The sequence below is a fragment of the Bradyrhizobium sp. Crot121 genome (assembly GCF_059512385.1).
In genome coordinates, this window is record NZ_JCAMOR010000001.1 from 346,029 (window position 1) to 402,393 (window position 56,365).

General features: G+C 61.7%; 54 protein-coding genes and 1 pseudogene. 22 read left to right on the forward strand and 33 right to left on the reverse strand.

Annotation, left to right across the window (positions count from 1 at the left end; genetic code table 11):
• Positions 1-33: 33 nt before the first annotated feature.
• The 4 genes from AC5ZGW_RS01510 (at position 34) to AC5ZGW_RS01525 (ending at position 6,267) form a co-directional block, all read left to right on the forward strand.
• On the forward strand, positions 34-1,038 hold the full coding sequence (locus tag AC5ZGW_RS01510; RefSeq protein ID WP_130223298.1) for an RluA family pseudouridine synthase: 1,005 nt from the start codon (positions 34-36) through the stop codon (positions 1,036-1,038).
• Positions 1,039-1,230: 192 nt separating this feature from the next.
• Positions 1,231-2,127: an RNA polymerase sigma factor RpoH gene (gene rpoH, locus AC5ZGW_RS01515; RefSeq protein ID WP_028161616.1), complete on the forward strand. Its 897-nt coding sequence runs from the start codon at positions 1,231-1,233 to the stop codon at positions 2,125-2,127.
• A gap of 158 nt (positions 2,128-2,285) precedes the next feature.
• Complete coding sequence (locus tag AC5ZGW_RS01520) at positions 2,286-3,236, forward strand: helix-turn-helix transcriptional regulator (protein ID WP_130223083.1); 951 nt, start codon at positions 2,286-2,288, stop codon at positions 3,234-3,236.
• A gap of 160 nt (positions 3,237-3,396) precedes the next feature.
• The gene (locus AC5ZGW_RS01525) at positions 3,397-6,267 is read left to right on the forward strand and encodes an autotransporter outer membrane beta-barrel domain-containing protein (RefSeq protein WP_165435042.1); all 2,871 of its coding nucleotides are present in this window, start codon (positions 3,397-3,399) and stop codon (positions 6,265-6,267) included.
• A 7-nt stretch (positions 6,268-6,274) separates the two neighbouring features.
• Here AC5ZGW_RS01525 and AC5ZGW_RS01530 read toward each other — a convergent pair whose 3' ends face one another.
• The 3 genes from AC5ZGW_RS01530 to AC5ZGW_RS01540 all read right to left on the reverse strand — a co-directional run bounded on the left by AC5ZGW_RS01530 (position 6,275) and on the right by AC5ZGW_RS01540 (position 9,151).
• On the reverse strand, positions 6,275-6,898 hold the full coding sequence (locus tag AC5ZGW_RS01530; protein WP_130223086.1) for a peptidoglycan recognition protein family protein: 624 nt from the start codon (positions 6,896-6,898) through the stop codon (positions 6,275-6,277).
• Positions 6,899-6,921: 23 nt separating this feature from the next.
• Entirely contained in the window at positions 6,922-8,139 is a 1,218-nt protein-coding gene (locus tag AC5ZGW_RS01535; RefSeq protein WP_130223088.1) for a GGDEF domain-containing protein, read from the reverse strand.
• Positions 8,140-8,761: 622 nt separating this feature from the next.
• Positions 8,762-9,151 (reverse strand): response regulator, encoded by a 390-nt coding sequence (locus AC5ZGW_RS01540; protein WP_130223090.1) that lies wholly within the window; start codon positions 9,149-9,151, stop codon positions 8,762-8,764.
• 121 nt (positions 9,152-9,272) lie between these two features.
• Between AC5ZGW_RS01540 and AC5ZGW_RS01545 the strand changes: the two genes are divergently transcribed.
• Positions 9,273-10,127, forward strand: coding sequence for an SDR family NAD(P)-dependent oxidoreductase (locus tag AC5ZGW_RS01545; protein ID WP_130223092.1), 855 nt, complete (start codon positions 9,273-9,275; stop codon positions 10,125-10,127).
• A gap of 214 nt (positions 10,128-10,341) precedes the next feature.
• Here the strand turns inward: AC5ZGW_RS01545 and AC5ZGW_RS01550 are convergent, their stop codons facing one another.
• The 4 genes from AC5ZGW_RS01550 to AC5ZGW_RS01565 form a co-directional block, all read right to left on the reverse strand.
• Positions 10,342-10,848, reverse strand: coding sequence for a YkgB family protein (locus AC5ZGW_RS01550; protein WP_463328117.1), 507 nt, complete (start codon positions 10,846-10,848; stop codon positions 10,342-10,344).
• A gap of 190 nt (positions 10,849-11,038) precedes the next feature.
• On the reverse strand, positions 11,039-12,013 hold the full coding sequence (locus AC5ZGW_RS01555; RefSeq protein ID WP_130223094.1) for a zinc-binding alcohol dehydrogenase family protein: 975 nt from the start codon (positions 12,011-12,013) through the stop codon (positions 11,039-11,041).
• 38 nt (positions 12,014-12,051) lie between these two features.
• Positions 12,052-12,912, reverse strand: a complete 861-nt coding sequence (locus AC5ZGW_RS01560; RefSeq protein ID WP_130223302.1) for an alpha/beta fold hydrolase — start codon at positions 12,910-12,912, stop codon at positions 12,052-12,054.
• A 123-nt stretch (positions 12,913-13,035) separates the two neighbouring features.
• Positions 13,036-14,040, reverse strand: a complete 1,005-nt coding sequence (locus AC5ZGW_RS01565; RefSeq protein WP_130223096.1) for an alpha/beta fold hydrolase — start codon at positions 14,038-14,040, stop codon at positions 13,036-13,038.
• A gap of 430 nt (positions 14,041-14,470) precedes the next feature.
• Here AC5ZGW_RS01565 and AC5ZGW_RS01570 point away from each other — a divergent pair, with 430 nt between their 5' ends.
• Both AC5ZGW_RS01570 and AC5ZGW_RS01575 read left to right on the forward strand, forming a co-directional pair.
• Positions 14,471-15,028, forward strand: a complete 558-nt coding sequence (locus tag AC5ZGW_RS01570) for a sigma factor-like helix-turn-helix DNA-binding protein (RefSeq protein ID WP_080663511.1) — start codon at positions 14,471-14,473, stop codon at positions 15,026-15,028.
• 92 nt (positions 15,029-15,120) lie between these two features.
• On the forward strand, positions 15,121-15,780 hold the full coding sequence (locus AC5ZGW_RS01575; protein WP_130223098.1) for a CGNR zinc finger domain-containing protein: 660 nt from the start codon (positions 15,121-15,123) through the stop codon (positions 15,778-15,780).
• Positions 15,781-15,838: 58 nt separating this feature from the next.
• On the opposite strand, the gene AC5ZGW_RS01580 is transcribed toward AC5ZGW_RS01575, so the two are convergent.
• Together AC5ZGW_RS01580 and AC5ZGW_RS01585 are read right to left on the reverse strand one after the other, a co-directional pair.
• Complete coding sequence (locus AC5ZGW_RS01580) at positions 15,839-16,729, reverse strand: cyclase family protein (protein WP_051396421.1); 891 nt, start codon at positions 16,727-16,729, stop codon at positions 15,839-15,841.
• A 32-nt stretch (positions 16,730-16,761) separates the two neighbouring features.
• Positions 16,762-17,376: an SRPBCC family protein gene (locus AC5ZGW_RS01585; protein ID WP_130223100.1), complete on the reverse strand. Its 615-nt coding sequence runs from the start codon at positions 17,374-17,376 to the stop codon at positions 16,762-16,764.
• 319 nt (positions 17,377-17,695) lie between these two features.
• Between AC5ZGW_RS01585 and AC5ZGW_RS01590 the strand changes: the two genes are divergently transcribed.
• The 6 genes from AC5ZGW_RS01590 to AC5ZGW_RS01615 all read left to right on the forward strand — a co-directional run bounded on the left by AC5ZGW_RS01590 (position 17,696) and on the right by AC5ZGW_RS01615 (position 23,724).
• Positions 17,696-19,000 (forward strand): MFS transporter, encoded by a 1,305-nt coding sequence (locus tag AC5ZGW_RS01590; protein WP_035688745.1) that lies wholly within the window; start codon positions 17,696-17,698, stop codon positions 18,998-19,000.
• Positions 19,001-19,044: 44 nt separating this feature from the next.
• Positions 19,045-19,794 (forward strand): maleate cis-trans isomerase family protein, encoded by a 750-nt coding sequence (locus AC5ZGW_RS01595; RefSeq protein ID WP_130223102.1) that lies wholly within the window; start codon positions 19,045-19,047, stop codon positions 19,792-19,794.
• 141 nt (positions 19,795-19,935) lie between these two features.
• The gene (locus tag AC5ZGW_RS01600; RefSeq protein ID WP_283813242.1) at positions 19,936-20,646 is read left to right on the forward strand and encodes a GntR family transcriptional regulator; all 711 of its coding nucleotides are present in this window, start codon (positions 19,936-19,938) and stop codon (positions 20,644-20,646) included.
• Positions 20,643-21,416 carry an aspartate/glutamate racemase family protein gene (locus AC5ZGW_RS01605; protein ID WP_130223106.1) on the forward strand — a complete coding sequence of 258 codons (774 nt, stop codon included), beginning with the start codon at positions 20,643-20,645 and terminating at the stop codon, positions 21,414-21,416. The genes AC5ZGW_RS01600 and AC5ZGW_RS01605 overlap by 4 nt, the downstream gene beginning before the upstream one ends.
• Complete coding sequence (hydA, locus tag AC5ZGW_RS01610; RefSeq protein ID WP_207230931.1) at positions 21,416-22,825, forward strand: dihydropyrimidinase; 1,410 nt, start codon at positions 21,416-21,418, stop codon at positions 22,823-22,825. Before AC5ZGW_RS01605 ends, hydA begins: the two co-directional genes overlap by 1 nt.
• Positions 22,826-22,839: 14 nt before the next feature.
• The gene (locus AC5ZGW_RS01615) at positions 22,840-23,724 is read left to right on the forward strand and encodes an alpha/beta fold hydrolase (protein ID WP_130223110.1); all 885 of its coding nucleotides are present in this window, start codon (positions 22,840-22,842) and stop codon (positions 23,722-23,724) included.
• An 83-nt stretch (positions 23,725-23,807) separates the two neighbouring features.
• Here the strand turns inward: AC5ZGW_RS01615 and AC5ZGW_RS01620 are convergent, their stop codons facing one another.
• Together AC5ZGW_RS01620 and AC5ZGW_RS01625 are read right to left on the reverse strand one after the other, a co-directional pair.
• Positions 23,808-25,757 carry a PAS domain-containing sensor histidine kinase gene (locus AC5ZGW_RS01620; RefSeq protein WP_165435043.1) on the reverse strand — a complete coding sequence of 650 codons (1,950 nt, stop codon included), beginning with the start codon at positions 25,755-25,757 and terminating at the stop codon, positions 23,808-23,810.
• Positions 25,758-26,224: 467 nt separating this feature from the next.
• Positions 26,225-26,506: pseudogene (locus tag AC5ZGW_RS01625) on the reverse strand (transposase); the annotation flags it as partial.
• A 114-nt stretch (positions 26,507-26,620) separates the two neighbouring features.
• Between AC5ZGW_RS01625 and plsY the strand changes: the two are divergent.
• Positions 26,621-27,307: a glycerol-3-phosphate 1-O-acyltransferase PlsY gene (gene plsY, locus AC5ZGW_RS01630; protein WP_130223114.1), complete on the forward strand. Its 687-nt coding sequence runs from the start codon at positions 26,621-26,623 to the stop codon at positions 27,305-27,307.
• Between the two features lie 178 nt (positions 27,308-27,485).
• On the opposite strand, the gene AC5ZGW_RS01635 is transcribed toward plsY, so the two are convergent.
• Positions 27,486-27,833, reverse strand: coding sequence for a winged helix-turn-helix transcriptional regulator (locus tag AC5ZGW_RS01635; RefSeq protein WP_130223116.1), 348 nt, complete (start codon positions 27,831-27,833; stop codon positions 27,486-27,488).
• Between the two features lie 104 nt (positions 27,834-27,937).
• On the opposite strand from AC5ZGW_RS01635, the gene AC5ZGW_RS01640 reads away from it, so the two are divergent.
• Complete coding sequence (locus tag AC5ZGW_RS01640) at positions 27,938-28,933, forward strand: zinc-binding dehydrogenase (protein ID WP_130223118.1); 996 nt, start codon at positions 27,938-27,940, stop codon at positions 28,931-28,933.
• 265 nt (positions 28,934-29,198) lie between these two features.
• Here the strand turns inward: AC5ZGW_RS01640 and AC5ZGW_RS01645 are convergent, their stop codons facing one another.
• Positions 29,199-29,654, reverse strand: a complete 456-nt coding sequence (locus tag AC5ZGW_RS01645; RefSeq protein ID WP_245474530.1) for a hypothetical protein — start codon at positions 29,652-29,654, stop codon at positions 29,199-29,201.
• On the opposite strand from AC5ZGW_RS01645, the gene AC5ZGW_RS01650 reads away from it, so the two are divergent.
• From AC5ZGW_RS01650 to AC5ZGW_RS01680, 7 genes are all read left to right on the forward strand, one after another.
• Complete coding sequence (locus AC5ZGW_RS01650) at positions 29,653-29,970, forward strand: helix-turn-helix domain-containing protein (RefSeq protein ID WP_349645047.1); 318 nt, start codon at positions 29,653-29,655, stop codon at positions 29,968-29,970. The two genes, AC5ZGW_RS01645 and AC5ZGW_RS01650, sit on opposite strands and share 2 nt — an antisense overlap.
• A 476-nt stretch (positions 29,971-30,446) precedes the next feature.
• A complete protein-coding gene (locus AC5ZGW_RS01655; protein WP_130223123.1) occupies positions 30,447-32,099 on the forward strand; it encodes an alpha-keto acid decarboxylase family protein in 1,653 nt (550 codons plus the stop codon).
• Positions 32,100-32,425: 326 nt separating this feature from the next.
• Complete coding sequence (locus AC5ZGW_RS01660) at positions 32,426-32,785, forward strand: hypothetical protein (RefSeq protein WP_028161597.1); 360 nt, start codon at positions 32,426-32,428, stop codon at positions 32,783-32,785.
• A gap of 215 nt (positions 32,786-33,000) precedes the next feature.
• The gene (locus AC5ZGW_RS01665) at positions 33,001-35,061 is read left to right on the forward strand and encodes a DUF1217 domain-containing protein (protein WP_130223304.1); all 2,061 of its coding nucleotides are present in this window, start codon (positions 33,001-33,003) and stop codon (positions 35,059-35,061) included.
• Between the two features lie 171 nt (positions 35,062-35,232).
• Positions 35,233-36,126 (forward strand): hypothetical protein, encoded by an 894-nt coding sequence (locus AC5ZGW_RS01670; protein WP_130223125.1) that lies wholly within the window; start codon positions 35,233-35,235, stop codon positions 36,124-36,126.
• Between the two features lie 751 nt (positions 36,127-36,877).
• Positions 36,878-37,078, forward strand: coding sequence for a hypothetical protein (locus AC5ZGW_RS01675; RefSeq protein WP_028161595.1), 201 nt, complete (start codon positions 36,878-36,880; stop codon positions 37,076-37,078).
• A 144-nt stretch (positions 37,079-37,222) separates the two neighbouring features.
• The gene (locus AC5ZGW_RS01680) at positions 37,223-37,936 is read left to right on the forward strand and encodes a response regulator transcription factor (protein ID WP_130223127.1); all 714 of its coding nucleotides are present in this window, start codon (positions 37,223-37,225) and stop codon (positions 37,934-37,936) included.
• On the opposite strand, the gene AC5ZGW_RS01685 is transcribed toward AC5ZGW_RS01680, so the two are convergent.
• The 20 genes from AC5ZGW_RS01685 to AC5ZGW_RS01780 form a co-directional block, all read right to left on the reverse strand.
• Positions 37,902-38,360: a hypothetical protein gene (locus tag AC5ZGW_RS01685; protein ID WP_130223129.1), complete on the reverse strand. Its 459-nt coding sequence runs from the start codon at positions 38,358-38,360 to the stop codon at positions 37,902-37,904. The genes AC5ZGW_RS01680 and AC5ZGW_RS01685 overlap by 35 nt on opposite strands.
• Positions 38,351-38,848 carry a hypothetical protein gene (locus AC5ZGW_RS01690; RefSeq protein WP_245474514.1) on the reverse strand — a complete coding sequence of 166 codons (498 nt, stop codon included), beginning with the start codon at positions 38,846-38,848 and terminating at the stop codon, positions 38,351-38,353. Before AC5ZGW_RS01690 ends, AC5ZGW_RS01685 begins: the two co-directional genes overlap by 10 nt.
• A gap of 23 nt (positions 38,849-38,871) precedes the next feature.
• Entirely contained in the window at positions 38,872-39,354 is a 483-nt protein-coding gene (locus AC5ZGW_RS01695) for a rod-binding protein (protein ID WP_130223130.1), read from the reverse strand.
• A 140-nt stretch (positions 39,355-39,494) separates the two neighbouring features.
• Positions 39,495-39,917, reverse strand: a complete 423-nt coding sequence (locus AC5ZGW_RS01700) for a hypothetical protein (RefSeq protein ID WP_130223132.1) — start codon at positions 39,915-39,917, stop codon at positions 39,495-39,497.
• Positions 39,918-39,924: 7 nt separating this feature from the next.
• On the reverse strand, positions 39,925-40,674 hold the full coding sequence (gene fliR, locus AC5ZGW_RS01705) for a flagellar biosynthesis protein FliR (protein ID WP_130223134.1): 750 nt from the start codon (positions 40,672-40,674) through the stop codon (positions 39,925-39,927).
• Positions 40,671-42,758: a flagellar biosynthesis protein FlhA gene (gene flhA / locus AC5ZGW_RS01710; protein WP_130223136.1), complete on the reverse strand. Its 2,088-nt coding sequence runs from the start codon at positions 42,756-42,758 to the stop codon at positions 40,671-40,673. The genes fliR and flhA overlap by 4 nt, the downstream gene beginning before the upstream one ends.
• Before the next feature lie 78 nt (positions 42,759-42,836).
• A complete protein-coding gene (gene fliQ, locus AC5ZGW_RS01715) occupies positions 42,837-43,103 on the reverse strand; it encodes a flagellar biosynthesis protein FliQ (RefSeq protein ID WP_028161589.1) in 267 nt (88 codons plus the stop codon).
• Between the two features lie 3 nt (positions 43,104-43,106).
• Positions 43,107-43,517 carry a flagellar hook assembly protein FlgD gene (flgD, locus tag AC5ZGW_RS01720; RefSeq protein ID WP_028161588.1) on the reverse strand — a complete coding sequence of 137 codons (411 nt, stop codon included), beginning with the start codon at positions 43,515-43,517 and terminating at the stop codon, positions 43,107-43,109.
• Positions 43,518-43,534: 17 nt separating this feature from the next.
• Entirely contained in the window at positions 43,535-43,945 is a 411-nt protein-coding gene (gene flbT / locus AC5ZGW_RS01725) for a flagellar biosynthesis repressor FlbT (protein ID WP_165435052.1), read from the reverse strand.
• Between the two features lie 8 nt (positions 43,946-43,953).
• Positions 43,954-44,301, reverse strand: coding sequence for a flagellar biosynthesis regulator FlaF (flaF, locus tag AC5ZGW_RS01730; protein WP_130223140.1), 348 nt, complete (start codon positions 44,299-44,301; stop codon positions 43,954-43,956).
• A gap of 38 nt (positions 44,302-44,339) precedes the next feature.
• Positions 44,340-45,383 (reverse strand): flagellar hook-associated family protein, encoded by a 1,044-nt coding sequence (locus AC5ZGW_RS01735; protein ID WP_130223142.1) that lies wholly within the window; start codon positions 45,381-45,383, stop codon positions 44,340-44,342.
• A gap of 4 nt (positions 45,384-45,387) precedes the next feature.
• On the reverse strand, positions 45,388-46,860 hold the full coding sequence (flgK, locus tag AC5ZGW_RS01740) for a flagellar hook-associated protein FlgK (protein ID WP_130223144.1): 1,473 nt from the start codon (positions 46,858-46,860) through the stop codon (positions 45,388-45,390).
• 34 nt (positions 46,861-46,894) lie between these two features.
• The gene (locus AC5ZGW_RS01745) at positions 46,895-48,133 is read right to left on the reverse strand and encodes a flagellar hook protein FlgE (protein ID WP_130223146.1); all 1,239 of its coding nucleotides are present in this window, start codon (positions 48,131-48,133) and stop codon (positions 46,895-46,897) included.
• Between the two features lie 78 nt (positions 48,134-48,211).
• A complete protein-coding gene (locus AC5ZGW_RS01750; protein ID WP_130223148.1) occupies positions 48,212-48,691 on the reverse strand; it encodes a transglycosylase SLT domain-containing protein in 480 nt (159 codons plus the stop codon).
• A gap of 43 nt (positions 48,692-48,734) precedes the next feature.
• On the reverse strand, positions 48,735-49,961 hold the full coding sequence (gene fliK / locus AC5ZGW_RS01755) for a flagellar hook-length control protein FliK (RefSeq protein ID WP_245474515.1): 1,227 nt from the start codon (positions 49,959-49,961) through the stop codon (positions 48,735-48,737).
• Entirely contained in the window at positions 49,958-51,145 is a 1,188-nt protein-coding gene (locus AC5ZGW_RS01760; RefSeq protein WP_130223149.1) for a chemotaxis protein, read from the reverse strand. The genes fliK and AC5ZGW_RS01760 overlap by 4 nt, the downstream gene beginning before the upstream one ends.
• Positions 51,142-52,509, reverse strand: a complete 1,368-nt coding sequence (locus AC5ZGW_RS01765) for a MotB family protein (protein ID WP_130223151.1) — start codon at positions 52,507-52,509, stop codon at positions 51,142-51,144. The genes AC5ZGW_RS01760 and AC5ZGW_RS01765 overlap by 4 nt, the downstream gene beginning before the upstream one ends.
• Position 52,510: 1 nt before the next feature.
• Positions 52,511-53,155 carry a hypothetical protein gene (locus AC5ZGW_RS01770; protein WP_130223153.1) on the reverse strand — a complete coding sequence of 215 codons (645 nt, stop codon included), beginning with the start codon at positions 53,153-53,155 and terminating at the stop codon, positions 52,511-52,513.
• Positions 53,152-54,777: a flagellar basal-body MS-ring/collar protein FliF gene (fliF, locus tag AC5ZGW_RS01775; RefSeq protein WP_130223155.1), complete on the reverse strand. Its 1,626-nt coding sequence runs from the start codon at positions 54,775-54,777 to the stop codon at positions 53,152-53,154. The genes AC5ZGW_RS01770 and fliF overlap by 4 nt, the downstream gene beginning before the upstream one ends.
• Positions 54,778-54,906: 129 nt before the next feature.
• A complete protein-coding gene (locus AC5ZGW_RS01780; protein ID WP_130223157.1) occupies positions 54,907-56,157 on the reverse strand; it encodes a flagellin N-terminal helical domain-containing protein in 1,251 nt (416 codons plus the stop codon).
• Between the last annotated feature and the right edge of the window lie 208 nt (positions 56,158-56,365).

Genomic DNA, 56,365 nt, shown 5'->3' on the forward strand with positions numbered 1-56,365 from the left:
CCATGCCCCGATGTCCCCTCTGGCGGCCAACGGCTGGCGGTCGTCGTTCAGGGCGATGAGGGCTCGCCCCGGCTCGACCGTGTCCTCGCCGCGCGCCTGCCGGAATTGTCGCGGTCGCGGCTGAAGGCGCTGATCCTCGCCGGTTCCGTCACCGTGAAGGACGCCCCCGTCCGCGACCCTGCTTTTCACGTCGCCGCAGGCGATACGGTTATAGTCGAGGTTCCGGAGGCGGTGCCGCCGGAGCCGAAGGGCGAGGATATCGCGCTCGACATCATCTATGAGGACGACGACCTGATCGTCATCGACAAGCCGGCCGGCCTTGTGGTGCATCCCGCCGCCGGTCACGAAAGCGGCACGCTGGTCAACGCCCTGATCGCCCATTGCGGCGCCAGCCTTTCCGGCATCGGCGGCGTGCGGCGTCCGGGAATCGTGCATCGGCTGGACAAGGATACCACCGGCTTGATGGTGGTCGCCAAGAACGACCAGGCCCACCAGTCGCTGACCGCGCAATTTGCCGACCATGGCCGCACCGGGGAGATGGAGCGCGGCTATGTGGCCTTCATCTGGGGTGTGCCGAACCGCCAGCGCGGTACCATCGACGCGCCAATCGACCGTCATCCCTATGCGCGCGAGAAGATGGCGGTGCGCGAAGGCGGTCGCGAGGCGATCACCCATTGGGAGCTGCAGGAGATGTTTCAGGGGCGCGACGGCAAGCCGGTCGCCTCCCTGCTGGCCTGCCGGCTCGAGACCGGACGCACCCATCAGATCCGGGTGCACCTCGCCCATATCGGCCATCCCCTGCTAGGCGATTCGGTCTACGGCCCGCATTTCAAGACCAAGGCCAGCCAATTGGGGCTCGAGGCGCAGGCAGCGCTAGCCGCCCTCGGCCGCCAGGCGCTCCACGCGTACCTCCTTACCATCGAGCATCCCAGGACCGGGGAAATTTTGCATTGGGAGGCGCCTCTGCCGGAGGATTTGCTTCTCCTGAAAGGCAGCCTCGGAGGTGGCGCTATGACGCACCCCTTGAAAAAGCATTGATATGACAATAGGTTATACCAGCCACACGGGGACGTGACGTCAGCAATCCTTCCCTATCGGGGGCCATTGGGTGTATTGTTGCACCTGCGTTGAATATCCAACGCGGAACATCGCAAGCCGGTCGGCTTTAACACAGCGGCCGCCTGCCGGGCCCGCCGCTATCGGGGGCCTGAACCACTGGAGGGCGCAAGTATGGCCCGTACAGCTACCTTGCCGGTTCTCAATGGAGAATCCGGTCTTTCCAGATACCTCGCCGAGATCCGTCGGTTCCCGATGCTGGAGCCGCAGGAGGAATATATGCTCGCCAAACGCTGGCGCGAGCACGACGATCGCGACGCGGCACATAAACTCGTCACCAGCCACCTCAGGCTCGTGGCCAAGATCGCCATGGGCTATCGCGGCTACGGCTTGCCGATATCCGAAGTCGTATCGGAAGGCAATGTCGGCCTGATGCAGGCGGTGAAGCGGTTCGAGCCCGAGAAGGGCTTCCGTCTCGCCACCTACGCCATGTGGTGGATCAAGGCGTCGATTCAAGAGTACATCCTGCGTTCATGGTCGCTCGTGAAAATGGGCACGACCGCGAACCAGAAGAAGCTGTTCTTCAACCTGCGCAAGGCGAAGAGCAAGATCTCCGCACTGGACGAGGGTGATCTCCACCCCGACCAGGTGAAGCTGATTGCGAGCCGCCTCGGCGTGACGGATCAGGACGTGATCGACATGAACCGCCGTCTCGGCGGGGACGCGTCGCTCAACGCGCCGATCCGCGACGACGGCGAAGCAGGCGAATGGCAGGACTGGCTGGTCGACACCGCGCCGAACGCGGAAGCCCTGATGGCGGAGAGCGAAGAGTTCGATCATCGCCGCCAGGCCTTGACCGGCGCCATCAGCGTGCTCAACCCGCGCGAACGCCGCATCTTCGAGGCGCGGCGCCTCGCGGACGAGCCGATGACGCTGGAAGACCTCGCCGCCGAATTCGGCGTCTCGCGTGAACGCGTGCGGCAGATCGAGGTCCGCGCTTTCGAGAAGGTGCAATCGGCCGTCAAGGGCACGATCGCCAAGCAGGAAGCGGCGCTCGAAGCCGCGCACTGACAGCACGACCAGACAAATCACTCGGTCAAAGCCGGCGGCAACGCCGGCTTTTTCTTTGCGGCCATGAACCCGTGGACGGGACGGCGACACTATGCTGTCAGTGCCGGGTTCCGCGGCGGCCGCGAGGAAGAATTTTGACCGATCCCGATATTATTTCGATGCAGCTGACGAGCGCTGCCTTCTCCGGTCCCGACAGTATCGAAGCTTTTCGCGAGACCTACGGCCGGCTGCTGATGCAGCTCGAGATCGATCCGCTGCCCGGCGTTCCCTTCGAGCTCGACTTCAGGATCAGGGGCGTCAATGGATTTTCGATCGCCGACGGCAGGTTGTCGCCGACAACCAATCGCCATACGGCCTCGATGATCGACAATGACGACATTGTCCTGGTCCATGCCGTGCAGGGACACGGCGCGCTTCGGCAGATCGGCCGGGAGGTCGATCTTCCGAGCGGCAACGCCACCTTCGTCACCAATTCCGAGGCCGGCGAATTCCTGGGCTACATCCCCTCGCACCTCCAGAACTTCCGCTTCACGCGAAAACGCCTGGAGGGCGTGCTGGTCGATATCGACGACGGCTTGCTGCGCTCGATCCCGCCTGACGATCCCACCCTCGGGCTGCTAACGCGCTACGCCGGCGTCCTCAATGATGAGGAAGCCCTGGCATTGCCCGAGCTGCGCGATGCGATCGTCACCCACATGCACGACCTTGCGGCGATCCTGCTCGGTCCGAACCGCGATGGGCAACAGATCGCCAGCCGGCGCGGCGTGCGCGCCGCGAAACTGCACGCAATCCAGGACGACATCAAACGCAATCTCGCCTCGCGCGACCTGACGCTCGATGCGGTCGCGCAGCGCAACGGCATCTCCGCGCAAACAGCGCGCGATCTGTTCCGCGAGTGGCACACGACGTTCACCGACTATGTGCTGAAGCAACGCCTGGCGATGGCGCACCGCAAGCTGCTCGACGCACGCTTTGCGGAATCGCCGATCAGCTCGATCGCCTTCGACTGCGGCTTCGGCGATCTGTCTTATTTCAATCACCCCTTCCGCCGCCGCTATGGCGCGAGGCCGTCCGATATCCGCGCTGCCGGCGTCGGAAAGACCCCGTAGTCCGGACATACCGTTGCCGATCGGCAACATCGGTGTGACGCGCCGCGACAGTGCCGTGCAAGCCAAGAACTCCGGCGCGCAGCCCAAGCCGCGCATGCCCCGCCTCCCTATGGCGCTGCCCATTGCAAGGCGATGGAATCGGCAGGCTTTTGGGGGAATTATGCTTTTTGATAAACGCGGCGCCCGTCTCAACCTCTGGGCGGCACGGCGTCCGCTGTCTTTGCTGGCGACGACCACGCTGGCTTTGCTCAGCTGCTCCACCCTGGCCTCGGCCCAGGCCGTGATCGAAGGCGGCAGCACCGCTACGGTCCCGGGATCGCAAGCGTCGCCGTGGAATGTCGGCGGCGATCTTACAGTCGGCGCCAACGGGGACGGCACGCTCAACATCGGCCCGAGCGGCAGCGTGCAGAATGACAAGGGCATCATCGCCGGCTCGCTCGGCTCCAACGGCACGGTAACCGTATCAGGGTCCGGCGCGAACTGGACCAACGGCGCGTTCCTGTCGATCGGCGCCAATGGCAACGGCGTGCTGAACATCGGCAGTGGTGGCGTCGTCAGCAGCGTCGGCGCCACCATCGCTGAAGCCGCAGCCGCAACCGGGCAGGTCACCGTCGACAGCGCAAGTTGGACCAGCACGGGCACGCTGAATGTCGGCGGTCGCGGCAATGCCACCCTGCTCGTCAAGAACGGCGGCCACGTCAACAGCGCCAGCGGCTATCTGGGCGCCAACAGCACCGGCACGGGATCGGCCGTCTTCACCTCCGGATCGAGCTGGACCACCGGCCTCCTCTCCGTGGGATTTGCGGGCACGGGCTCGCTGACGATCGAGAACGGATCGACGCTGACCAATACTTTCAACGCAGAAATTGCCTCGAACGCGAAGAGCAACGGCATCGTCACGGTGACGGGAGCAGGTTCGGTCTGGAACAACAACGGCAGCCTGACGGTCGGCGTGGCCGGCAAGGGAACGCTCAATATTCTCGATGGCGGCGTCGTCAACACGTCGGGCGTCGCCACGGTCGGAAACGGCTCTCCGCAAGGGACCAACAATGCCTACGTCAACGGTTCGGGCGCGGCCTGGAATATCGGCAGCACCCTCAATGTGGGCGGCGCAGGCGTCGGCATCCTGACAATCAGCAATGGTGGCACAGTTACCGTTGCCAATGGCACCGGCACCGTTCGCGTCGGCGGTTCGTCCAACAGCTTCGGCAAGATCACGATCGGCGGCGAAGATGCGACGCCTGGCCATGATCCCGCAGCCGCGCCTGGCACGTTGAACGTGGCGACCGTCGAAGTCGGGGACCACGGCACCGGCGCTCTTCTCTTCAATCACACCAGTTCGAACTACGTCTTTGCCCCCGTCATCACCGGCGTCGGCTATGTCGGGACTGAAGCGGGCACCACGACCCTGACCGCCGACAGCAGCACCTTCTCCGGCATCGTCAACGTCTACGGCGGACAGCTTATCGTGAACGGCTCATTGGCCGGAGCGTCCGTGGGGGTCATGAAGGGCGGCGTGCTCGGCGGCAGCGGTATCGTCGGCAGCCTGTCTGCTTTGAACAACGGCATCGTCGCGCCCGGCAATTCGATCGGCACGCTGAACGTCGCCGGCAATGTGAGGTTCGCGCCGACCTCCATCTATCAGGTGGAGGTCAATGCGGCGGGCCAGAGCGACAAGATCGTCGCCGGCGGTACCGCCACGATCACTGGCGGCCAGGTGCAGGTGCTCGCGGGCTCCGGCAATTACGCGCCGTCCACGACCTACACCATCTTGAAGGCGACTGGCGGTATCACCGGAGCGTTCGATACGGTCACTTCCAACTTGGCGTTCCTTGCGCCCTCGCTGACCTACGATCCGAACAACATCTACCTGACGCTGATCCGCAATCAGATCGCCTTCCCCTCTGTCGGCGTGACGCCAAATCAGGTCGCGACCGCCGGCGGGGTCGAGGCGCTTGGCGGCGGCAGCGCCGTCTACAATGCGGTTCTCAATCTCTCCGCGCCGCAGGCGCGTGTTGCCTTCGACCAGCTTTCCGGCGAGATGCATGCTTCGATCCGTGGCGCGTTGATCGACGACAGCCGCTTCCCGCGCGAGGCGGCACTCAACCGGCTGCGGGCTGCGGCCGGCGGCGTCGCCGCGTCGAATGCAGCGGTTGCCGTGCTCGATGGCAAAGGCGGCTATGCCGCCGCCATCCCCACGACGGAGCGCTTCGCGATCTGGGGCCAGGGTTTCGGCAGTTGGGGACATTGGGACGGTGACGGCAACGCCGCAAGGTTCGGCCGCTCGACCGGCGGCTTCCTCGTCGGCGCGGATGGCACCATCTTCGACAGCTGGCGGGTCGGCGGGTTCGCCGGTTACGGCGCCACGCGGTTCGATACCAACGAACGCCGCTCCTCCGGCTCGAGCAATGACTACCATGTCGGGCTCTATGGCGGCACGGGCTGGGACCGCCTCAGCTTCCGCTCCGGCCTTGCCTATACATGGCACGACCTGACGACCACGCGGAACGTCCTATTCCCCGGCTTCGCCGACTCGCTGCGGAGCGATTACGGCGCCGCGACGGCGCAGGTGTTCGGCGAACTCGCCTACGGCATCAATGCCGGATGGACGTCGTTCGAGCCGTTTGCCAACCTCGCCTATGTGAGCCTGCGCAGCAACGGCTTCAGGGAAATCGGCGGCGCCGCGGCACTGACCGGCGCGGCTGCGGACAATGATGCGACCTTCACGACGCTCGGGCTGCGCGGTGCCAGCTCTATCATGCTCGGCACCATTGCGGCCACGGTCCGCGGCTCGCTCGGCTGGCGCCACGCCTTCGGCGATGTCACTCCGCTCGCAACCTTCGCCTTCGCCGGCGGCGGCAGTGCATTCTCGATCTCCGGCGTGCCGATCGCCCGCAACGCGGCGGTCGGCGATGTCGGGCTCGATTTCAACCTGATGCCCGGCGCCGTGCTGAGTATCTCCTACGGCGGCCAGTTCGGTTCTGAGGTCATCGACCAGACCGTCCGCGCCAATCTCAGTGCGAAGTTCTGAAGGCCCGCTACTCGCCCCACTCCCGCGCCATCTTCGCCAGGGCGCAGCCCTCGCAATAGCGGGCGTCCTTGAAGTCGATCCAGTTGTGGGCGTAGACGCGCTCGAGCGGGATGTTGTAGCGGCTGCGCAGCACCTTCACCAGGATCCGCCACGCCGCGACTTGCGCCTCGGTAGGCGGACGCGTCACGTCGGGATAGTTGCCGGCGAATTCGACGCCGATCGAATTGCCGGCGACGACCTGGTGATAGGTCGGGCCGTTGTCGATATATTTATTGTCGTTGCGGTTGGCGCCGTCGCCATGGGTCGTCACCAGCTTCTCGTCGACCGCCCAATAGACCGTGCCGTCGGTCTCGACCCACACCATCACGCCGCGCCGGCTCGGGTTTTTGGATTGCGCCTGTGCGCCGCCGCGGGCCGAGCCTGTCGGGCCTTCGGTCTGGTGCACGATGATGTTGCGCCAGGGATGGGATCTTGCGACGGCGCCCCAGGGCGCCAGCCCCACCATCTCCAGACCGGAGATTTCGGGTGTGCCCGAGGATCGCGCGATCGCCGCAAGGTCAGGCGTCTGCGCGACGGCCGGCGTGACGAGCGCGGCGGTGCAAAGCGCCGCCGCAAGCAGGCGAGGGTTCATGCATCGGCCCCCGTGAGGCGGCTTCACGCCGTTTTGCGCGGCACAATGTCAGGCATGTCGGCGATGTCAGGCACTATCGGCGGAGCCGGCTCGGAAATCGCGTAGCCGTCGCGGCCACGCTTCTTGGCTTCATAGAGTGCCCGGTCGGCGGCGGCGATCAGCCGGTCCGGATAGGCGCCGATCTCCCTGGTCCATTGCGCAACCCCGATCGACACCGCGATCGGGATCTCCTGGCCCGAGCATTCGGCCGCATCAGCCCGGCACACCTCAAGCACGCGGCGGGCGATCATCGCCCCCTCGGCCAGCGTGGAGGACGGCAGCACGATGCAGAACTCGTCGCCGCCGCTGCGCGCCAGCATGTCGGCGGGGCGCAACCGGGTCTGCGCCATCAGCGCGAAATGCTGCAGGCAGGCGTCGCCGGCGGCATGGCCATGGGTATCGTTGATACGCTTGAAGCCGTCGAGGTCGATCACGAGCAGCGCGAACGGCTCGCCGCTGCGCACCGAGCGGGCGCATTCCTCGGTCAGCCGCTGCACGAAAAGCCTGCGATTGCCGACCCCGGTGAGGTCATCGAGCAGCGCGAGATCGGCGACTTCGTTGCGCAGCCGGTCGATCGCCATCAACAGGAGGCCGAAGTTCCAGGCCATCGACAGGAATATCACGATCAGGATCAGCGCAGCCTGAATCCCGTTGAAATCGACGATCGAGAGATCGCCCCCGACCCGCATCAGCGCCAGGACCGAGCGAACGCCATAGGCGATAATGAGAAGAGCGCAGCAGATGGCGGCAAGGCGGGCGCCGGGATTCTGGTCGTCGCGCCGCATGATCAGCAAATGCAACGTCACCGCCGCCGGGATGATCTGTCCGAGGGAATAGATCGCGATCCGCATCGGCATGTCGTCCTGCACGAACTGGAAATAGGCGAGGCCGATGCAGGTCAGGCCGACACCGAGCACAGGCATGCGCCAGGAGATCGGCAGGTTGTAGAACCGCTGGACGCCCATGACCACGAACCAGCAGGCGAAGGTCAGAAGCGCATTGCAGCCGATCAGCAGCAGGCTGAAGTCGACCACGCCGCGCAGCATCGAAGCTGCGGCACCCGCGATTGCCGTAAACGCAGCCGCCGTCCAGAACCGCGCTGCTTCGAACTTGGGATAGCAGCGCGAGACGTAGACCCAGACCAGGCCAAGCGCGAAAAAGTTGGTGACGGATACCGTCCACAGCGTCGGAACGCTCAGCACCGCAAATCCAGGATGTGCATCCTGCCCCTTCCCACAGGTGAACGGGCCGCTCGTGACGGCTCTCTCGCGACCGGCAACATGCCGTCGTCTGGCTTAACGGAATCTCAATTTGATCGCCTATTCGGTGCTGTGGTTTTGAAACAATAAAGATCGAATTTCCGCAGTATTAACCTTACCAGCTTGACCACCGATGCCGGCGGGAGCGTGTGGCGCGCGCGGTGGAGCGTGGCAGTGCGGCGAAAAACCGTGTCAAACTGCGTAACAGTTGTGGATAACACGATGACAGTGAGGTGACAGCCCGCGGCAGCACGCCGCGAATCTGCTGAGCTTGCCAACCGAGGATGTTGCGAGGTTGGCCCTCCGCCAAGCATGCCTCAGCGTCGCGTTTCAATCCATTTAACCCTGAGAGGATACTATGGCTAAGAAAGCGAAGAAGGCGAAAAAGGCGAAGAAGGCCACCAAGAAGAAGAAGGCCAAGAAGTAACTGTTTCAGCCCGGGCGGCGGCGCGCGCTCGCCCTGCCCGGGCGCTCAAACCGGGATTGGTCAAACCGGCGGGCTTGCGGCCCGCTGTTTGATTTTGCGCCCACCGATCGGCGCTCCGCAAAGCGCGTGGGATCACATCTAGTGCCCGCCATCCCGCGCCAGCACCATCCGCTCCGCCTCGCGGATCACATCCAGCGGCGCCCAGGGCTTCGACCAGAATTTCGCGCCATCGGGCAACTTCCGCCTCAGCGGCTTGCCCGAGGTGACGATGACGCCAAGGGCGGGATTGCAGCGCTTGGCGATATGGGCGAGCTCGACGCCATCCTTGTAGCCAGCGAGCTCGACATCAGAGATCATCAGATCGAGCTCCTCGCCGTCGCGCTGCAAAACCACCTCCGCGGCCTCGGCGCTGGCGCATTCGATCACATCGAAATCACTCTCTTCCAGTAAGAGCCCGATCATCTGCCGCTGCATCGGGTCGTCTTCGACGATGAGCGCTCTTGCGCGAGGCGTTCTTGCCTGTTCCATCGGCGGCTCCGTTCTTGAAGTAATGCAAGTTAAAACCTGCCGCGCGAACTTGTTCAGTTCGGATTCAAAAAACTTGCGGAACCCTGTGCTATGGTTCCCCTCATCTCTGGGAGCTGATCGCATGACTACAATCTCGGCAAGTGCGGTGGCCGTGACGGGGGCCGCCAGCGGCATCGGCCGGGCGCTTGCGCTCGAGCTTGCCGCACGCGGCGCCGATCTCGCGCTGGCGGACCGCGACGAGGCCGGCCTTGCCGCGGTGGCCGCCGAGATTGCGAAAACAGGCGCGCGGAAAATCACGGTGCATCGCGTCGACGTCGGCGAAACCGATCAAATCGCGAGCTTCGCGGAAGCCGCGACCAGCGCGCATCCGTCCCTCAACATCCTCATCAACAATGCCGGGGTCACCCTGCTCGGCCAGTTCCACGAGATCGACCAGGCGCAGATGGAGTGGCTGTTCAACATCAATTTCTGGGGCACAGTGCATGCGACGCGCGCCTTCCTGCCGCAGCTTGCGCGGCAACGCGAGGCGCATATCGTCAACGTCTCCTCGATCTTCGGCATCGTCGCACCGCCCGGCCAGACCGCCTATTGCGCCTCGAAATTCGCGGTGCGCGGCTTCTCCGAAAGCCTGCGGCATGAGCTTGCCGCCGCACGCAGCCCGGTGCGGCTGTCGGTGGTGCATCCGGGCGGCGTCACGACCAACATCGTCCGTAATTCCCGCACCGGCGCCGGCGTATCAGACAATGCGCGCCGCGCGCAGGCGATCGAATGGTTCGATGCGGCCGCCAGGACGACACCGACTGCCGCCGCGCGCAGCATCATCCAAGGCGTCGAGAACAACCGGCCGCGCATCCTGATCGGCAGCGACGCGCGCTTGATGGACCTGCTGCAACGCTTCCTGCCGGCGACGTATTGGTCAGTACTGCAGCGGCGGCTCGGGAGAGAGACGGCGCAAGCGGGGACGTCCTCGCGATAGCGCCGTAGGACGGGTCGAGCGCGGCGAAACCCATCGCGATGGAGCAAGCCGCGCGAATGATGGGTTTCGCTGCGCTCCACCCATCCTACGACTCTCGTCATTGCGAGCGGAGCGAAGCAATCCATTTCGCCACTTGCGGAAGCATGGATTGCTTCGCTTTGCTCGCAATGACGGAGAGTGAGAACCCTGCAACAATGGCGAAGAAGGACCCCCCTCACATACGACGTGATCGGATGAAAGATCGCGGCAAAGAAGCCAGGAACAACACGACACAGACGCAAAGCAGGACGATGTCCTTGAAGATGAACTCGCCGGTCAAGTTCCAGGCCATCGGGTCGGTCGACCAACTCCATTTAACGACACCGGGCGTCGTGAAGAAGAATGACCAGGTGATGGCGAACGTAATCATGCCTAACAGCGAACTGACCGCCGACAAGATCGGGCTGAACGCGCCTGCCGCAAGAAGCACGGCAATACCCAGCTCCACGACGCCGAGGAAATACGCTTCTCCCCGGATACCCAGCACCGATAACCACGAAATGAACGGACTGTTGCTGATGAATTGAACAATGCCCTGCGCCGATTGCGGCGTGAACTTTTGCATGCCGAACGACACGAAGATGACAACCATGACCCAGCGGAGGATAGCCAGCAGGCCGTAAGGCCCGTCGCCCTTTTCGGCGACGTGGAATGGCGTCTTCATGTTGAAGGGCATCTTCATGTAGATCACCTCTTTCCTTGACGGACTGCACTGACGCGTTGAAGTTCATGACATCCCGTACGCATGGGCAGCGCCCGTCGTTACGGGTACCTACAGCTCCTGGTTCACAACGATGTGTATGGGGTGGCCGCGCCCATAGCGCTCGTAGGCGATGCTCACCGCCAACGCCGATGCAGCCTGGTGTTCGTGCTCACGCGTGCACGACGACCAATTTTCCTTTGGCCTCGTTGGCTTCCATGACGCGATGCGCCTCGCGGATCTCCTCGAAACGGAAGATCCGGGCGGGCTTCACGTCGAGCCGACCCGCGGCGGCGTCGGCGGCAATCTGCTGAAGTGGCACGTCCGAGAGCGCAAAGCCCGGGGTCCCGAACACGAAGCTGCCGAAGAAGGTCAGATAGACGCCGCTGGCCATCTGCAGCAGCGGATTGAAGTCGGGGATCGGATCAAGGCCGCCGAGCCAGCCGGCGAGACAAGAACGGCCGCCGCGCCGAAGCATGGCGAGAGAATCCAGCATGACGGTATTGCCCACGAGGTCGAGCACCGCATCGATCTTCTTTGCCTCGGGGATGACCTTCGACAAATCACGGCGCTCTATTTCGCAGCGCTCGGCGCCGAGCTTTTCGAGCATGGCGAAGCGATCGCGGCTGCGGCTCGTTGCGATCACACGGGCTCCGGCATTGACGGCCATCTTGAGCGCGGCCTGACCAAACGACGAGGTCGCGCCGCGAATGACCAGCAATTGCCCCTTCTCGATCTCGAGATTGCGGAACAGGCAGGTCCATGCGGTCGCATAGGTTTCGGGAATCGTGGCGAGTTCGGCCCAGGGCAGATCCGATTCGATCAGCGCGACATTCGAGACCGGCGCGCGGGTATATTCGGCATAGCTGCCATTGATCGTGCGGCCGAGCCCGCCCATCAGCGCGGCGACTTTCGCGCCCATCGGAAACTCGCCGCCCGGACAGGATTTGACGAGGCCGACGCACTCGATGCCGCTGACCGGAGCAGCCTCTGCCCACTCGCCCCTGCGCATATGCAATTCGGCGTGATTGATGCCGAACGCCTTCACCTGGATCACGACATATCCCGCCTTCGGTTCAGGCTCCGGGATCTCCTTGATCACCAGGCTGTCGAGGCCGCCAAATTTCTCGAGAACGATTGCGCGCATCGGACCACCCTTCGAAACAGACTGTTCGGGCCGCACATTCACTTCAAGCGCGAAAGAAAATCGCGGATCACGGCGGCGATTTCTTCGCAGTGAGTCTCAAGTGCAAAGTGACCGGTATCGAAGAAACGGACTTGCGCGCCCGGAATGTCTCGCTTGAATGCCTCCGCGCCCGGCGGCAGAAAGAACGGATCGTTCTTGCCCCAGACCGCCAGGAACGGCGGCTTGTGCTTGCGGAAGTACGCCTGGAAGGCCGGGTAGAGCGCGACGTTGCTCTTGTAGTCGCCAAACAGGTCGAGCTGAACCTCGTCGGCGCCGGCGCGGGCCAAATAGAAGTTGTCGAGTGAATAGCCGTCCGGGGACACAGAGGTCGTATCGGACACGCCGTGCGTATATTGCCAGATCGTCGCCTCAGGGGCGAGGAAGGATCGCAGCGCGTTGCGATTGGCCTGCGAAGGATCTCGCCAATAGGCCTGGATCGGATTCCACCCCTCGCTCAGCCCCTCCTCATAGGCGTTGCCGTTCTGCGAGATGATCGCCGTGATGCGCTCCGGATGGCGAACAGCCAGTCGAAAGCCGGTCGGAGCGCCGTAATCGAACACATAGATCGCGAAACGGGTGAGCCCGATCACTTCGGTGAAGCGTTCGATCACGTCGGCCAATCGGTCGAATGTGTAGGAAAACCTGTCGCGAGACGGCATGTCGGATTGGCCGAAGCCGGGCAGGTCCGGCGCTATCACGCGAAAGCGATCCGACAAGGCCGGGATCAATTCGCGAAACATATGACCGGAACTTGGGAATCCGTGAAGCAGCAGCAGTGCTGTCGCATCGGCCGGCCCAGCCTCGCGGTAGAATACCTTGAAGCCGTCGACATCTGCCTTCCGGTAATGAACCTTGGTCATGAAGAGTTCCTGCTTTGTGTGTCGAGACATAGTAACCGTCTTACGACATTTTGGACGGTTACTACATCCGATGTAGCCGTTCCAGTCCGTTCGGCTCAATCCCGCGTGACTGCGTTTGACGCATCAAGCCGACAGGAAGGCATCAAGGAGTTGGGTCGTCTCCGTGGGGTTCTCTTCGGGAAAAAAGTGGCCGCCTTTCATCGCCTGCCCCTGTACATTGTCGGCCCACCTTCGCCAGATTCCCAATGGGCCGCCATCCTGTCCGTAGAAACTATCGAGTGGTCCGCCGGCAGCCCAGAGATGCAGCATCGGACAGGTGATACGCCGCGCGTCTTCCCTGTCCTTCTTGTCATGGTCGATATCGAGCGACGCAGCTGCGCGATACTCCTCGCAGATCGCGTGCACCCGGGCCGGATCGCGATAGGTTTCGATGTACGCCGCCCTGACATCGGGGCCGAAGGAGCCCTGGCCAAACGGATTGTCGAATACCGCATCGGGCGCACCCAGGAGATATTTTTCCGGAAGCGGCTCCTTCTGGCACAGAAGAATCCAGGGCCAGTACGTCGTGGCGAACTTTGCATTGGCGCGAGCCCATCCTTCCGAGATCGGGATGACGTCAAACACTGCGAGACGGCGCACCCGTTCCGGATGATCGAGCGTGAGGCGATAGGAAACGCGACCACCACGGTCGTGTCCGACGAGATCGAATTTCGAGAAGCCAAGCTTGTCCATCACCGTGACAAGTTCGTTCCCCATTGCCCGCTTTGAATAGGGGTAATGATCCTCGGCGGACGCGGGCACGCCGCTGCGGCCATAGCCGCGCAGGTCGACGCAGATCACCGTGTGCTTGCTCGCCAGTTGCGGAGCTACGTAGCGCCACATCAGGCTGGTTCGCGGAAACCCGTGCACCATGAGCAGCGGGGATCCCTTACCGTAACGCCTGATGAAAATTGTGTTCTCGCCGGTATCGATTTCCGCCGTCTCAAACGGATCGGAAGCGGTCGATGCGGCCGCGTCGACGGGTTGGGCGGCGGCGCGCTGCGCCAGGGTGAACGATAGTGCAGTGCCGGAAGCTGCGGTAATTGCTCGAAGCACGGTGCGACGTGCGACGTCTGTATTGTCGATCATCTGCTGGAGTCTCCCTGACAACGGCCACGGATGATGCCAACCGCGCCGACTTGACCACATGAAGTTCCCGCTCTCAGGCGTAGTAACTTGTCTGTGACGTTCTCGGAGGTTACGTCACTTCTGCTTGATATGGCTGTTCCAACCCATTCAGACCGGTCTCACGTGACCATCTTTCGTTGGACAAACGGGTTTGGTTACAGCGGACGGAAAATTTGCCAGCGCCTTCTTGCTTGCGTCGAGAGGAGCCTCTCCAATGGACAGCATCCACGATAAAGGAACCGATTGCGCTGCATGTACCTGGACCCAGAGCGCCCGGAGGTCAGCCGAGAAGCTCCTGTCCTCCGACGTCGCAGGTCGTTCGCCGCGAACCGCGCAGAACGCATTGCAGTCCACGAATTGGGATAGCCGTTCCGAGCGATGGGGTCGCCTGATGGTCGCCGCGCAAGATGGTGACAGCCGGGCCTACGAGCAGTTGCTCCGCGAAATAGACGTCTGGCTCCGTCGTTATTATGCACGGCGGCTTCCCTATCCTGTATCAGATGATGCAAGACAGGATGCGCTTCTCGCGATCCATGCCAAACGGCACACTTACGCTCCATCGAGAGCCTTCGGGGCGTGGGTCAGGGCGATTGCACGCTACAAGGGGATCGATCGCATACGTGACGCGTCTCGATTCGCCGCGCTCCCGCTCGACGAAGACATATCGACCGGGGACCACGAGGGGACCGCGGTAAGTGCCGCCACGCTGGACGATTTGCTTGGCCGGCTGAAGCCCGCGCAAGCCATCGTGATCCGCCTCGTGAAGCTCAACGGCCTCAGCATTGTCCGCGCGTCCGACGTCACAGGCCAGTCTGCGCCGCTCGTCAAGATCAACATCCATCGAGGCCTGAAGAGATTAGCTGCCCTGGTCTCCGGCGACGTCGTTGCCGCAACGACACCAGCTCATTCCCAGCAACACCGCGGCGCGCGAGATGCGAACAGCATCTAAATGGTTTTCTGCGGGTTATTGCAGACAAGCTACCAGCGGCTATATTTCGCCTTGCCGGCCTATCGATAGTTGCCGGTCTCTCTGGGACTCCTGTGACAACCAAGCGCCCGCCACCCATCTTCATCGCCGATAACCCGGGACTGGACTTCTTGAATTCCATTGCGGTCCCGGTGGATGTCACGGTCGAGTGGCTGGCGTCGGGAGAAGATCTTCTGGCGTGGCTGAAACAGGCCGGATTGGTGCCGGACGAAGTGCTGAACGCTTTTCGCAAGAGCGCGCTTCCCGGCGAGCTGGATGCCATAGCAGCGCAAGCGCGCGCGCTGCGGGACTGGTTCAAACCCTTTGTCTACAAACATATGGGTAAGCCCATTGGGCAGAATGCCCTGCGCCAACTCGAACCGCTCAATCAAATGCTGGCACGCGACGACGAGTTCGGCCAGGTCGTGGTGCGCGATCGACCTAACAAGCGGCACCATGGCCATGACGGGGTTTCCGGCCTCGTCTGGCGCCGAGAGCGGCGTTGGCAATCACCGGACTCGCTGCTGCTTCCACTGGCGCGATCGCTGGCCGACCTCGTCTGCACCGAAGACTTCACCTATGTGAAGGCGTGCGAGGGGCCGGACTGCACGCTGTTGTTCGTTGACCGAACCCGAAGCCGCGCGCGCAGGTGGTGCAGCATGGCGGCGTGCGGCAACCGGGCGAAACAGGCCGCGCATCGCAAGCGCGCCCAGCAGGCGAGACGTTCAAAGTAGATACGTCCGCCGGATCCGGCTATGGCGAGGCCCGCGGCCACACTTGTCGCGCAGCCGGTCAGCGGCCGTCCGGCCCACCCGACATCATGCCCGACGGAATCTGGCGTGGCCCAAAGATCGCCTTCGCCACGTCACCGACGGCCTCCACGTTCTCCTCCACGTCCTGGAAGCAAACGATCCGGCAAGGGCAGGCCTCGAGCCCCTCATAGCGCCATGGAAACGCGCCGATGACGGCGCGCTTGTTCAGCATCAACTCGATGTCGCCGCCGACGTTCTCGGCGTGAATGAGCCCTTCCTGGAATGCCTGCGAGTGAAAGGGGAAATAGTCTTCCACGACTTTTCGCCCCGAACGCTTGTGCGTGTACGAGTTCTTGCCGAAGAACTCATCGCAGCTCATTCCGACCTTGGCCTCGAACTGCTTTGCGAGGTCGGGCCGCATGCGCCTGATCGTGGTGTTCATCGCGTGGTCGCCGGAACCGCAATCGATCCCGAACCATTTGATCTTCTTCTTCAGCATCCAATCGAGAAGCTCCTGCTTCCCTCCGGGATGCATGCAGAAATACTTCACCAGGTCCTGCTGCGGCTTGCCTTCCCAATAGCGGTGCCAGCCGGTGTGAATGATAAGGATGTCGCCGTCCTTGACCTCAACCGGCGCGCTCTCGATCATTTCGGGCGTGATGACGGCCCAATCCTCCATGTGCTCGGACACATCGACGACGGCGCCCGGTCCGACCAGGAAATCCAGCGGATAGGATGCCATGTCGCCCATCCCATCCGTGCCGTGCATCGCACCGTCGATGTGGGTTCCGACATGGAGCGCGGAGTCGATCCGCTGGGCGACGATGTGGATCGTCTGCAGATTTTGCGCGTAGTACATCTTGTTGCCGGCATATCCGACCCAGCCGGGCGTGTGCACATTCATCAGATGAGACAAGTCGACGATCTTCATCGCGCGAATTCCTTTGCTTTAAGTTGATTGGCTTACGCAGCCTTCTTGAAGAGCGAGTTCAGCCAGCCCTTCAGGGCCGCAAAGAACAGCGACGTGGTGTTGAGCGGCTTGACCGCTCCAGAACCAGGCGCGAATGGCGGGGCCGACTTCGTCAATGTATCCGCCTGAGGACTGCCGGCTTCGGCCGCCGCGGCGGCGTTTCTGGCGCCGAGCTCGGTCTCGGCATGTCTCACAAATTCACGGACGAGCTGATTGGCGATCTCAGTGATGAGCCCGGTTCTTCCAAACTGAGCGATGGTTCCGGAGAGCTGAACGTCGGCGAGGACATCAACGCGAGTGGCGTCGCCTTCAGGACCAAGGGTGCACAACATCGACATTTTGCCTCGGCTGGCGCCTTTCCTGTCGACGCCCTTGCCCTCGAACGCGACCTTCTTTGCCTCCTCGTCGTATTTGACCTTTGCTTCGCCTTCGAAGCTCGCCTGGAATGGGCCCACCTTGGCGGAGACCTTTCCACTGATCGAGCCGTCGTCCTTCGTACCGAGATATTCTGCTCCAGGCAGGCACGCGGCGACGCTCGGAACGTCGTGAAAGAACGTCCACACCGTGGAAAGAGGTTGCGCTACAACGAAGTTCTGCTTGATCTCCATGCCTTGCCTTGGAAGTTGTCAGAAGAGCCATGCATCTTTAACAGCATTCAAATCTATAGAGCAAAATTGAAATACACAATCCCGTTTGGTCGGGCCTGCCGGCCGCCCAATTCGTAATCAGCTCCGCGATGAAATTTCAGCATTGCGGATCTTTGTCATCTAAAAATATGATTCTTATCAATGTGATATGAGTTATTGCATGCAGCATACAAAATGTTGTTGCCGCTCATCTTCGACTGGACCAGACTTGGCGACGTCAGGGGACGAATGAACGTCAATGGAGACGCTCGCTGAAAGTCCGCCGGCATGGGAGGGAGCAATGAGCGAGCAGGTGTCCGCCATCGGAGCGACAGGCGCCGTCAGACCGACCGGTGTGCGCTGGAACATCTTCCTGCTGATGCTGTTCCTGATCTCGATCAACTACATCGATCGCGCCTCGCTCTCGGTAGCGATGCCGCTGATCTCCAAGGAGTTCGACATCGATCCGGCGATGCAGGGCCTGATCCTGAGCTCGTTCTTCTGGACCTACGCCTTCATGCAGGTTCCCGGCGGCCTGCTCGCCGATCATTACAAGCCGCGGATCGTGATCGCGCTGGCGACGATCTTCTGGGGCGCCTTCCAGGCGATCGCGGCAGTTGCCACCAACTGGTGGGTGCTGCTGCTGACCCGGCTTGGGCTCGGCGCATCGGAAGCGCCGATCTATCCGGCGGGCGGCAAGCTCAACGCCATCTGGATGACGCAGAACGAGCGTGGGCGTGGCGCGACGCTGCTCGACGGCGGCGCGCCGCTCGGCGCCGCGCTCGGCTCGATCGTGATCGCGTGGCTGATCGCGATCTTCGATTCCTGGCGCACCGCCTTTGTCATCGCCGGCGTCGGCACGATGCTGTGCGGCGTGTGGGCGTGGTACTACATCCGCAACGAACCGCGTCAGCACCCGTCGGTCAATGAGGCCGAAGCGCGCTACATCGAGCAGGCGCATGCGCTGGAAGACGCCGCCACACCGCCCTCCTCCGGCGGAAGCTGGATGGCCTATTTCCGTTTCCGTTCGGTCTGGTGCATGTGCCTGGGCTGGATGTTCTTCAACACCACCTTCTACGGCCTGCTGACATGGATGCCGACCTATCTGTTCAAGGTGCACAATTTCGACATCAAGGCGCTCGGCGGCGCATCCTTCATCATCTTCTTCGCGGGCTTCGTCGGCGAGCTGGTCGGCGGCTGGATCGGCGACACCTGGCGCAGCCGCGGCGGCGCGCCGAACCTGGTGTTCCGCACCTTGTTCGGCATTGCCGCCATCATGGCGACGGTGTCGATTTTCCTGGTGGCCTATGTCCGCGACCCGGTGACGGTCGTGGTGCTGCTGTCCTCCACGCTGTTCTTCCTGCGCTGGTGCGGGATGTACTGGGCCATCCCGTCCGCGCTTGCCGGCCGCGACAAATCGGGCTTCCTCGGCGGCTGCATGAATCTCGGCGGCAACATTGCCGGCATCATGACGCCGCTGATCGTCGGCCTGATCGTCCAGACCACCGGCTCCTACTTCCTCGCCCTGATGTTCTTCGCCGCGGCCGGCGTTGCGCTGTTGATCTGCTCGACGCTGATCGACTACAGCCGCAAATTGCCGGTGTAGATGGGATGGATCAACGGATGACCGCGTAGCTTTGAGGCTGCAACATGACTAGACCGGTCCGGCTCGGCATGCTGACCCCTTCGTCCAACACCGCGCTGGAGCCGATCACCTATGCGATGCTGGCCGGCATCGCTGACGTCTCGGCGCATTTTTCGCGCTTCAAGGTGACCGAGATCGCGCTGTCCGAATCCGCGCTCCGCCAGTTCGACGACAGCGAGATCCTGCGCGCCGCCGAGCTCTTGGCGCACGCGAAGGTGGACGTCGTTGCCTGGAACGGAACATCGGCGAGCTGGCTCGGCTTCGAGCGCGACGAGCAACTATGCGAGCGGATCACGGCCGCGACCGGCATCAAGGCCTGCACCACCGTGCTCGCCTTCCGCGACCTGCTCCGGCGCCGCAAGGCGGGGCGCATCGGGCTGGTGACGCCCTATCGCCGCGACGTGCAGGACAGGATCATCGCCAACTGGGCGTCCGAAGGCTTGCATTGCGCCGCCGAGCGCCATCTCTCGCTGCAGGACAATTTTTCCTTCGCCGAAGTGCCGGAGACCGAGGTGGCGAGGCTGATCGAAGAGGTCGCGCGCGAAGGCTGCGACGCGGTCGCGGTGGTCTGCACGAATATGCGCGGAGCCGGCGCCGCCGCGCGGCTCGAGGCGAAGCTTGGTGTCGCGGTGTTCGATTCGATCGCGGTGACGCTGTGGGCGTGCCTGGCTGCAACCGGCGTCGATCCGTCGCGCATCCGCGGCTGGGGCAACCTGTTTCAAATCCCGATCGAGACCCACGGCCAATTTGATTGACGCGCTTCACAGGACACTCGAAGGTGCGGAGATTCTTCACCGGAACGAAAACTGACCGTGACTGAGACCAAGACGACAAAGACCAGGAAACAGCCCAAATCGCGCGGCGCCGTGACGACGCTGCAACGGCGACGGCTGCGCGTGCCCCGAACCGGCCTGCATGAGCAGGCCGCGACGCGGCTTCGCACATTGATCGTGCGCGGCGATCTTCAGCCGGGCGAGCAATTGCTCGAAGCCGATCTGTCCGAGGCGCTCGGCATCTCGCGCACGCCGCTCCGCGAGGCGCTGAAGCAATTGGCGGCCGAAGGTCTGGTCGAACTGCGCCTCAATCGCAGCGCCATCGTCGCGCCGTTCCGCCGCGAAGAGTTGACCGAACTGTTCGAGGCGGTGAGCGGGATCGAGCGCTGCGCCGCCGAGCTCGCCGCGACACGGATGGTAGAGCGCGACGTGGAGCGACTGGAAGAGCTGCAGGAGCGCATCGAATGGCACCACGACCGCGGCGAGCTGCGCGAATATTTCGAGACCAACCAGCAGATTCACAGCGCCATCGTCGGCTTCGCCCGCAACGCGGTGTTGAAGGCCACGCACGATATCCTGCTGGCGCGGGTGGAACGCGCACGCTTCTTCGCCCTGTCGGTCCATGGGCGATGGGATGAATCGGTGCGCGACCATCAGGAGATTCTGGCCGCGCTCAGGGACGGCGACGCCGAGCGCGCCGGACGGCTGCTTGGCCACCATGTCCGCCGCACCGGCGAGATCATGGCCACGACACTGGGCTCCGACGCGGATGATGCCAGCACCGCAAGCGCCCAGCCCAACATGCGCGGCATAACGAGAAAGGCCGGGCCGTGAAGATCCTGCTGCTCAATCCCAACACCACGTCAGCGGTGACCGACCTGCTCCATGCGGCCGGCGCGCAAGTGGCCTCGCCCGGCACCGAGCTGGTGGCGATGACGGCCAGCCGCGGCGTGCCCTACATCGCGACCCGGGCCGAGGCCCAGATCGGCGGCGCCATCGCGCTGGAAATGCTGGCGGAGGCCAACACCGGCATCGATGCAGCGATGATCGCCGCCTTCGGCGACCCCGGCCTGTTCGGGGCGCGCGAACTGTTCGATATCCCGGTCGTAGGCCTTGCCGAAGCCGCGATGCTGACTGCCTGCATGGTCGGTCAGCGATTTTCGATCGTGACGTTCGCCCGCGCGCTCGCGCCCTGGTACCAGGAATGCGTCGCCATGCATGGTCTCTCCGCACGCTGCGCCGGCATACGGACGCTCGACGATGGCTTCCGCTCCATTGCGGATGTCCAGGCCGAGAAGGAAGACATGCTGGTGACGCTCGCCAATCGCGCCGTCGAACAGGATGGCGCCGATGTCGTCATTCTTTCCGGGGCACCGCTGGCCGGCCTTGCCGCCAAGGTCAGCCATCGCATTCCGGTGCCGGCGATCGATCCGATCGCCGCGGCGGTGCGACAGGCCGAGACGCTCGCCGTGCTGAAGCTGCGCAAGCCCGGCGCCGGGACGTTCCGCCGTCCCGATGCCAAGACGACCATCGGGCTCGCCGAGCCGCTGGCCGCGGTCATCGAGCATCGGCCGCGACATGATGCCGAAGGAGGGCCAAGCTGATGCCGTTCGACACCATTATCCGCGGCGGCACCGTTGCGACCGCCGCCGACACCTTTGCCTGCGACGTCGGAATCCAGGGCGGCAAGATCGTGGCCCTGGGGCGCGATCTCGGCGCGGCGGAGACGATCATTGACGCCACTGATCGCCTGGTGCTGCCCGGCGGCATCGACAGCCACGTGCATTTTGCCCAGCCATCGGGCGACGGCATCGTCATGGCCGACGGCTTTGCCAGCGGCACGCGCTCGGCAGCGTTCGGCGGCAACACCACCGTGCTGCCGTTCTGCCTGCAGGAGAAAGGCCAGACGCTGCGTGAGGCGCTGCGGCGCTACCACGCGCTGGCGGAAGGTGAGTGTCATGTCGATGTCGCCTTTCACCTCATCGTCACCGACCCGACCGAGCAGGTGCTCGGCCAGGAGCTGCCGGCGCTGGTGGAGGACGGCTACACCTCGCTCAAGGTGTTCATGACCTATGAGGGGCTCGCGCTGTCGGACCGCGAACTGCTCGAGACCATGTCGGTTGCGCGCGAGACCGGCGCGATGCTGATGGTGCATGCGGAAAACTTCGACGCCATCCGCTTTCTCACCGACCGTCTCGAACGCGCCGGCAAGACCGCGCCGCACTTCCATGCGACCTCGCGGCCGATTCCGGTCGAGCGCGAGGCCACGCACCGCGCCATCTCGCTGGCCGAACTCGTCGATGTGCCGATCATGATCGTGCATGTCTCGAACCGCGAAGCGATGGAGGAAATCCGCCGCGCCCGGCAGCGCGGGCTGAACGTGCTGGGCGAGACCTGCCCGCAATATCTGGTTCTGACCGAGAACGATCTGGAACAGCTCAACATGGAAGGCGCCAAGTATGTGTGCTCGCCGCCGCCACGCGACGTCGCGAGCCAGCAGGCGTGCTGGGAAGGCCTGCAGCAAAAGGTGTTCTCGGTGTTCTCGTCTGACCATTGCCCATTCCGCTATGACGATCCGCAGGGAAAGCTCGTGCCCAAGGGCCGCACCAGCTTCCGCTGGGTGCCGAACGGCATTCCCGGCGTGGCGACGCGATTGCCGATCCTGTTCTCGGAAGGCGTGGTGAAGGGTCGCATCGACCTCAACGATTTCGTCGCGTTCAGCGCGACCAATCACGCGAAAATCTACGGCCTCTATCCCCGCAAGGGCACGATCGCGGTGGGATCGGACGCCGACATCGCGCTGTGGGATCCGAAGCGCAAGGTCACGATCCGCCACGAGCTTATCCATGATGGCGCCGATTACACGCCCTATGAAGGGCTCGAGGTCACGGGCTGGCCAGTGCTCACCATGGTGCGCGGGCGCGTGGTGGTCGATGATGGCGTCCTGGTCGGGGCGAAAGGCCACGGCACCTATCTGCCGCGGAGCAAGCCTGCGGCGACGGCCAATTTCTGACGGCGGAGATCAACATGCCTTACGCAACGACGGATGACGGGGTACGCCTTTATTTCGAGGAAACGGGAACCGGCCGTCCCGTCATCTTCGTTCATGAGTTTGCCGGAGATCTGCGCAGCTACGAGCTGCAGATGCGGCATTTCGGCAAGCGCTATCGCAGCATTGCCTTCAACGCGCGCGGCTTCCCCCCGTCCGATGTGCCCGAGCAGGTCTCATCCTATTCGCAGGCGCGCGCCGCCGACGACATCCTCGCGGTGCTCGATCATATCGGCGAGCGGCAGGCGCACATCGTCGGCCTGTCGATGGGCGGTTTTGCCACTCTGCATTTCGGCCTGCGTCATCAGAAGCGGGCGCTGTCACTCTGCATCGGCGGCTGCGGCTACGGCGCCGAGCCCGACAAGCGCGAGACGTTCCGCGCCGAGGCCGACGTGATCGCCGACATGATCCGGCGCGATGGCATGGCGGCGTTCGCCGAGCGCTATGCCTATGGGCCGACGCGCGTGCAATATCAGAACAAGGATCCGCGCGGTCACGCCGAGTTCAAGGCCATGCTGGCCGAACATTCGGCGACCGGATCGGCCAACACGCAGCAAGGGGTGCAGAAGGAGCGGCCTTCGCTTTATGCGCTGGTCGAGGAGATGAAACGCATCACGGTGCCGACGCTGATCATCACCGGCGATGAGGATTGGCCGTGCCTGCTGCCGGGCATTCTCATGAAGCAGAGCATTCCCTCAGCCGCGCTCGCGGTAATGCCGAATTCGGGGCACGCGATCAATATCGAGGAGCCGGAGGAGTACAACCGGATCGTCGGCGATTTCCTGGCCCAGGTCGATTGCGGCCGCTGGCCGCTCCGCGATCCGCGGGCGGTCAGCAGCTCGATCACCGGAATGAAGGACTAGCGGTGGATTGAAAAAGCATGTCCTTGCCGATCGGCATGGCCATGCTCCAGCGAACAACGCGGTTCGCAAGTGGTGCTGCCCGTTCACTGTACCGGCATTGGACGATCGTTCGCGGCGGGAGTGGTCTCGTCCCGCTCGGGCGGCAGGCGGAATTCAAATACCGCCCCACAGGGCTCGTTGGCAGATGCCCCCAATCGTCCACCGTGCGCCTCGATGATCGAGCGGCAGATCGCCAGGCCCATGCCCATGCCCTCGGGCTTGGTCGTATAGAACGCCTCGAACAGGCGGTCGGCACTGTTCGGATCCAGCCCGACCCCGGTGTCCAGCACCGCTACGCTCACGGCCCCGGATTCATCGAGATGGGATCGGATCCGCAGCATGCGCGGCCGCTCCGTCACCTGCTTCATGGCGTCGATGCCGTTCATCATCAGGTTCAGCAGCACCTGCTGCACCTGCACCCTATCGCCTACCACCGGCGGAAGTTCGGGCGCTAACTCGGTCCGCAGCAGGATGCCATGCCGGAGCACTTCGCCATGGAGCACGGCGACCGTATCCCGGATCAGCTCGGTCACGTCGACGCATTCCCTGATGGTGGCTGTCTTCTTGAGGAGCGCGCGCACCCGCCCGATCACCTCGCCGGCCCGATGCCCGTCTCCGACGATGTGCTCGAACGTCCTGCGCGCCCCCTCGAGATCGGGCGGCTGCCGGTCGAGCCAGCGCAGGCCCGCATAGCCGTTACTGACAATCGCGCTAAGTGGTTGGCTGACCTCGTGGGCGATGGAGGAGGTCAGCGCGTTTATCGTCGTCACGCGCGTGATGTGCGCGAGCTCGGCCTGGGTCTCGTGCAGCGCCTCCTCGGCCCGCTTGCGCTCGGTAATGTCAGTGATCGTCACCATTACGCGATCGAGATTGGAAGGTCGGGGCGGGAAGGTGATCGCAAAGAGAACCGTCAGTTTTTCTCCCTTCAGTGTTTGGAGAATCGTCTCGGCTGAAAAATACGGGCGCTCTTCTGCGACGGCGATCAACTCCCCGGCAAACGCCTCCAATGTTTCGGAGGTGAATACGGCATCCAGCGAGTGGAGGAGCTCGTCCTTGCTCTGCGCTTTGAATAGCTCGACCGTTGCATCGTTTACGTCGACGACCTTCGCACGCGAGATGGACTCTCGTACGAACTCCGGATGTGCTGCAAAATATGCGCGGAAGTCTGCAACGCCTTGAGCTCTCAGTTCGTCGATGGCCGCTTTGATCTGAGAGAAGTCCTCTTCCCAGATCGACACGCCCGCCATCCGGAAAATGCTCTTGTATCGTCTCTCGCTCTCCCGCAGCGCGTCCTCCGCGCGCTTGCGATCGCTGATGTCATTGTTGGTCTCCAGGATCGCGGCCGGAAGGCCACGTTCGTCCTTTTGCAGGGACCACCGACTGGCTACGATTGCCTGCGTGCCGTCCTTCCTCGTGTGGACGAGCTCTCCTTCCCAGCGACCGGTTCGGAGCAACTCTTCCATGATCGCTTCGAGCGGCATGGGGAAGATCGTCTGCATCAGTTGGTGAGTGATCCTGCCGAGGGCTTCCGCCTTCTTCCACCCGTACAGCTCCTCGGCGCCGCGATTCCAGTAGGTAATGATATCCTTCATGTCGCGCACGAAGATCGTATCGTGGCTGAGGTCGAGGAGTCCTGCCTGCTCGCGCAATACCATCTCTTGTGATCGGCTTTGCACGGCGAGGAAAGTCACAACGCCGATCGTCGCAAGGCTGAGAACGCGGTTCGAAATGGAGATGGTTTCCCACGAGTCGCCGTATGGCGTCAGAAAATGGGCGAGCACCGTCAGCGCCATGCAGCCGACGGATACGAGCACAATCCCACGCGTTTGAAGAAACCGCGCAGACAGCAGCACAACGCCGACGAACAGCGTCGAGATTACCGAGGCGGCAGGGGTGATTGCGTCAAAAATGAAGATCCCAATAGCGATGGCAACGCTAAGGATTAGAGAAGTGTGCGAAATGACTGCCGTCGGCGAAGTCGCACTGTCGTCCATTGGTTCTGCTCCGGCCACCTGTGAGGTCTCGAAACGGCCATGGAAGTGGCCCCCGCAATCGGGACCGGGCATTGTTCGTTCAGCCAGTCTGGCAAGCTGACGCTCGGGTTTCTGGAACTACGCAGCACAGGCGCTGCTCCCACCCTCGTCATTTCCACCTGCAGCGACTGCAGTTTGCGCCGACATTTTCCTTCGCCGCAAGACCCAAGAGCCTTGCCCCCTAGAGCTAGAACAGTAAAGGTCCTTCCGTAGGTTTCCGACCGTGAACGAGGTTCCCTCGAGCGTATCAAGGATGCGCGCACCAAGAAACAAGGCCATCTCAGTTGGCCGCCCCCTTTGTTTCGGATGTCGTCTGTTGTCCCATCACGTCATTTCGCTGCTACGCAACAATTGTGGCGCTCTCGGAGGAAAGCGGACCTGACCGGATTTACGAGTACGCGCCCTTGCGCCGTAGACTCATATGCGCGCAACCACAGCCGCAACGAGGCGAGCTGGACCATGGCGAGAAAATTGGCGGCGAGCTTGTCATAGCGTGTGGCGACGCGCCGGAAGTCCTCCTTCTTGGAGAAGAGCCGCCCGATCAGATTGCGCTCGCGGTAGAGCCTCTTGCTGAAGCAGGGCTTCCAGCGCCGGTTGCTCTTGGGCGGGATGTTAGGGGTGGCACCCTGCTCCTGAATCAGTTCACGGCTGCGGTCGGCATCGTAGGCCTTGTCCGCCAGCACGATGGTGCGCGGGCCAAGATCGTCAAGCGGTGTGTCGGCGATGATGCTGGGCAAGACTCTCGATCCGGTCGAAAATGGCCCATAGCGGTCAAACGAAGTTGGCGATAAAACACTGGTTGCCTGAAACTGGAAATAAAACCCATGGCGTTCTGGACAGCGGGCGCGGTTGGATTGGTGATCGCCTATCTTTTCGGTTCTACGCCCACGGGCTATCTGGCTGGGAAACTTCTCAAGGGCATTGATATTCGAGAGCATGGCTCCAAAGCCACCGGCGCTACGAATGTATTGCGGACCCTCGGTAAATGGCCTGCGTTGGTGGTGCTCGTCGCCGATTTGCTGAAAGGCGTGGGTGCCATCATCGTTGCCCGCTTGTTCTGTCCTTGGCTCTATTCCGAGTTATCTCCGACGCCGCCGACAGCGTTTGATTTGCAAATCTGGGTGCCATGGGCTGTTTGCCTGGCCGGAATTGCCGTGCTGTTTGGGCATAGCCGCTCGATTTGGTTGAACTTTACGGGCGGCAAATCCGCTGCGACCGGGCTGGGTGTGTTGCTGGCGATGTCGTGGCCAGTGGGATTAGGTGCTGTAACGGTCTTTGGCATCGTGCTGGCTATTGCTCGGATTGTTTCCCTTAGCTCGATACTCGCGGCGTTTACAGCAATCGTTCTCGTCTGCGGTTTCGAGCAACCGTTGCCCGATCGGTTGCTGGTGATCGGAGGCGGCATCTACGTGATTGTTCGCCATCGTGCCAACATTCAACGGCTATTGGTGGGGACGGAGCCGCGCCTGGGTCGAAGTGGCCCCGATACGAAAGCAGAAGCGCAAGTCTAGGGTCCGGACTCAATCAGCTTAACGGTGAGGACGGCATTCGACCCTTCCAAGTCGTAGAAGGCATAAGTCGACGAGCACAGAAGCGGCCGTTCCCGCGGGAAGTTGGAGCTACCGGAGCAACGGCCTGCGTTGTTAAGGGTTACCTTGGGCGCGCGTCCGGGAGACGAACCCAGTCAGATCATCCGTGTTCGTTCGCTGCCTCGGCTGAGCCAAGTTTCGCCTGCACATCTTTTCCCCAGCTCGCCATGGCCTCCATGAGCGGCCGAAGCGTCTGACCCAGCTCGGTCAAGCTATATTCCGTCCTGGGCGGGATCGTCCCATAATCATGGCGAACCACGAGCCCCCGGCTTTGAAGCTCCTTGAGCTCCAAGGACAGGATTCGGTCGCTGATCGGTACGCATCCTCTCCGCAGCTCAGAGTAGCGCAGCTTTTCGTTGCGCAGCAGCAGGTGGACGATCTTGGCGGTCCAACGGCCGCCGAGGATCCGCGAGGCGAAGATGACGGGGCATTGACGCACGAAATGCATGAGCGTCTCACTAACAAAAAGTTCCGTACTGTCAATATAGATGTCAGTCCCTTATTCGAAGCCCATTCGGGGCGGTCAGGCCCAGGCTCACGAGGGAATTTGCTATGAAAGCCATCTGTGTAACGGAAAGTCGGACACTGGAAGTTCGCGAGGTGCCGACGCCCGATAAGCCGGCCCCCGGCCATGTGCTGGTCTTGATGGATTCGGCGACCATCACACATGGCGACAAGTTCTTTCTGAGCAACCCGCTGCCGAACGGCTTGATGTCGGGCGGTCGACACGATGTTTATGGCTCGAACGGTGGTGGTACAGTGATTGCGATAGGCGCCGATGTGCCTGCGGCCTATCTCAACAGGAAGGTAGGCGTATATAAAACCCTGAAGCCGAGCGCTGAGGCGGTAGGCATGTGGTGTGAAACGGCCCACGTTCCATATCAGAGCTGCCTCATTTTGCCCGATCAGGTGCGAGTTCGAGACTACAACGGCTCTTTCGCCAACGTTCTGACGGTTCATGCCTTCCTGGCTCAGATACGTGCGGAGGGTCACAAGGGGGTGATCGTCACGGCCGGCAACTCCGCGACGGGCCTGATCGCCGCCTCGTTGACGCGAAGACGCGGCATTCCCGCAGTCTTCCTCGTGCGTTCGACACAGGCAAGAGATGCCCTGACCAAGTACGGCATCGAGCATGTCCTGCTGACGACGCAGGACGGCTTCACGGCTCGTCTCGGCGAACTGGCAGCCGAGATCGGCGCAACTGCCGTGTTCGATGGCATCGGCGGCGAGCTTCTGGGCCGTATCATGCCTGTTCTACCCACAAATGCGACGGTGTACGTCTATGGCTTCATGGATGCGGCAACACCGACCGCCTTCTCCTCCGTGCTGATCATGGCCAAGAACCTGACGCTGCGGCGCTTCTCCAATCTGGAAAGTGCAACGGTGTCGGAGCCCGAGCGACTCGCCGCCGTCTCCCGTGAGATCAAAGAACTCATCGACGATCCGCTTCTAAAAACGAAAGTAGGCCGCGAGTTTCGTTTCGACGAGATCGGTGAAGCAATTGCTTTTCAGAATTTCTCAGGTGCGAGAGCCGTACTCGTGCCGTGACGCTTGGCCCCTCACACCTTTCGTATTCTCCCCTGACATACAACTATCGGTGTTCGCGTTTGCAATTCCGCCTGTCCGTTGACCTTGGCATCGAAGCTGTACGCGGGAGCGGGTCGCCCTAAGAGGTAGAAGCGTCCTCGCAATTGTTTTGCCAGGATCATGCTCGAAAGCGCGATGAGATGAGGATGAATCATCATCGCGCTTTAGATTATTGTTTGAGCATGATCTTTTCGGAAAACCGCTTCACACTTTTCCGGATCATGCTCTAGTAAAGATTATTTTTGTATTCGTTCTCCAGTCCCTTCTTCAGAAGGCTCGTCATGCCCGGAACGGACAATGCGGCGCTTGTAAGCCGGGCTCCAAGTCCGTTGGCCTTGTTGAGCTTGATATGCTCGGTGAAGACCTTCGCGGGATCGATGGCGGGGCGGCCGGACATTGGCCAGAGATGCGTTCGAACGAGGGCAATTCTGACATCATATTCTGAATTCCTGCCAATGCACTTCCGCGGAAATTGGAATCGATTGGAATGCCAATCCTTACTGATCTGAGCGATCGGGTTAATTTCGTCGATCCGGATGAGGTGGCGCCCGCTGTGGTCACCTACGGCATCACGATGGTCACGACCGGCGTCGAGCTTGATTTTCACAGTCGCGGTGGCGCCGGTGGGCAAGTTGCATCTGCCGATGCCAACGGATCGCCGGCTGCGCAAGATCGTCGACATGATGATGGCCGATCCTTCGGCCCAGGCGACGATGGAGATCTGGGCCAAGCGCGCCGGGCTTAGCGAGCGAACACTGGCGCGCATGATTGCCCGGCAGGCCGGCATGACCTTCGGCCGCTGGCGGCAGCAGCTCAACATCGTGCTCGCACTGCAATGGCTGGCGGGCGGCGCAACGATCCAGCAAGTGGCCATGGATCTCGGCTATGAGAGCGCGGGCAGTTTCGTCACGATGTTCAGGAAGACGCTCGGCACGACGCCGGGCCGCTATATGGCTGAACGGCAGGTGCCGCTCGCGTCTCGCAGTTCAAAGCACTAGAGCAACGCTACAGGAGCATTCTGTCGCCCTTCATGATCGAATGCTCGTCGTTGCAGCGATCACGAAGCCGTCACAGGCGCGCGCAGAGATCTCTCTTTTAGTTTATCGGCGACCTTCGATTACCGGCGACAGTTTCCCGGCAAGCTCCGCGCCTAAGTGAGGTGTGCCGGCCGCACCGTCAATCATTTCAGATGTAACCAGATTTTCGCGCTGGGTTATCGTGTCGTAACGAAGGAAAACCACATTTAGTCCAGCCAACAGTCGTGGAGTTTGTTGTGGACAGGTCTTCTTTCGATACTTCCCCCTCAAGTGCGCCCTCAATGTGGACACAGTGGGAAAACGAGCGCGACGTCAGACGAGCAGTCCGAGCGCTCGCTGCGCTTGATGATCAAACCTTGCGCGAGTTGGGTATTCGAGACCGCTCCCACGTCGAGTTCACTGTTCGATTTTGTCGCGAGTGTTGACGAGACCGCGTGATGTCACGAACCGTTGTTCAGCATGTGCTCTCGCGGCTGCATGATGTCGGCATCAGCGATGTCTTTGGCGTTCCGGGCGACTTCTCCTTTCCGCTCAACGATGCGACGTATAGCGAACCGGGCCTGCGCTGGATTGGATGCTGCAACGAGCTCAACGCCGCCTATGCCGCTGATGGCTATGCGCGGATCAAGGGCGCCGGCGCTGTCTGCACCACCTATGGCGTGGGCGAGCTCAGCGCGCTGAACGGCATCGCCGGCGCTTACGCCGAGCATCTCCCCGTTTTCCACCTGGTCGGAATGCCGCCCACGGCCGCGCAAGCCGCGCGCTCCGTGCTGCACCATACGCTGGGCAACGGCGAATTCGATCTGTTCCGCCGCATGACCGAGCCGGTGGTCTGCGCGCACTCGGTCATCACGCCGCAGAATGCTGCGTATGAGACCGAACGCCTCCTGTTTGAGGCATTCTATCATCGGAGGCCCGTCTACATGGCCTTTCCCGCCGATCTTGCCGATCGGCCCGTGCTTGGAAGCGCTCAGCCTCTCGCCGCTCCTGGAAGCGATCCCGTCCTTCTCGAGAAGGTTGTGAATGCAATCCTGTCAAACATCGATCGGGCCAAGACCGCGTGCATCCTGCCCGGCCTCCTGGTGGCGCGCACCGGCCTGCAGCGGACGATGCAGGCGATCGTTGGCGCGTCCGGCCTGCCATTCGCCACCATGTTTCTCGACAAATCCGTGCTCGACGAAAGCCAGTCGGCGTATGTCGGAATGTATGCCGGACGATTGATGAACGAGGATGTGCGCCAGTTCGTCGAGAGCTGCGATCTCGTGCTCGCCGTCGGGACGCTATTCAGTGACCTGAACACCGGCGCCTTCACGGCCAAACTGGATCCGGCACGGCTCATTTCGATAGGTCATCACCACACCACATTGCAGGGGCGCACGCATTCCGGCCTCGAGATGGCCGATGTGCTCGCCGCCCTGGCGAAGCGCCTCGGCAAGCACAGCAACGTCGTCACGCCGCCTTATGCCGACCCGATTGGTACGGGAAGCGGCAGCGGCGACGACCCTATCACCGCTGCCGCGCTCTATTCGCGCTGGAACAAGTTCATACGACCTGACGATATCGTTGTCGCGGAGACCGGCACGGTCTCCATGGGGCTAGGTTTCGCGCGGCTGCCGCGGGGCGCGAGCTTCCACAACCAGGGGCTATGGGGATCGATCGGCTGGGCAACGCCGGCCGCGCTCGGCGCCGCCGCTGCCGCCCCACACCGACGCACGGTGCTCGTGACCGGAGAAGGCTCTCATCAATTTACGGTACAGGAAATCAGCCAGTTTGCCCGGCTCGGTTTGAAACCGGTGATTTTCGTGCTGAACAATGGCGGCTATCTCATCGAGCGGCTCCTCGCCAAGGAGCCTGCCGTTGCCTACAACGACGTCCCATCCTGGCGATATGCCGAGCTGCCGCGGGTGCTGGGTTGCGACGGCTGGATGACGGCGCGCACGACGACGTGCGGCGAACTCGACCAAGCGTTGCGAAGCGCCGCCGACGCGCAGAGCGGAGTCTACATCGAAGTCGTTACTTCGCCATCTGAAGCACCGCCCTTCCCGCTCCACCTGCGCGACAATGCGAAATCCCTGTATCGCATGTCCTGAGGCGCTCCGTCGGCCCATTCCGAGGGGCAATCATCGTGCGTTTGAGACGCGGGGATTCTCGTCAGTAAGCTGACTGAGCTACATCCTCCGGCTGTCCTTGGCAGCGTCGCATTCTCTCTGCTGCGGCGCCACAGAATGCGGGCCGCAAGGCCGCTGCCATCCGTTGTAACGCCATAGTGAGGTGGCTCAACGGAATTTTTCAGGACCGGCTGTGGAAGCCAACCTACATCTATCTTCACCAGCATATCGGTACGGATGCGACCGCCAATGGTCCGCAATTTAGGATGTTCACGTTGTTTATCCGAGTAGCCTTAGGAGGCAATGTCATGAAACGGCTTCTGCTCGCAATCGCAATTGCCGGTATGGGCTCGCTCTTCGTTACCAACGCCGATGCGCGGTCTGCCTATGACGGCCCTTGGAGTCTCCTGTTCGTCACGCAATACGGTCCCTGTGATCCGACGTACAATTTCTCCGTCAACATCATCAACGGCATCGTCACTCACCCCAATCTGGTGAATTTCAGGGGACGCGTGGCTCCATCCGGCGCAGTCCGCGCTTCTGTGACCGTGCACGAGAAATATGCTTCCGGATCCGGCAGGCTCGTCGGTCCGTACGGTCGTGGAACCTGGAGCGGTCATTCCGGCAATGCGCGCTGCGCAGGCTATTGGACGGCCCAGCGCAACTGACCGGCCTGCGCAACACCGATACGGCCCTGCTCTGTCGGTGACGTCTGCGTCGGAACATGGCTTCGCGGAACGTCAACGGCTCCGCCGGATGCCGCCTCAATCTCCCGGTACGGAGGCCGCCGATACTGGGCGAGCGCCTTGTTCCGGCAACCCTGCCAGCTTCACGCAAGGAAGATGGTCATTATATCAGGGAGTTTTCCAAAAAGGATGGATCGATGGTGTCGACGTACGCCAGCTACAATTCCGTCGTGCGCAACCTCCAGCAATCCCTGACGCGGGTCGCGCAGCAGGCTGACGTGACACGAAGCGCCGCCTACTACAAAGAAAACATAGGCAAGATCAAAACCGTCGATGAGTTTCTGAAGAACGACCGGCTCTACCGGTATGCGATGGAGGCATATGGGCTGGAGGATATGATCTATGCAAAAGCCTTCATGATAAAGGTGCTGGAGAGCAATCTCCTCGACGCGAACAGCTTCGCCAACAAACTGACCGACAAGCGTTTTCGTGATTTTGCGTCAGCATTTTCCTTCACAGGCTCCGATACGCCCGCTGCGCAATCGTCAAACCAGACTGACGAGATGATCGGCTTGTACACGGCATCGGTCCAAAAGCGGGTCGACGCAATCGACGAAGACACGAACTACTACAACATCGTGATCGGCCGCGTCAAAAACGTCGATGAGCTGCTGAATGACGACCGCCTTCGCACATATGTGTTCGAGGCGTTCGGCATCGACGACAGCAATTGGTCGCGCGACACGATACGAAAGGTCTTGAGCAGCGATCCATCCGATCCGAACAGTTATGTTAACACCGTTTGGGGTCCCCAGAAGGATGCGATCAATGCCAAGCTCGGTCAGGCGCAGGCGGTTGCCGCCGATGCCAATGCGAAAATTGCGCAGTATATGTCGCAGCTATCGCAGCCTGGCGCCGATGTACCAGGCTTGAGAGCGAAGATTACGACCGAAACAAACCGGTTGGCGCAAAGCAGGGCAGACATATCGAGCTACCAGGACTCTCTCACCACAATCGGCCACTATTTCGATCTCGCTGGCGCGTTCGAGTTTTCGGCAGATGGAACGCTTGCTTCCGGCGGGTCCGCTCAGACCGACGCGAACCGGAAGAGCACCAACGATAAATTTGTCCTCACCAAGGGGGCCGAATATCTCGACGCGGAGGAAGAAAATGAAACCCTCGCGATCAAGCAGTTCAAGGCCAATATTTCTAATATAAAGTCAGTTCAACAGTTCATGTCCGCGCCGAACATCTATAACTTCGCACTCAAGGCGGTTGGCCTCGACCCGGAAAAAGTCTCGCCGGTCACGATCAAGGCCGTGCTCACCAGCGATCTGAGCGACCCGACGAGCTATGCCTATACCCTCCGAGACGACCGATACATACAGCTCGCGCACGCTTTCAACTTTGACAGCAAGGGCAACCTGACAACGCCCCTGGTGGCGCAGAACTCGGTTGAAGTCACGCAGATCGTCAAGGACTACATCATCGCAAAAACGCGATTTGCGAGCGATACGGAAAAAGACAGCCTTCGCCAGAAGGCCGAGAAGGACGCCAAGTATTACCAGACCACGATCGCAGGCATCGAGAGCGTTTCCGAGTTGCTTTCGGACAGAAAGTTGGTCGATATCGTTCTTGTTGCAAACGGCCTGGATCCTGCGAAGGTCACCGACGACTATCTCAAGAAGATCTTCAATTCCGATCTGAGCGATCCCACGAGCTTCGCAAACACCGCCAGCGACTCCCGCTTTGCCGAGATCGCGGCATCGTTCAATTTCGACAACGAAGGCAACATCGCCCGGATCGCGACCATAGGACCGCATCGGCGGGACCAGCTCCTGGAGACGCAGAACAACTATCTCCAGCAAACGTTGGAGGCGCAGCAGGGAGAGGCGAATGCCGGTGTTCGCCTGGCGCTGTATTTCGAACGAAAGTCCGCACAGATCACGTCCGCATACGATATCCTCGCCGACCGGGCTCTCGCGCAGGTGTTTCGAACCACCTACAATCTGCCGGATGCGATGGGGAGCATGGACATCGATCAGCAAGCAAAGATCGTCGAAAAGCACCTCAACCTGAAGGATCTCGCCGATCCGGAGAAACTTGCAGCGCTGCTGAAGCGGTTTACCGCGATGTACGATGTGATGAACAACAGCAGCCAGGTTACGTCACCTGCGCTCGCCATCCTGCAAGGGTCTGGCACTGGCATCAATCAGGACACGCTGCTGTCTATCGCGCTGCTCGGCAAGCAGCGTTGAACAGCCGCAGCTCCCGGCAACATGGGAGCTGCATTCCGGATGCGGACCGCTGCGATCGCGGAAGATCCGCTGCCAACGCCAACATCGCCTCCCGCTGGCCCGAGGGATCGTAGGTTTCACGCAAGGTTCGCTTGATATCCAGCAAATCAGGATTTGTCCGCCGACAAAATCATGGCCGAACCAGCAACCAACGAGACCGCAGCCGAAGCGACGCCGACTGCCCCGCAGCCAACCGCCACTGATGCCGGCAAGAGCGGCGCATCGCCGCCGCGACCCGGCAATAAGGCGAAGGCCACCGCCTCTCGTCCGGCCGCAGCTACGGTTGACGAGCTGCTCGCCCAGGAGGCGCTCGCCACCATGAAGCGCACCCGCACAATGCCGCGGCCTGAGCCTGTCAGGCCCAAGGCGCGTACGCCGATCCCGGCCGCCACGCTCGTCGTCAAGAAGCCGCAGCCACGGACATGGATGGCGCCGTTCGTCACTCTTGCAGTGATCGTCGCGATCTCCTCTCTCATCTCGATAGGCGGCGTCGCCTACCTGGTCCTGCGGCCCATTGCGATTACCGCAGCATCGGATGCCGAGCTTCGCAACCTCCGTGAGGCGATGTCGCAACTGCGCCGCAACGTTGCGAGCCTATCAAGCGATGTCGCGGCGAACCGCACCGCATTCGACGCCGCAAACCGAGCCGCGAGCGACCGGTATGGCCGACTGGTCCAAAGCGTCGAGCGCGTCGAAAGAGATCAATCGATATCGGCCACCAAGGTCGAACGCATGGTCGAAGCAAAGCCGCAGGTTGCACGAACCGTAGCGGCAGCTTCATCCTCCGACGTCACTGGCACCATTCAGGCGCAGCCGCGGCAAACCACGGCGCGACGAGAGATCATCCCGGGTTGGCGCGTGCGGCGCGCTTATGAGGGCGTTGCCATACTTGAAGGACCAGCAGGTGTGATCGAGGTTACTCGGGGCCAGGAGGTGCCGAGCCTGGGTCGCATCGAGGAAATCAAAAACGAGAACGGTGGCTGGCAAGTATTGACCAGCAAGGGCATTGTTGCTTCCGCGCGTTGATGTTGCCACTGCACGACTGATCGTGTGATGCGGTCAATTCGCCAGATATGCACGCAAGCGTGCATTGTTCCATATGACCCGATAGCATGCACCGCGGCGCCCCTATGACCGCTGGCGCGCATTGAGTTCCATGTGACCGCTAGCGCGCATTGTGGGCATGCCACGCACAGCAACGCGAGCACCACATGTTTCACTTTCCGCGGACTGCACTCGCGCCTCGATCTGCATGTCGATCGTCAGATACGCGCCTGTTGATGCGACGCACGACGAATAGCAGCGCCTCTATCGAACCTATGCGACGTTTTGACGCTCACCAAAATCAAGGGTTCATCACATCGAGCGATGATCTCGCGTCGCGCCACACGATGATCTCGTGTTGGCGACACCACTTCAACTCCACGGCTACGAGTGATCGATGCTTATCGAAGCGTTTTCGCAGCGTTTTGACGACGGCGGAGATGTCAATTGATGAAAAGTCCGCCTAGCGCGCGCGGAAAAAATAACCTCATCGAAACACAAATATGTTGCACGACGGTTTCATGACGACGATCGTCGCTCTTGGCAGAAAAATTCTCCTCCTTTGTTTCAACTTAGAGGAGCACATTGCCAAGTAGTCCGAGCAAATGGGTTGAGTAAGCGTTTCAATAAAGCAACATCTACTCGCTGACGAGTTGTCTCGCAGTAAATGCCTAGTTCAATTGCTTGACGATCATACTCCACTTCGACGTAATGGACGTGATCCGATTCGACAGTGCGCGAGCTGATGTTCATTCTTGATGTGACCTTCAACAACAAGACGCTGTTCGCTTCTCGCCGCAATTTCGATCGGTTGTATCGAGACCAGACTGCAATTGCACGAACAGTGCTGAGGAACCCAAAAAGATTGCCGGGCAGCATCACCACCACGGCAACGTTCCTCGTCGCCTCAAACGGCGGCATCACCCGCGCCTGATCAAGCTTTCGAGCAAACCAGACGCGCGTGCTTCGGTCTCAGTAACTTGTATCGGGTCAGTACCTGTGGTGTTGCGTAACCAAGCGGAGCGAGCACGCCTGCTCGACTCCACAACAACTATCTAGGGCAAACAGGGGCATCCACATGTTCATCGTCATCGATGATCGGGAGACCGTTACACGGGGCTATGCGGCTGGATTCGATCGCGAAGGCGTCGTTTCGATCGGCTTCTCATCGAAAGATTTTCGCGAATGGCTACAATCCGCCGTAGGCAATGACGTAATGGCAATCGGGGCGTTTATCCTGGGGGACTGCTCGGATCGAACGAGCATTCCCAAGAGCATCCGCAACAAGTCTCACGCGCCGATCATCGCCCTGAACAACCTGAAGCAGCTCCGGGACACGATCGAGCTGTTCGAAGCCGGCGTCGACGACGTCGTCCATATTCCGATCCATGTTCGCGAGATCCTGGTTCGCACGGCCGTCATCCGCCGACGAACCGTCGGTCAATCAGCCGAAACGCCAACCAGCCTGATCCGCGTTTTTCTTGACGGCCGGGATCCGGAAATCGGCGGCAGAACGCTGGCCCTGCCGCGTCGCGAGCTGCGCATTCTCGAGCATCTGGTCGCGCACCAGGGAAAGTGGCTGACAAAGACCCAGCTCTTCAATGCGACCTACGGTCTTTTCGACTCGAGCTTCGACGAAAACGTGATCGAGGGGCACGTGAGCAAGCTTCGCAAGAAGCTCCGCAACCACCTCGGCTACGATCCGATCGAGTCAAAGCGCTATATGGGATATCGGCTCGACGACTTGCGAAAGCGGTCTAACGACGAATTTGATCCTTCGGAACATAATTGAAGTCCTGAACGAGCACGTCCTGCAAGACGTCAGCCTGAAGGCGCTTGTTGACGTGCTCTCTGACCGTACGTGAAAAGTGGGCGAGATCGAATCGAGAAAGGTTCTTGAAGTCGAGATTCTCATCGGAATAGATTTTCCGAAATGCCTCGTCCACGACGAAAGCTTCCGGCGGCACCGGAAGCTGACGAAGCACTGTTGAATCCGCCGTGAAGACGAACTGTGCAACGATGTAGCCCTGGACGCTGCCATCAGCGATCATCGGCACGTTGATCACCCTCGTCTTCTCGTAGACGAGGCCGCCCGCGTAGTCCTGCTTGGCCGCAGGCGCGGCATGTCCTTCCTTCCAGTAAGACAGAGCCAGGCTTGCGCCGACGGTGACGATGCAGGCCCAGACGCCGGCCACGAGCAGCCTGACTATTTGCATCCGCCCGGCCCCATCAATGAGTATGTGCCATCCGATTCAACTTCCTGGATCGACTTCGCGATGATCGCTGAGACTTCGCGAACGGCATCGAGATGCATTTGTAGTGCGGCCTGATTTCTGACGAGGCTCGCCCGCAGGCGCGTCAGGTGCGCGACCACACGAGGGTCGAACTCGATCCCCTGTGTCACGCGCATGGCCCTCGTCAGTTCAAGCAGGCCACGATTCTTGCGCTGACTAAAGGAATCAAAATCGACTTGCGCCCGGTTCTCGAGTTTGTCCGTTTCCTCGTCAATGGTCGCCGTGAGCCGCTCGATCGCATTCAACGCGTTCGAGTTGGTTCCCAGCCATTGAGCCGCGATATCCTGCGCATCCGTCAGCTCGGGCAAGGCTTGTTGTGACAGCGCCGGCAGACCGCCTCCCTCGGAAACAATCGTCGCCTGTGCCTCGAGGATTTCAAGCGTTTGTTGCTGCTCGTCATTCTGATCCATCGTTGCGCTCATCTTGCTGCAAATTAGCCGTTACCAGTCGCGGAATTGGCAACGGAGCGCGATTTCGCGAGCTGCTTGGCAATTCCGATTCCTTCACCCTTGGCCATCTCATTGCTGATCTGTTCAGCCAGCATCGACCGCCAGATCGTGCCGGCAGTTCCTTTGCCGAAAATCTCGCTCGCGTTCTGCGGCAGCATCGACTCGACGAACGTTTGCAGGACGAACGCTTCGAACTTCCGAAAGACGCCGCGATCGGTATCTGCCTTCCTGATGATCGTGGCGTGCCCGCTGCCGTCGACCGCGGCGCCGCGCAAAGCGCTCGTGCCTTGCTCAGACACCGTGGGTCGTTCCAGCGCACCTGTCTCGATCTTCCGGTCCATCGCCGCGGCGAAGTCTTCGCCTGCGGACGAGGCGCGCTCAAGCTTGCCAGTGGCCATGCGCTGGGAGACCGGATCTGCGGCCTCCATCACATCCAGGATAAGATCCGGTACGGGGCTGACCGTCATGCTGTGCCTCTCCTTGATCATGATCCGATTAAAGGGAATCGGATCATGACCTCATCTCTTTGTTTGAGCATGATCCTCCCACGCAAACGCTTCGCGTTTGTCGCGAGGGAAAACCGGTTTCCACTTTTCCGGATCATGCTCTAGCGATCCAAACTGGTTTCATTGGCCTGCATTTTCTCGGCCGGCCGTTTCGCCGCTGTTTCAGTTACTTCCTCAAGGACGCGCTGCTCCCGCTGTCGAAATGCCTGCCGCGCGACCGTTTCAGCCATTCGGAGCACCTGCTTCAGTTTGCGGGCCTCGGTCATCGCGTGCGAGGTGATACGCTCCTTCGCCTTAGCCACCACTCCTTGTTCAACGCTCGCGGTCCTCAGATTCTGACCCGCGTTTTGCGCCGCCAACGGCGTCACTCCGATCGCCTCGTTGAACCCCTCGATGATCCGACGCTGCCGCTCCTGCAGTTCCTGCTCCTTCGCCTGGCACTCTATGAGTTCCCATTGCGCAAGACGGTGCATCTTCGCCTGGACGGCGGCGATGCGACGGATTTTCCGATCTCTTGATTTCATGCGTCGATCAACCGGCCAGCCACGATGAAAATGCGATTGTGAACTGCAGCACGAGTTCACGACTGGTCAGATAGACCAGCATGAGGCCGCCGAAGACCACGAAAGGCAGCGAAATAAAATAGACGGGAATGCTTGGCGTCAGCTTGTTGGCGAGCCCGAGCGCGAGGTTGACAATGACGCCGTAAACGATGAACGGGCTGGCCACCCTGAGTGCCAGGACGAACGCTTGTGAAAGATGATCGGTGAGCTCGGAGAGCCCGGTCTCGCCGCTGATGCCGACCGCCGGCGTCCAGATTCGATAGGAGTTAATGAGACCGCGGAGCAGCTCCCAATGTTGACCGGTCATGAAGAACAGGACGATCGCCGGCAATGTGATGAATGGCACGAGGGCCGGCATCTGTTGACCGTCTTCCAACGTTCCGGGTATTCCGCTGAGCCCAATCGCGGATGCGGCCATCGTCACCATTGTTTCCAGGGCGAAAAAGAACACCGCGGCGGTCAGGCCGATCAGGAGGCCGATCACCAACTCCGACATGATCGCACGGACGATGGCCGCCATCGCGGCTGTCTCCACGACAGGGCGTACGCTCGCCTCCAGCAAGGGCGCCAACATCAGCGTGACGTTGATGGCCATGAACAGCCGGACCTGCACCGGAATGTTGGAACGCGAAAATCCCGGCGCGATCATCAAGCATGTGCCGACCCGGCAGAAGATCAGAAATGTGGCCAGCACGGAGCCTGATGCGCTCGCGATCAAGAAATTGCTCCGAGCGACTTCACCTCGACACCGCGCGCGATCTCGACGTGCGACAACACCGGCAGGGTCGGGAACACCCGCTCCGTGATCATGCGAACATATGGACGAACTTCCGGGGGCGCGACGAGCACGACGCTTTCGCCCTGCCCCATTGCCTTTCGAACCGCCGTCGTAACGTCCGCCGCGAACTGCTCGACCAGGCGAGGATCGGCGTCGAATTCCACGATCTCGCCCTTGGCATCGCGTTTGAGGCTTTGATGGAATGCGAGATCCCAGCGATTTCCGAGCCGCAGCACTTTGAGCACCCCGTTGTCGGCGAAGTCACCGCAGATCTGCTGCGCGATGCGCATGCGAACGTGCTCCGCGATAGGTTCGGCGCGGCGGATGAAAGGCGCGATTTCCGCAACGGCTTCGAGAATCAGATGCAGGTTCCTGATCGAGATGCGCTCAGCAAGCAGCAGCTTGAGGACCGCCTGCAGGCCCGAATAGGAGATTTGCGACGGGCAGATATCCTCAATGAGCCGCTTGTACTCGGGGTCGAGCCGATCCAGCAGGGCCCGCATGTCCTTGTAGGAAAGAAGCTGCGCCAGATTGCCACGGATGATTTCGCTCAAATGGGTGAGAAGGACGGAAATGTTGTCCGCAACCTTGAAGCCATCCCGTCTGACCTCTTCGAGGAACGTCTCGGGTATCCACATCGCCTTCATGCCGAAGGCCGGCTCCACCGTCTCGTCGCCCGGCACGTCCGGCTTGCGAACACCATCGAAGAGCACCAGAACCTCGCCGATGCGAAGCTCATGCTGCGCCACGATAGTGCCGTGTATCTTGATGCGGTAGCTCTTCGGCCCGACGGACATGTCGTCCGTCAATTTGATTTCGGGAATCACAAACCCGTATTGGGTCGCAAAGCGGCGCCGTATCTTGCTGACGCGATGCGAAAGTTCCCCGTGCGCATGCAGCATTTGAACCGCAAGCTGGCTGCCTACGCAGAGCTCGACGTCCGCTGTCTTCAGATATTCCTTGATCGATTCTTTCGAGTCGGCCTGCGATCGTTCGCGCTCCTGCGCTGCAAGCACCTCCTCCTGCTGCCGTCTCGCCGCCTGCCGGCGGGGAAGCGCGTAACTCATGAATGCCATCACGCCGCCCAGGAAAGCAAAGGGCAGCAGTGGCAGGCCCGGCAGCATTCCCAGAACGAACATCATCAGCGCGGCCACCGACTGCGCGCGCGGATAGCCGCCGAGCTGCCTGAGCACCGTCTGTTCCGCCGATCCCCTTGTGCCGCCCTTTGAAACGAGCAGGCCAGCCGAAAGGGAGACGATCAGTGCCGGGACCTGCGAGACCAGACCGTCACCGACGGAAAGCTTGGTGAAGATATCTGCTGCCCGCGCCAGCGGGAGGCCGTGATGGACCACGCCGATGACGATGCCGCCGAATATGTTGATCGCGGTGATGATCAGCCCGGCGATGGCATCCCCGCGCACGAATTTCGAAGCGCCGTCCATTGCGCCGAAGAAGGCGCTTTCCTCCTCCAGCTCCCTGCGCCGACGCTGCGCCTCCTTGTCGTCGATCAGCCCCGCGGACAGATCCGCATCGATCGCCATTTGCTTGCCCGGGATCGCATCGAGCGTGAAGCGCGCGCCGACCTCCGCGATACGCGTGGCGCCCTTGGTGATGACGACGAAATTGACCGTGACAAGAATAGCGAAAATGATCAGCCCGATGACAAAGTCGCCGCCCATCACGAACTTCGAGAAACCGGCCACCACATAGCCGGCCGCGTGCTCTCCCTCGGCCCCGCGCGACAGGATCACCCGGGTCGTCGCTACGTTCAGCGCGAGGCGAAGAATGGTCGCAATCAGGAGCACCGTCGGGAAGGCCGAAAAATCCAGCGGGCGCTGAATCCACAGCGCCACCATCAGGATCAGCGCCGAAAGCGCGATCGAGAAGGCGAGACCGACATCGATCAGGACCGATGGAACCGGCAGGACCAGCATCGTCAGGATGGCGACGATGCCGACCGCAAAAGCAACGTCGGCACCCATCCGACGCTCGCTCGGCAGAGCTGGGCTTAGTGCTTGGGCCATGGAGATTCCTGGGACACCATCATATCGGCACCTTGCAGCGCCTAGCTTGCGCGAAGGTGTTGGCCGCAGCGTCCCGCTTCAGAATCCGTGCTCGATCCGCGAGTAGAGCAGTTCGGTAAAGGCGTAAATGTGCGCGCCGATGAACGAGCCGGAGACGGCGACCACGATCAGCATGACCACCATCTTGGGGATAAAGGTCAACGTCATCTCTTGCACTTGGGTCAGTGCCTGCAGCAGAGCAATCAGGATACCGACGATCATCGCGGCCCCGACCGCGGGGCCAGAGACCACGATGATGGTCCAGATCGCCTGCTGGACGATGTCGAGAGCGTCGCGTTCGTTCATCGTTTAGCTGATCGTCAGGCCCGGCCCAAGCTGCACGTCGACACCGTTCTCGAGTGTCGCAACGGCTCCGCCCTGGATGATTCGCACAGACATGATCTTGCCTTTGATAGCCTCGCCTTCGGAGCTGGTGAATGACACCGTGCGCCCGACCAGGCTTTCGGCCTGGGCCAATGCGCTGGAGGAAAGCAGCGTGTCGAGCTTGGCATTCGTCTGTATCGCCTGTTCGGTGGCGGATAGCTGCGCCAACTGACCCACGTACTGCGACGTGTCCGTCGGACTGGTCGGGTCCTGGTTCTTCAACTGCGCGACCAGTAGCTGCAAGAACTGATTGTAATCCACCGTCGCCGGCGCGGACGAAGATTCCGATTTCTTGTTCGCCGCCGAGTTTGCAGAACCCACGCCGTCAACGTTCATGTCGTCCTCCTGATGTCTTACGCGACTTCGACGGGCCGTGGCAGGTCGCCGCCAGCCAGGATCAGCTGTTCGATCTCGAACAGAGCGCGAATCCTGCGCAAAGCCTCATAGTATCGTTTCGATTCGACCAGCTTCTCGATCTGCTCCAGGCCGTCCAGGATCTCTGTGTTTTCGGTGGCTGCGAGCAGCCCGGACCGCTGCAGCCGATAGACCGCTTTCGCCTCTTCGACGTCGTGCGGGCTCATGAGCATGAGCTGGACGACGAAATAGAGCTGGCGCAACGGTGTCGTCGCGTCCGTGACCTGCATGACCTGGCTCTCGAGCAGAAAAGTCACGTCATTGATCAGCTCAAGGGTCACCTTGCGATCGACCCTCAACACCGCGCCATTGATATAGATCCGCTCGCCGCCGCGCAGCGAAATACAGATCGGCTTCTTCATGCGAGCGCGTCTCGAATAATGACGTTGATCTCGACAAGCTCCGCGACGTCGCAGGATTCTTCCTGCCGAATTCTATCTGCTTCCCTGATGATCCACAGGCCGATCGAGATAAGCTCGGCGCGCAACTTTTCCGGAAGCCCATTGCGGGCGCTCGAAAGGTCCTCCACGAAGAACGCCCAGAGCCTTCGAATGAACAACAGCGCCTCGGCATCCTCCGGGGGTGCAAGATCGCCGCCTTGCAGACGCCTCAGCAGATCGATCCCGTGGCTCAGGGCCCGTTGTTCGCGGGAGCGCGCCTCCCGCCCAGAGTCCTCGATTACCGCGTCGTAACTGGATAATGTCATCTAACTCGCAGCCGGCTGGTTACTGACGGGATCGCAGATCAGAGATAGTTGAGGATGCTGAGCTGCTGAATGCGAGACGTGAGCGCCAGCGACATGTCCAACTGGTTTTTCAGGTTCGTGACGCGAACAGATGCCTCAGCCGTATCGACCTCCTCCATCGCCGTGACCTGCTTGGTGATCAGATCGGTCTGGATCTTCAGCCGGCTCGTGGCGTTGGTCGTCTGCTCCTGGGCAGTTCCCAGTTTGGCGCCGACACCGGCCAGGTCGTTGATCGCAGCACCGATAATTTCGGTCGCCCTGTCGATCACCACCTGGAACGCGTTCTGGTTGAGGTTCTGCGTGCCGAGGTCGCTCAGCATCGTGTAGGCCATCGCCAGCTTGCGAAATCCGGGCTCGTTGGCGCTGGCTGACGAGTCGATGGTTTCGGTCGTCGAGATGCGGCTCCGCATCACCTGATCGGAAGCGGACGACCAGTTTGCCCCCCAGGCCGGATCGTCGAACTGCGCCTTGAACGTGGTATCCAGGAAGTTCTGCATCGCTGCGGCGCTGATGCTCGAGACCGCCGGATCACTTTGCGTGAAACCGAAATTTGCCAGGAACGCGGCATCGACGGCATTCTTGTTGGTCGAGCCGGCCGCGTAGCCGGTGATCGGTTGCACGCCGGTATTGATGCCGCCGAACAGATATTGGCCATCCGTTGTGACATTCAGCGCCCCTATCAGGGCGTCGAGGTTGGCGCGCGACGGCGTCAGGATGACGTTGCCGCCATTGGCAGAATTGCGCGCTGCAAACAGGTCCTTCTGGAAGGACTGCGCGGTACTGATCAACTCGCCCACTCGCTGCTGCGATATGTCGAGCCGTCCGGCGACAAGGGCGTTGGTGTCCACCAGCTTGTCGAGATCGAGCAGCTCGGCCCTGAGCGTCACATCACGACCGGTGAGAGCGCCGAGCTCGCGGCCGACATCGGCGAATCGACCGGTCGTCGCCTCTTTTGTCGCTTGTGCGATTGCGGTCTGGCTCTTCATGGCCGCGATGCGCAACGTGGTCGAGATCGAGTTGGAGGAAATGAACGTCGTAGCCATACCGTTACCTCACCGCCGCGAGAAGGTCTTTCAACATCTCGTCGATCGTCGCGATCAGCTTCGACGACGCAGAAAATGTCCGCTCGACCTGCAACATGAACGACATTTCGTCGTCCATATTGACGCCGCTGACGTTGGACAGCGCTTCCGCGCTGCGCTCAAGCAGCGTTTGACTGTAGGTCGCTTCATCGTTCGTGCTCTTGCGCTGGGCTTCCAGCCAACTTACCGACGAGCCGGCGAAGTCGATCAAGCTCGCATTCGGCTTCCCGAGAGCCGCCGGATTAAACGGACGGTTTGCCGCCATCCCGTCCACAAGCTGCTGCACCCGAGTCGAGAAACCGGCGGCGCCGCTCGTGTTGTAGCGATAAGCCACGTTGCCGGAGATCGCACCGTCTCTCAGCAGCAGCGGATTGCCGCCGGCGCCCTGATCGACCGACGGGTTGACGAAGATGGTGCCGGCAAGCCCCGAGGATATCACACCCGCCGGCGGCATGGCCGGCGCGCCCGGATAGGTGAAAAGGCCGGGCACGTCGGGCAGCGCCGCCGCGGTCTGGTCGCTCTCCCTGAACGTCTCGATCAGGCCGCGCGCGATTTCGTCGAGCTGGTTTTGATAGGTGACCGTGGAATCGTCGCGGAGCGCGGCAAGGCCCGCTAGCTTTCCGCCATGGATCGGCATCACGGCAGACGCGCCGGTGACGGGCACGCCGTCAATATAGACCGCGTTTCCGGTGGTGCCGGCGGTGTAAGCATTGGTCGGGGCAAGCGTGACCGATCGCGCCTTGGTCTCGAACAGCGTAACGCCCGAATCCGTGTAGATGACCATATCGTTGTTGGCACGGGTCGCGACCGTTATGCCGACCTCTTGCGAGAGCTTGGACAGGATGTTGTCCCGCATATCGAGGTAGTCTGTGACATCGCTTCCGGTGATGGTCCCCTTGACGATCGATGTATTGACCGTCTCGAACTGTGCCAGCAGCTGGTTGATGGTCGAGACCGATGTCACCATGTCGGCATCGGCATCGGCGCGCACCGACTGGACCGTCTTCGTCGCGTCATTGAGTGCCGAGGCGACGCCCTTGGCCGCCGTTACCGCCGCTTGCGCGAGCGTGATATTGTCCGGCGCCGTCGCATATTGCTGCAGGGCGCTCTTCAGCTTGGCAAGTTGCGCGGCCGGCGACTGGTCCTGCTGCGGGTCGTCAACGGTTGTCGCCGCGATCTTCTGCAGGCCGTTATAGATCGAATCCTGCTTGGCGGTGGAAGAGGCCGCCTTCAGCACATTGTAGAACAGCCCCTGACTGGTGGCGCGCTGGATGCCGGCAACATAGACCCCGTTTCCCGGCAGCGACGCGACCAGCACATTCTTTCGCGAATAGCCGTCCTGCATGGAACCGGCGATATTGCGCGATATCACGGAAGCCTGCGCGCTGGTCGTCATGAGCGACGTGCGCGCCGAGCTGAGTGCGACCGTGAGTGACATGAGACCCCCCGTCCCGATGATACGCTAACGCCGCTTAGCGCTTCAGATTGACCAGCACGTCGAGCAGATCGGCACCGGTCTGGAAGACCTTTGAGTTGGCGGTATAGCCGCGCTGCGACTCGATCATCGAAGTCAGCTCGGCCGCAAGATCGACGTTGGACTGCTCGAGCGCCTCCGACTTAACGGTGCCCAGGCCGCTCCGCCCGGCGAAGTCGAGTTGCACGTTGCCGGAGTCGATCCCGACCGAGTAGACGTTGCCGGCCTCCGGCATGAGATTGTCCGGGCTCGGCACCGTCGCAAGCGGAATCTTATAGGTGGCGAGCCGCGTCCCGTCGGTATAGATCGAATACAGTGTGCCGTCGGTATCGACTTCCACCTTGTCGATCGAGCTCGGAGCGTTGCCGTTGACGCTCGGCTTGAAGGCGAACTCCTTGGCGACCTGCGTCATCGCCGAAAGATCGAGCGTGAACGGCGAGCCGCCCGGGATTGTAAACGTGAGAGTGGTGGGGCTGGCCGCATCCAGCTTGCCTTTTCCGGTCGCGCTGACGTCGAAGGTAAACGTATCGGAATCCAGCGGCCCGCTTGAATAGGGGAAACCGCCGGCCGTCGATGCAGCATTGTCATACACCTGCACATCCCAGGTGTTGGCCGCCGTCTTGAACATGTAGACGTCGAGGGTCACCTTGTTCCCGATATTGTCGTAGGTGACGATCGAGGTCTTGGACGTATAGGCGGGCGGACCCGCGGTAGTGGCTGCGTTGGCGTCGAGATTGGCACTCTCCAGTGTCGCCCTCGTCGAAGGATTACCCTGAAGCGACCTTTGCGCGATGTTGACGACGTCCAGGCCGGTCAGACCATTGGCGACAACGTTGGGCGGACCGTTCTTGACGTTATAGCCCATCAAATAGAAGCCCGCCGCGTTGACCAGATTGCCTTCGCCATCCGGCACGAAGGAACCAGCGCGGGTCAGGAACGGCGTGCCCCCGGCGTCGGTCACGACAAAGAATCCGTTGCCCTGGATCATCATATCCGTGGCCGATGTCGTGTACTGCGGAGCTCCCGGATCGGAGATGGCATAGCGGACATTCGTCTCGACGCTGCCGGAATTGTAGTTGCCGGACCCGCTCCTCAGAATGAGCGAAGAGAATTCGGTGGCGGCACGCTTGTAGCCTGTGGTGTTGACGTTCGCGATGTTGTCGGCAACCGTCGACAGCTTGTTGGACTGCGCATTCATGCCGGAGCCACCGGTGCGCATAACACCATACAGACTCATCAATCATCTCCATTCTGAGTGAATGACATTAAAGGCGGTCTTGCTTGTGTGAGGCTGTCTGCAGCGCATTCCTCTAGCTCAGGTCGTGCGCTCGCCGCAGTATGCGCGCGCGCCGGTCGTCCACGCTCCAAAGCCGCTCGCCACCAGGCTTCCGATCACGCTGCAAATGTAGCGCCGTTGCGCGACCGTATTGTTTGGACCTGCGTTGTAGCGGGCGACCGCCATGGTCCAGCTCCCCTCCCGCGCGCGCAATTCCTTGAGAAAGCGCGCCGCATAGTCGACGTTCTTCACCGGATCGAACATCGCCTCGACGCTGGCGAACTCGCGCCCGTGATAGTGATGGTTGATCTGCATGCAACCGAGATCGACCAGCTTGGCGCCCTTGCTCTTGGCCTCGCGGAACTGGGCAACGGCATCCCGGAGATCGCTGGCCATGGCTGTCCTGCCGTCGATATTGAGCGCGTAAGGGTGCAGGACGCCTTTGCGTCCCGTCTCGCTCAGGCCCACTGCATACAATACCCCGAGCGGCACGCCGTGAGCACGTGCCGCACGCGCCATCTCACGCTCGCAGAGCCCGTCGGCACGTGCGACGGTGGACAGGCTACAGATAGACAGCACCGCCATTGCGATCGACCGCAACCTCTTCATCCTGACGACGCTCGGTTGGCGTGATGAACTGGTCATGGCCCTGCTGCCTGTTGTGACGCGTCCCGGCTTGCGCATCGCTCGACTGACGCTCCGAGGCGCCGTTGTTGAACTGCGATCCGCCCTGGGGCTGCTGCTGCGACGATTGCTGGTCCGATTGCGCGTGCGATTGGCCGCCGCTCGACGTCGGATGGCGCGCACTGCTATGGTCAATCGAGGCAATTTCGAACGTATAGCCGGCGGACCGCATCGCATCCGTCAGAACGCCGCGATCCTTGCGCAGCAGCTCCGTTGTCTCTGGCTGATCCGCCAGCAGCCTGACCTCGACGGCATCGCCGGCCAGGCGCATCCTCACCGTCACCGTACCCATGCTGGGCGGATCGAGCTGCAGCGTCAGCATCCTGATCGGCGCATCCGGCCCCCGACGCATGTCCGGAGGTGTGAAATCGGGCGCAGTCGTGGCGGCTGGGGCCTGCGCCGTTGCCAGATCAGGAGCGATGCGATCGACGATCTTCTGCAGTAGCGTCGGCTGGCCGACGGGCTGGAAATGCGTCTCCTGTTCGCGCACCGCGACCTTCACTGTCGGCAGGGTCCGCGTCTCAATTGCACTGACCGATGATGCAAAGCGCTGCTCGGGGACATCGACCTTCGGAGATTTTGGCTCACCCGGCCTGAGCAGGTCCGCTTGGTGCTCGACCCGGGCTTGCGAGCGGGCTGGGAGCGCAGCATCGCCATCATCCCGCGGAGAGAGTGGCTGATCGAGCCTGGAAATCATGGAGCTGAGTGCAGCCTCGGCCGTACGCCATTCCGGAGCAGGCGCGGTGATTTCTCCGCCCGGTTGGTGCGAGGACGTCTCACGCGGCTGCTGGCGGGTCCGATCCTTGGGCCGACCGGCAACATGGTCCAGCACTTCAGCGAGGGGATTGGACGGCTCGGGATCCTGCGCCGGCTCCATATCGACACTCTTGGCGTCGAGCTGCGGCTTGATATCGAGCGGCTTTTGCTTCGCTCCCTGCGCGATCACTCGGAGCTGCTCACGGAAATGCCCGGCGTCACCCTTGCTGTCCTCGGCCTTCCCCTTGTGGTCCTTGGCGAGCATCGCGTTCTGGGGAGCGAGGCGCGAAGCCGCCTTGCCACCGGTGAGCTGGCGGATCATTGCCATCAAAGGGTCGGTCTTGTTCATCGAGCTCGCTCCTTCAATTGCTCTTTCGATTCGTCGAGCAGGACTTGCGCCCGATTGACGGCCGCAAGCGAGCGGCCGAAGTCGATCCGCGGGCGCATCGACGTCTGCGCCTCGCCTGGCTGGTCCTGTTGTGCCGGCGCTGCGGGGAGCGCCTTTTTGACATTGCGTCCAACCGCGAGCACTGCCTTCAGCAACTCGGCATCTCGTTCGGGAAGCCGGCCAACCTCGATCTTCTGCAGATCCAAAAGCGCTTGGTCATGCGCGTTTGTCACCACGCGCGCGGCCGCGCGATAAAAGCGCGCACGCTCGCGCTCGGAACTCCCCTCGTCCGTAAGCCCCAGCACGCGCTCTGCCGCCAAATCCGCCATTTCGATTTTGCCACGCACCAGCGCGGTGCGCGCGATCAGCAGATACAGGGCGCGCTGGCCGGCGTCGTCGAGTTGATCGAGCAAGGCGACGAGCCGGGGAAACCGATCCGATTGCTGCACGAAGCTGAAGCGCGCGACGGCCACTGCGAGGCGTTGTCGAAAATTCCCCGCATAGATCGAATGCCGGAAACGTCGGAAATATCTCTGAGCCAGCGCTTCGAACTTGTCGAAATCGTCAACTTGGCCGGCGACGAAGATCTCGCGGCGCAGCGCGGCCTCCTCGACCAGCGTACCAGGCATCAGCAGTCTGGCGTCATCGAGCCGTTCGATCGCGGCTTTCGGGTCGGCCTGCGCGACGAGCGCGGACTGCACCAACGCAATTTCGGCCGCGATGGTCGGCGGCAAGTCGCGCGCATGTATGTTCCCAAGCCGTGCCTTGGCGTCCTCCGCCCGGCCTTCCACATAGGCGATCGCGCCATCCAGGATCGCCTCATCCAGAACGAGCAGTTTCCGGGAACGCAGCCCATCGACCACCTGTGGCGATCCTCCGCTCAGCAGGAAGGTCACCACGGCGCGCGAGTTTCTCGGCTCCTTCCAGACGGACGGATCAACTTTCTGAAACTCCTCGCCCAGTCGCTTGAGCAGGGCCGGCTGCGCATTATGCGCCTCCAGGCTTCCGCGCGCGATGTCATCCTGCAAAGCGTGGAGCGTCCGGATCATCTGATAGGGTTCGCGCGGCGGCGCTTCAGCCTCCTCCGCTCGGGCTGCGCCAACCAGAACGACCAGCGCGACGGCGATGGTTCCCACGCGGTTCATGGCAAAGGAGCGCGGATCAAGAGCTCGATGCGCCGGTTCTCGGCGGCCGACGGATCGTTCAGATTTTTCGGCCGGCGATCGGCAAAACCTTCGATATGGTCGACGCGCCGAGCATCGAGTCCTCCGCGTATCAGCATGTGATAAGCCATGTGAGCGCGCGCTGTCGACAATCTCCAATTATCGTATTCGGACGATCGATAGGGGCGGTTATCGGTATGGCCGCGCACAATCACCGGACCCTGGCTTTGCGATATCAAGGGCGTGATCTTGTCGAGGGCCCGCACGAGGCCGGCGGTTGGTTCGGCCGAGCCGGTGGCGAACATGCCGTAATTGACATCGTCGGTGAGGCTGATGAGGAGGCCCTCATTGCTCTCGCGGACCTCGGCAACAGGACGCGCCGATCCGAGCGGCGCAAGAGCGGCGGAGATGGCAGCCTGCAATTTGGCCGCCTCGCTCTGCACAGACTTGCTTTCGGCTTGCGGAGTGGCTGAGCCTTTATCTCCTGGAGGAGCGGTCGCGCCCTTGTCTCCTGCGGGCGAAGTCGAGCCCTTCTCTCCTTGCGCCCGCGATGAGCGATTGGCGGCCGGATCGTTCATGGAGTCATCGTCGGCGAACAGGCCAATCGCCTTTGCCATCTCCTGCTTTTCGGTCGGCGCCGGGGACCCCTTGGCCGAATCCGATCCCTGAATGGGAGCCGCTGTGGCGTCCGGTTTTCCTTCGGACGGGCGCGGACCTTTTCCTTCACTGAGCGCCATAGCGTCACTGTCGAACGGCAGATTGCCAAGCTCCTTGCTGCCTGACGCCTTCTTTTCCAGCGGCGCCGACGACCCCATGGGCCAGTAGACAGGATCAAACGGGTCTTTGAACGCCTCGCCGCCCTTCCAGCCCTCTTTGCGGGTCGAATCCAGCGCAGTGCCCAGTTCCGCGATCCGCGGCGGACCGCCGGCAATTTCCGACAGCACCGCGTAAGGATCGCGGAACAGCGCCGCTTCACCAGAACGCGGCGACGACGCCTGCTGCGCCTGCTCCTGGCGCTGCGAATATTGCGTCGACTTACCCGGTTCGGGTTTCGGCCGCAGGCTGTCTTCCTCCTCGGCCTTGCCGGGATCGACGCGCCGGGCATCGTTGATACCCTTGCGGTCAGGGGTCGAGTCCGTCAGCTTGATCGGATTGAAGTAGTTGGCGACGCTTTCGCGCGTTTCCTGGTTGGTGGCGCTGATGAGCCACATCACCAGGAAGAACGCCATCATCGCCGTCATGAAATCGGCATAGGCGATTTTCCAGACACTGCTGTGTGATTCTTCGCCGTCGAGACTGCCCCGGCGTCGAACGATGATCAGCTCTGCCCTCTCTTGATCGGCCATGTCAGTTCAGGATCGCGAACTTCAATCGCTCCGCCCAGAGCTTGATCTGGGTTTCAAGGAAGATCTGATCGACGGTGACGGAAGCCTCCGCCACCGGAGCGGCCCGAAGCTCCACCGCAATCGCGCGCGCCGCAAGCTTGCCGCGCAGCACCTCGACCAGTTCAGACGGGCATGTGACCCGCAAAGCCGGCCGGCGAACGTCGGAGGCGACCGACGCGAGCTGCTCGACGAAGGTGTTAACCGCCTGCTTCTGCACCGCGTTCGAAATGAACGGCTCAAGTATGCGCGCCGTCACCCCGGCGATCTTGGCTTCAAGCTGCGCGCCGGCTTCGGCGATATCGCCGGCAATCTTGGCGGCCATTTCATCCAGCAGATTGTGCTTTTCCTCGGCGAGCTGCATGCTCAGCCTCTGCCTCTCGTCGGCAAGCTTCTGCTCGAACTCGGCCAAGGCCGCCGCATAGCCGCCGGACCTTCCACGCTCATACGCCTCGTCCTCGGCGGACGGAGGCGGCGGGGCCGCCGGCCTAGGCTGCGCCTTGGGACTGGAATGCTGGGTGTAATCAAACGGAATGACGCGGCTACGAGCCTTCTGCGGCTCCGGCTGATCGAAGCTTGCCAGCAAACGCGCTACCTTCTCCGAACTCATGCTGCCGACTCCTCCTGCCTAATCCATTGCTTGAGAATCGCCGCCGCCTGCTTCTCATCGAGCTGAATGATTTGCTCCAACCGCCTCTGTGGAGCGTGCAGAACTCTTTTCGATATGTCCTGGACAAGATTCGGCGGCTCTTCCGCGAACCGCTCCATCGAGCCGCCCTCGCCGCCGAGCAGCGCCGCGGTCTCGCCCGTCTCGAGCTGGGCGGTCTCGGTCGAGCGGGAGTCGAGGATCGCGTTGATCGCGGGCCGCAGGCCGAACCAGATCAGCATTGCCGCGACGGCGACGATTGCGACGGCGCTGACGAAGGCACCCGACTGGCGCATCAGCACTTCGGTAAAGGTGACCGCAGGAACCGGCGGGAAATCGCGCGCGCCTTCCATGAACTCGACCGCCGATACCTGGATCTGGTCTCCACGCTGACGGTCAATACCTGCTGCGGTTGCGACGAGCTGGCTGATCTCGGCGACCTTTGCTTCCACGGTCGCATCGCTGGCCTTATCGCCAAGACTGGCCAGGAGGCGCGGACGATTGACCAGCACCGCCAGGAACAGCTTGTTGACGACGTAGCCATCGCTCACGGTCGTCGTCGTTTTCGACGACACCTCAAAGTTGGTAACGTCCTCGCGCCGCTGCTTCTCGTCGTTGGTATTCTTGTTGCCGGACGCATTGATCTGCTGATCCGGCAGGTTCTGCTGCACCGTCGTCGGCGTCTGCCGATCCAGGCTCTGCGACGATTCCTTCTCACGGACGGCGCGAACCGATCTCTGGACGCGAAACTCCGGATCGTAGACGGTCTCGTTGGTCTGTCGCTTGTCCGTGCTGAGCTGGGTGGCGACGCTGACTTCAAAATTGTCGAGCCCCAGATAGGGCGCGAGCGCCTTGCTGACATTCTCCTGGATCAGCCGACTGACGACGCGCTGCAGGTTCGCCATGCTCGTCGGCGCCGCGCTCTCGTCGTCGGATGCAAGCAGCGATCCATCGCTGTCCAGGACAGTCACCTTGTCGGCCGCCATACCGGGGACAGCCGCGGCGACGAGGTGACGAACCGATCGAGCCGTTTTGGCATCGGCAGCCCCGTCGGTCCGGATCACAACGGATGCCGAAGGCGGCTGCTGCTCGCGCCGGAACGATCCACGCGCCGGCATGACAATGTGGACGCGCGCGGCCTTCACGCCCTTGAGGACCTGGATCGTACGGGCGATCTCGCCTTCGAGTGCGCGGACGCGGGTGACTTCCTGCATGAACGACGTGAGACCAAGGGAGCCGATCTTGTCGAAGAGCTCATAGCCCCCGCTGCTGCTGTTCGGCAGACCCTTCTCCGCCAGCAACGTTCTTGCCTGGGCGGTCTGCCCCGGTCGCACGAAGATGGTGTCGCCCGTGGCATTCACGTCGAAAGCGATGTTCGAGTCGCGCAGCACCGCGCCGACGCGCGAGACGTCCTCCCGGGAAAGACCGGTGTAAAGCACATCGAATTCCGGCCGGCTCAGGTAATAGGCGCCGCCGCCGACACCCAAAAAAACGGCAAGGCCGACAAGCGCGAGCACCGTGAGGCGCCTGGGGCCAAGCTCGAGCAGATTGTTCCACAGCCGTTGCGCATGTTCGCGGTTAACCATCAAACCCTCTGCCATACTTCCGAATCGATTCTCGATCGTGAAGCTTGTCCGAGGGTTGCGCGGCGCGAACCATGCAAAACGGCCGCGACCAGGTCGGTCGCGGCCGTCGTAGTCACGAGGTCGAGGCTACTAGCCGCGGAACAGCGACAGGATGCTCTGGCTGCCCGAGTTCGCGATCGACAGAGCCTGAATGCCGAGCTGCTGCTGGGTCTGGAGAGCCTGCAGACGGGTCGATTCAGCGTTCATGTCGGCGTCGACGAGCTGGCCGATACCGCGATCGAGCGAGTCAGTCAGGGTCTTCACGAAGTCCTGCTGCAGGCCGATGCGGTTCTTGATGGCACCGAGGTTGGTCGCCGCGTCGGTGATCTTGGCGAAGGCATCCTGGGTACCCTGGATGTAGGTCTCGAGCTTCTTGAGGTCAGCAGCGCTGTCGGTGAGCTTCGAGATGTCCAGCGTCGCGACGCTGAAGGTTTCCCAGGCCGTGCCGGTGTAGGCGTCGTAGGTCTGGTCGAGGATGCCCTTCTTGGTGGCAACCGGCGGGGTGATCGCGGTCATGTCGACCTGGGGACCGAGACCGGCGACACTGGCGTCGATCGAGACGTCCGCGTCGTTGCGGCTCTTGAACGACAGCTTGTCGCCAGCCGCCGAGATGCCGACCGACAGGCCGTCGATGCCGAGCTTGTTGATCGCCGTCGCGATGTCCGACAGGGAGGTGTTCTTCGCCACGGCGATGTTGGTGGCCGTGCCGCCGACGGTCACCACGATGTTGCCGCCGACGTCGTTGGTGGCATTGTAGGCAGCCGTGTCGACCGTCGGGAAGGTCTGCCCCGCGTAGGCGGTGTCCAGGTTCGCATCATAGAGCTTGATCGAATCCAGATTGACCGACAGCGTGTCGATCTTGACCGTGCCGCCGGCACGCGAGAACGACGACACGACGGATTTCGAGGCGTTGTAGCTCGCGGAGGTCGAGTCGACCGAGATCCAGTTTTCACCGTTGAAAACCGCGCTGTCGGCGGTGTTCTTCAACTGCTTCTGCAGTTCGGTGATTTCGCTCTGGATCTTGGCGCGATCAACGCCGGGGGTACGGGCGGCGACCAGCTTCGAGTTGATCTGCGAGACGACGCTGACGGTGCCGTTCAGGCCGGTGTACATCGTGTCGATGGTCGCGGCGCCGAGGCCGAGGGCGTCCTGCACGGCGCTCAGAGCCAGATTGTCCGAACGCATGGTGGTGGCGATCGACCAATAAGCGGCGTTGTCGGAAGCCGTCGACACCCGGTAGCCGGTGGAGATGCGGTTCTGGGTGGTCGCAAGACCCGCGCTGACCGTCCGCAGGGTCTGCAGCGCGGTCATGGCGGAGGAGTTGGTCATCAAGCTTGACATTGATTATGTCCCTTAGTGTGAGGTGTTTATCTGGGGGACATACCGGGTTTTCACCGGTACGGCAGGGCGGCATCATGCCTTTGGGGTTGAAGGAACACCCAACCTGCCGTTCATTCGTCCTAGCATCCGAACCTTACCTAGAGCTGAACAGCAGCTCGAAGATTTGCGGTCCGGTTGCCTGCTAGCTCCCATGCCAGAGCATTTTCGG

Excerpts from the sequence above, each read along its gene's own strand:
- AC5ZGW_RS01745 (WP_130223146.1), bottom strand. The coding sequence starts at position 48,133 with ATGAGTCTGTATGGTGTTATGCGCACCGGTGGCTCCGGCATGAATGCG.
- hydA (WP_207230931.1), top strand. The coding sequence starts at position 21,416 with ATGCCGTTCGACACCATTATCCGCGGCGGCACCGTTGCGACCGCCGCC.
- AC5ZGW_RS01660 (WP_028161597.1), top strand. The coding sequence starts at position 32,426 with ATGAAACGGCTTCTGCTCGCAATCGCAATTGCCGGTATGGGCTCGCTC.
- AC5ZGW_RS01655 (WP_130223123.1), top strand. The coding sequence starts at position 30,447 with ATGTCACGAACCGTTGTTCAGCATGTGCTCTCGCGGCTGCATGATGTC.
- AC5ZGW_RS01685 (WP_130223129.1), bottom strand. The coding sequence starts at position 38,360 with ATGCAAATAGTCAGGCTGCTCGTGGCCGGCGTCTGGGCCTGCATCGTC.
- AC5ZGW_RS01620 (WP_165435043.1), bottom strand. The coding sequence starts at position 25,757 with ATGGACGACAGTGCGACTTCGCCGACGGCAGTCATTTCGCACACTTCT.
- fliF (WP_130223155.1), bottom strand. The coding sequence starts at position 54,777 with ATGGTTAACCGCGAACATGCGCAACGGCTGTGGAACAATCTGCTCGAG.
- AC5ZGW_RS01550 (WP_463328117.1), bottom strand. The coding sequence starts at position 10,848 with ATGAAGATGCCCTTCAACATGAAGACGCCATTCCACGTCGCCGAAAAG.
- AC5ZGW_RS01680 (WP_130223127.1), top strand. The coding sequence starts at position 37,223 with ATGTTCATCGTCATCGATGATCGGGAGACCGTTACACGGGGCTATGCG.
- AC5ZGW_RS01555 (WP_130223094.1), bottom strand. The coding sequence starts at position 12,013 with ATGCGCGCAATCGTTCTCGAGAAATTTGGCGGCCTCGACAGCCTGGTG.
- AC5ZGW_RS01615 (WP_130223110.1), top strand. The coding sequence starts at position 22,840 with ATGCCTTACGCAACGACGGATGACGGGGTACGCCTTTATTTCGAGGAA.
- AC5ZGW_RS01735 (WP_130223142.1), bottom strand. The coding sequence starts at position 45,383 with ATGGCTACGACGTTCATTTCCTCCAACTCGATCTCGACCACGTTGCGC.
- fliQ (WP_028161589.1), bottom strand. The coding sequence starts at position 43,103 with ATGAACGAACGCGACGCTCTCGACATCGTCCAGCAGGCGATCTGGACC.
- AC5ZGW_RS01545 (WP_130223092.1), top strand. The coding sequence starts at position 9,273 with ATGACTACAATCTCGGCAAGTGCGGTGGCCGTGACGGGGGCCGCCAGC.
- flaF (WP_130223140.1), bottom strand. The coding sequence starts at position 44,301 with ATGACATTATCCAGTTACGACGCGGTAATCGAGGACTCTGGGCGGGAG.
- AC5ZGW_RS01780 (WP_130223157.1), bottom strand. The coding sequence starts at position 56,157 with ATGTCAAGCTTGATGACCAACTCCTCCGCCATGACCGCGCTGCAGACC.
- AC5ZGW_RS01695 (WP_130223130.1), bottom strand. The coding sequence starts at position 39,354 with ATGACGGTCAGCCCCGTACCGGATCTTATCCTGGATGTGATGGAGGCC.
- flhA (WP_130223136.1), bottom strand. The coding sequence starts at position 42,758 with ATGGCCCAAGCACTAAGCCCAGCTCTGCCGAGCGAGCGTCGGATGGGT.
- AC5ZGW_RS01570 (WP_080663511.1), top strand. The coding sequence starts at position 14,471 with ATGGTCGCCGCGCAAGATGGTGACAGCCGGGCCTACGAGCAGTTGCTC.
- AC5ZGW_RS01530 (WP_130223086.1), bottom strand. The coding sequence starts at position 6,898 with ATGAACCCTCGCCTGCTTGCGGCGGCGCTTTGCACCGCCGCGCTCGTC.
- AC5ZGW_RS01560 (WP_130223302.1), bottom strand. The coding sequence starts at position 12,912 with ATGACCAAGGTTCATTACCGGAAGGCAGATGTCGACGGCTTCAAGGTA.
- AC5ZGW_RS01750 (WP_130223148.1), bottom strand. The coding sequence starts at position 48,691 with ATGGCGCGTGCGGCACGTGCTCACGGCGTGCCGCTCGGGGTATTGTAT.
- AC5ZGW_RS01765 (WP_130223151.1), bottom strand. The coding sequence starts at position 52,509 with ATGGCCGATCAAGAGAGGGCAGAGCTGATCATCGTTCGACGCCGGGGC.
- flgD (WP_028161588.1), bottom strand. The coding sequence starts at position 43,517 with ATGAACGTTGACGGCGTGGGTTCTGCAAACTCGGCGGCGAACAAGAAA.
- AC5ZGW_RS01590 (WP_035688745.1), top strand. The coding sequence starts at position 17,696 with ATGAGCGAGCAGGTGTCCGCCATCGGAGCGACAGGCGCCGTCAGACCG.
- AC5ZGW_RS01565 (WP_130223096.1), bottom strand. The coding sequence starts at position 14,040 with ATGATCGACAATACAGACGTCGCACGTCGCACCGTGCTTCGAGCAATT.
- AC5ZGW_RS01650 (WP_349645047.1), top strand. The coding sequence starts at position 29,653 with ATGATGATGGCCGATCCTTCGGCCCAGGCGACGATGGAGATCTGGGCC.
- AC5ZGW_RS01640 (WP_130223118.1), top strand. The coding sequence starts at position 27,938 with ATGAAAGCCATCTGTGTAACGGAAAGTCGGACACTGGAAGTTCGCGAG.
- AC5ZGW_RS01595 (WP_130223102.1), top strand. The coding sequence starts at position 19,045 with ATGACTAGACCGGTCCGGCTCGGCATGCTGACCCCTTCGTCCAACACC.
- AC5ZGW_RS01665 (WP_130223304.1), top strand. The coding sequence starts at position 33,001 with ATGGTGTCGACGTACGCCAGCTACAATTCCGTCGTGCGCAACCTCCAG.
- AC5ZGW_RS01520 (WP_130223083.1), top strand. The coding sequence starts at position 2,286 with ATGCAGCTGACGAGCGCTGCCTTCTCCGGTCCCGACAGTATCGAAGCT.
- AC5ZGW_RS01700 (WP_130223132.1), bottom strand. The coding sequence starts at position 39,917 with ATGAAATCAAGAGATCGGAAAATCCGTCGCATCGCCGCCGTCCAGGCG.
- AC5ZGW_RS01540 (WP_130223090.1), bottom strand. The coding sequence starts at position 9,151 with ATGGAACAGGCAAGAACGCCTCGCGCAAGAGCGCTCATCGTCGAAGAC.
- AC5ZGW_RS01670 (WP_130223125.1), top strand. The coding sequence starts at position 35,233 with ATGGCCGAACCAGCAACCAACGAGACCGCAGCCGAAGCGACGCCGACT.
- AC5ZGW_RS01645 (WP_245474530.1), bottom strand. The coding sequence starts at position 29,654 with ATGTCGACGATCTTGCGCAGCCGGCGATCCGTTGGCATCGGCAGATGC.
- fliK (WP_245474515.1), bottom strand. The coding sequence starts at position 49,961 with ATGAACAAGACCGACCCTTTGATGGCAATGATCCGCCAGCTCACCGGT.
- plsY (WP_130223114.1), top strand. The coding sequence starts at position 26,621 with ATGGCGTTCTGGACAGCGGGCGCGGTTGGATTGGTGATCGCCTATCTT.
- AC5ZGW_RS01760 (WP_130223149.1), bottom strand. The coding sequence starts at position 51,145 with ATGAACCGCGTGGGAACCATCGCCGTCGCGCTGGTCGTTCTGGTTGGC.
- AC5ZGW_RS01525 (WP_165435042.1), top strand. The coding sequence starts at position 3,397 with ATGCTTTTTGATAAACGCGGCGCCCGTCTCAACCTCTGGGCGGCACGG.
- AC5ZGW_RS01690 (WP_245474514.1), bottom strand. The coding sequence starts at position 38,848 with ATGGATCAGAATGACGAGCAGCAACAAACGCTTGAAATCCTCGAGGCA.
- rpoH (WP_028161616.1), top strand. The coding sequence starts at position 1,231 with ATGGCCCGTACAGCTACCTTGCCGGTTCTCAATGGAGAATCCGGTCTT.
- AC5ZGW_RS01770 (WP_130223153.1), bottom strand. The coding sequence starts at position 53,155 with ATGAGTTCGGAGAAGGTAGCGCGTTTGCTGGCAAGCTTCGATCAGCCG.
- AC5ZGW_RS01635 (WP_130223116.1), bottom strand. The coding sequence starts at position 27,833 with ATGCATTTCGTGCGTCAATGCCCCGTCATCTTCGCCTCGCGGATCCTC.
- AC5ZGW_RS01585 (WP_130223100.1), bottom strand. The coding sequence starts at position 17,376 with ATGGAGATCAAGCAGAACTTCGTTGTAGCGCAACCTCTTTCCACGGTG.
- AC5ZGW_RS01580 (WP_051396421.1), bottom strand. The coding sequence starts at position 16,729 with ATGAAGATCGTCGACTTGTCTCATCTGATGAATGTGCACACGCCCGGC.
- flgK (WP_130223144.1), bottom strand. The coding sequence starts at position 46,860 with ATGTCACTCACGGTCGCACTCAGCTCGGCGCGCACGTCGCTCATGACG.